Origin of the sequence: Salegentibacter maritimus (assembly GCF_016236975.1) — a bacterium.
Lineage (GTDB): Bacteria > Bacteroidota > Bacteroidia > Flavobacteriales > Flavobacteriaceae > Salegentibacter > Salegentibacter maritimus.
Window position 1 is genome coordinate 1 of sequence record NZ_JAEHNY010000011.1, and the last position, 57,671, is coordinate 57,671.

The 57,671-nt window shown below is 37.1% G+C and carries 35 protein-coding genes (1 of these 35 running past the window's edge); 7 read left to right on the forward strand and 28 right to left on the reverse strand.

Annotated features, from left to right (window positions below):
• The 13 genes from I6U50_RS12220 to I6U50_RS12280 all read right to left on the reverse strand — a co-directional run.
• Positions 1-1,028, reverse strand: a 1,028-nt coding sequence (locus tag I6U50_RS12220) for a GMC family oxidoreductase N-terminal domain-containing protein (RefSeq protein ID WP_198639030.1), incomplete at its 3' end; no start/stop codon positions are given.
• 448 nt (positions 1,029-1,476) lie between these two features.
• The gene (locus I6U50_RS12225; RefSeq protein ID WP_198639031.1) at positions 1,477-3,381 is read right to left on the reverse strand and encodes a SusD/RagB family nutrient-binding outer membrane lipoprotein; all 1,905 of its coding nucleotides are present in this window, start codon (positions 3,379-3,381) and stop codon (positions 1,477-1,479) included.
• A 10-nt stretch (positions 3,382-3,391) separates the two neighbouring features.
• Positions 3,392-6,517, reverse strand: coding sequence for a SusC/RagA family TonB-linked outer membrane protein (locus I6U50_RS12230; RefSeq protein ID WP_198639032.1), 3,126 nt, complete (start codon positions 6,515-6,517; stop codon positions 3,392-3,394).
• A gap of 539 nt (positions 6,518-7,056) precedes the next feature.
• Positions 7,057-8,223, reverse strand: a complete 1,167-nt coding sequence (locus tag I6U50_RS12235) for a PNGase F N-terminal domain-containing protein (protein WP_232805931.1) — start codon at positions 8,221-8,223, stop codon at positions 7,057-7,059.
• A gap of 122 nt (positions 8,224-8,345) precedes the next feature.
• The gene (locus I6U50_RS12240) at positions 8,346-11,495 is read right to left on the reverse strand and encodes a glycoside hydrolase family 2 TIM barrel-domain containing protein (RefSeq protein WP_198639034.1); all 3,150 of its coding nucleotides are present in this window, start codon (positions 11,493-11,495) and stop codon (positions 8,346-8,348) included.
• A 210-nt stretch (positions 11,496-11,705) separates the two neighbouring features.
• Positions 11,706-12,794, reverse strand: a complete 1,089-nt coding sequence (locus I6U50_RS12245) for an SGNH/GDSL hydrolase family protein (RefSeq protein WP_198639035.1) — start codon at positions 12,792-12,794, stop codon at positions 11,706-11,708.
• 2 nt (positions 12,795-12,796) lie between these two features.
• On the reverse strand, positions 12,797-15,493 hold the full coding sequence (locus I6U50_RS12250) for a sodium:solute symporter family transporter (RefSeq protein WP_198639036.1): 2,697 nt from the start codon (positions 15,491-15,493) through the stop codon (positions 12,797-12,799).
• Between the two features lie 410 nt (positions 15,494-15,903).
• Positions 15,904-17,397 carry a sialate O-acetylesterase gene (locus I6U50_RS12255; protein WP_317192031.1) on the reverse strand — a complete coding sequence of 498 codons (1,494 nt, stop codon included), beginning with the start codon at positions 17,395-17,397 and terminating at the stop codon, positions 15,904-15,906.
• A 200-nt stretch (positions 17,398-17,597) separates the two neighbouring features.
• Positions 17,598-18,941 (reverse strand): Gfo/Idh/MocA family protein, encoded by a 1,344-nt coding sequence (locus I6U50_RS12260; RefSeq protein WP_198639037.1) that lies wholly within the window; start codon positions 18,939-18,941, stop codon positions 17,598-17,600.
• Positions 18,942-18,983: 42 nt separating this feature from the next.
• Positions 18,984-19,988, reverse strand: a complete 1,005-nt coding sequence (locus I6U50_RS12265; protein WP_198639038.1) for a formylglycine-generating enzyme family protein — start codon at positions 19,986-19,988, stop codon at positions 18,984-18,986.
• Positions 19,989-20,023: 35 nt separating this feature from the next.
• Positions 20,024-20,950 carry a hydroxypyruvate isomerase family protein gene (locus tag I6U50_RS12270; RefSeq protein WP_198639039.1) on the reverse strand — a complete coding sequence of 309 codons (927 nt, stop codon included), beginning with the start codon at positions 20,948-20,950 and terminating at the stop codon, positions 20,024-20,026.
• Entirely contained in the window at positions 20,943-22,616 is a 1,674-nt protein-coding gene (locus I6U50_RS12275; protein WP_198639040.1) for a beta-N-acetylhexosaminidase, read from the reverse strand. Before I6U50_RS12275 ends, I6U50_RS12270 begins: the two co-directional genes overlap by 8 nt.
• 124 nt (positions 22,617-22,740) lie before the next feature.
• A complete protein-coding gene (locus tag I6U50_RS12280; RefSeq protein ID WP_198639041.1) occupies positions 22,741-23,907 on the reverse strand; it encodes an AGE family epimerase/isomerase in 1,167 nt (388 codons plus the stop codon).
• A gap of 114 nt (positions 23,908-24,021) precedes the next feature.
• Between I6U50_RS12280 and I6U50_RS12285 the strand changes: the two genes are divergently transcribed.
• Positions 24,022-24,762, forward strand: a complete 741-nt coding sequence (locus I6U50_RS12285; protein WP_193710686.1) for a FadR/GntR family transcriptional regulator — start codon at positions 24,022-24,024, stop codon at positions 24,760-24,762.
• Here the strand turns inward: I6U50_RS12285 and I6U50_RS12290 are convergent.
• The 15 genes from I6U50_RS12290 to I6U50_RS12360 form a co-directional block, all read right to left on the reverse strand.
• Positions 24,746-25,543 (reverse strand): 3-keto-disaccharide hydrolase, encoded by a 798-nt coding sequence (locus I6U50_RS12290; RefSeq protein ID WP_198639042.1) that lies wholly within the window; start codon positions 25,541-25,543, stop codon positions 24,746-24,748. The genes I6U50_RS12285 and I6U50_RS12290 overlap by 17 nt on opposite strands.
• A gap of 275 nt (positions 25,544-25,818) precedes the next feature.
• Positions 25,819-26,943 (reverse strand): sialidase family protein, encoded by a 1,125-nt coding sequence (locus tag I6U50_RS12295; protein ID WP_198639043.1) that lies wholly within the window; start codon positions 26,941-26,943, stop codon positions 25,819-25,821.
• A gap of 189 nt (positions 26,944-27,132) precedes the next feature.
• The gene (locus I6U50_RS12300) at positions 27,133-28,638 is read right to left on the reverse strand and encodes a RagB/SusD family nutrient uptake outer membrane protein (protein ID WP_198639044.1); all 1,506 of its coding nucleotides are present in this window, start codon (positions 28,636-28,638) and stop codon (positions 27,133-27,135) included.
• Positions 28,639-28,650: 12 nt separating this feature from the next.
• Positions 28,651-31,923, reverse strand: coding sequence for a SusC/RagA family TonB-linked outer membrane protein (locus tag I6U50_RS12305; protein WP_232805932.1), 3,273 nt, complete (start codon positions 31,921-31,923; stop codon positions 28,651-28,653).
• A 90-nt stretch (positions 31,924-32,013) separates the two neighbouring features.
• On the reverse strand, positions 32,014-32,910 hold the full coding sequence (locus I6U50_RS12310; RefSeq protein WP_198628380.1) for a dihydrodipicolinate synthase family protein: 897 nt from the start codon (positions 32,908-32,910) through the stop codon (positions 32,014-32,016).
• A 47-nt stretch (positions 32,911-32,957) separates the two neighbouring features.
• Positions 32,958-33,728 (reverse strand): transcriptional repressor AgaR, encoded by a 771-nt coding sequence (gene agaR, locus I6U50_RS12315; RefSeq protein ID WP_193710681.1) that lies wholly within the window; start codon positions 33,726-33,728, stop codon positions 32,958-32,960.
• 334 nt (positions 33,729-34,062) lie between these two features.
• The gene (locus I6U50_RS12320; protein WP_198639045.1) at positions 34,063-35,472 is read right to left on the reverse strand and encodes a Gfo/Idh/MocA family protein; all 1,410 of its coding nucleotides are present in this window, start codon (positions 35,470-35,472) and stop codon (positions 34,063-34,065) included.
• Between the two features lie 78 nt (positions 35,473-35,550).
• Positions 35,551-36,540: an amidohydrolase family protein gene (locus I6U50_RS12325; RefSeq protein WP_198639046.1), complete on the reverse strand. Its 990-nt coding sequence runs from the start codon at positions 36,538-36,540 to the stop codon at positions 35,551-35,553.
• A 107-nt stretch (positions 36,541-36,647) separates the two neighbouring features.
• Positions 36,648-37,472: a class II fructose-bisphosphate aldolase gene (locus I6U50_RS12330; RefSeq protein ID WP_193710678.1), complete on the reverse strand. Its 825-nt coding sequence runs from the start codon at positions 37,470-37,472 to the stop codon at positions 36,648-36,650.
• Positions 37,472-38,416, reverse strand: a complete 945-nt coding sequence (locus I6U50_RS12335) for a carbohydrate kinase family protein (RefSeq protein WP_198639047.1) — start codon at positions 38,414-38,416, stop codon at positions 37,472-37,474. Before I6U50_RS12335 ends, I6U50_RS12330 begins: the two co-directional genes overlap by 1 nt.
• Positions 38,409-39,332 (reverse strand): 1-phosphofructokinase family hexose kinase, encoded by a 924-nt coding sequence (locus tag I6U50_RS12340; RefSeq protein WP_198639048.1) that lies wholly within the window; start codon positions 39,330-39,332, stop codon positions 38,409-38,411. The genes I6U50_RS12335 and I6U50_RS12340 overlap by 8 nt, the downstream gene beginning before the upstream one ends.
• Positions 39,329-40,474 carry an SIS domain-containing protein gene (locus tag I6U50_RS12345; protein WP_198639049.1) on the reverse strand — a complete coding sequence of 382 codons (1,146 nt, stop codon included), beginning with the start codon at positions 40,472-40,474 and terminating at the stop codon, positions 39,329-39,331. The genes I6U50_RS12340 and I6U50_RS12345 overlap by 4 nt, the downstream gene beginning before the upstream one ends.
• Positions 40,475-40,615: 141 nt before the next feature.
• Complete coding sequence (locus I6U50_RS12350; protein WP_198639050.1) at positions 40,616-42,163, reverse strand: sulfatase-like hydrolase/transferase; 1,548 nt, start codon at positions 42,161-42,163, stop codon at positions 40,616-40,618.
• A gap of 12 nt (positions 42,164-42,175) precedes the next feature.
• Positions 42,176-43,579 (reverse strand): arylsulfatase, encoded by a 1,404-nt coding sequence (locus I6U50_RS12355; RefSeq protein WP_232805933.1) that lies wholly within the window; start codon positions 43,577-43,579, stop codon positions 42,176-42,178.
• A gap of 21 nt (positions 43,580-43,600) precedes the next feature.
• Positions 43,601-46,717: a glycoside hydrolase family 2 TIM barrel-domain containing protein gene (locus I6U50_RS12360; RefSeq protein ID WP_198639051.1), complete on the reverse strand. Its 3,117-nt coding sequence runs from the start codon at positions 46,715-46,717 to the stop codon at positions 43,601-43,603.
• A gap of 268 nt (positions 46,718-46,985) precedes the next feature.
• Here I6U50_RS12360 and I6U50_RS12365 point away from each other — a divergent pair, with 268 nt between their 5' ends.
• The 6 genes from I6U50_RS12365 to I6U50_RS12390 form a co-directional block, all read left to right on the forward strand.
• Positions 46,986-50,129, forward strand: coding sequence for a SusC/RagA family TonB-linked outer membrane protein (locus I6U50_RS12365; protein ID WP_198639052.1), 3,144 nt, complete (start codon positions 46,986-46,988; stop codon positions 50,127-50,129).
• 12 nt (positions 50,130-50,141) lie between these two features.
• Positions 50,142-51,914, forward strand: coding sequence for a RagB/SusD family nutrient uptake outer membrane protein (locus tag I6U50_RS12370; protein WP_198639053.1), 1,773 nt, complete (start codon positions 50,142-50,144; stop codon positions 51,912-51,914).
• Positions 51,915-51,932: 18 nt separating this feature from the next.
• A complete protein-coding gene (locus I6U50_RS12375; RefSeq protein ID WP_198639054.1) occupies positions 51,933-53,336 on the forward strand; it encodes a sulfatase-like hydrolase/transferase in 1,404 nt (467 codons plus the stop codon).
• 14 nt (positions 53,337-53,350) lie between these two features.
• Positions 53,351-54,808, forward strand: coding sequence for a sulfatase (locus tag I6U50_RS12380; protein WP_198639055.1), 1,458 nt, complete (start codon positions 53,351-53,353; stop codon positions 54,806-54,808).
• Positions 54,809-55,188: 380 nt separating this feature from the next.
• A complete protein-coding gene (locus I6U50_RS12385) occupies positions 55,189-56,787 on the forward strand; it encodes an arylsulfatase (protein ID WP_198639056.1) in 1,599 nt (532 codons plus the stop codon).
• 105 nt (positions 56,788-56,892) lie between these two features.
• On the forward strand, positions 56,893-57,671 hold the start of the coding sequence (locus tag I6U50_RS12390; RefSeq protein WP_198639057.1) for an alkaline phosphatase D family protein. It continues 1,852 nt past the right edge of the window; the window shows 779 of its 2,631 coding nt (coding positions 1-779); the start codon lies at positions 56,893-56,895; the stop codon falls past the right edge of the window.

The following is a 57,671-nucleotide window of genomic DNA, read 5'->3' on the forward strand; positions in this document are numbered from 1 at the left end:
TCCCGGTCCATTAATTTAGGAATAAAACCTCCTCGTGAAGAACCTGTAGAATCATGCAAATATTTCCCTACTACTTCACTGGAGTTAGCAAGACCATTAGGATGTTGAGAAGATTTGGAATTAAGTAGAATTCGGGCAGAGCTACAAGCACTGGCAGCTAATATTACCACTTTAGCTTTAATTTCGTAATCTTTTAAATTTTCTTTATTTATATAAGAAACCCCGGTAGCTTCCCCCTCACCGTTGGTCAATACTTCTCGAACCATAGCATTAACATACAAATCTACATTTCCTGTCTCTGTAGCCGGTTTTACAAGCACTGATGATGATGAAAAATCGGCGTATGCCATACAGGATCTTGAGCATTGGTTACAAAAAAAACAGGCTCCTCTTTCCTTATTAACAGGCTTGGTAAGTATAGACAAACGTGAGGGAATCATAGGGATACCGGCTTTTGTAGCACCTTTTTTAATATACAACTCGTGAAGTCTTGGTTTTGGAGGAGGTAAAAAGAACCCGTCTGGTTCGTTTGGAAGGTTTTCTTTAGTACCAAATACTCCTATTAACTTATCAACTTTATCATAATAAGGTTTCACATCTTCATAACCTATGGGCCAATTATCGCCTTTGCCATCAAAATCCTTTCTTTTAAAGTCTAAAGGACCAAAACGCAAGGAAATACGTCCCCAATGGTTGGTTCTTCCCCCTAGCATCCTGGAGCGAAACCATGAAAATTCGGTGTTATTATTTTGGGTATAGGGTTCACCTTCTAATTCCCAACCACCATAAGCCATATCAAAATCACCAAAAGGCCTGGTACTACCAGCTCCTCTTCGGGGCGACTCCCAGGGCCATCTAAGTTGGGTACGTTGCTCATTATTGGCAGGGTCAAAATCTGGACCGGCTTCCAGCAATGCTATTTTAAAACCTGCATCTGCCAGTAATTTTGCAGCCATACCACCACCTGCTCCAGATCCTACTATGCAAACATCATATTGTTTTGGTTGCTTTTTTATTTGAAACGACATTTTATTCAAATTAAGATTTGTTATTTACTAGATAATCGAATTTACATACTTCGAGTTGGTTAGCCCCTTCGTGAGTTCCCCTGAGGTAATTTACCCGACATCCCCCTTCATATCCCAAATTATTAGAGTTGAATTTTAGAAATATACTTGTAATTACCAACTAATCCTATTGAAGTATTGCGAGTTGAAGCAAAACTTTCAACTTTCCACGCTGAAAATATTAATTTTTTATTGTATTCATTTAGGTTTTCGTAATATTTTTTATTTATAACCTAAAAAAATCACTCAAACTAGACATTCCAGTACTATACACATGCATTGGCCAAAGAATAAAGGCACAACAAAAACTATGTAAAACAAGAAGGGGTGTCGATTAAAATCGACACCCCTTCTACACTTTACTTATTTCTAGAATTTAGAAAAGTAAGAATTAATTAAAGCATTTTAATTATTCTGATTGTGCCCACCATAGCGGTGTAAACACATCATCACCTCCATTTAAGAAATTCACTGCCTGCTGATAACCTTCACTATCGCTATTACGCAATCCAGAAGGGTACTTTAAACGTTGTGGGAAGAAATCCTGATGAACTTCCATATAATTACTCTGATTTAAATTTGGATGATCTGGAAGTGGGTTTTCTACTGCGGGATTCGGAAAGAATGGTAATCCCAACCTTCTGTGATCGCTCCATGCCTCTAATGGTAAATATGGAAAGTGAGCAATATATTTTTGTGTTATAATCTTAGTTAGATGATCGTTTTTAACCTGACCGTCTTTATATAGATGATTATTAGGATACTTAATATCAACAGTAGATTCTGCTCCGGTATAACCATTTTTATATCGCATTTTATGAGTTTGTGGCGGTTCTGAAGTATGATCCCAACTTACAGAAGTACCGGCGTTATTATACTCCTCGGATGAAAGATACTCATTAACCATACTAGAGAGCCCCCAATATGCAAAATTAGCTTTTATTCCTTCTTCATAGGCTGTTTTACCGTCCATTGGAGTATTCCAACCTTTTTCAGCAGCTTCAGCTACCAGAAAATAAGATTCCCAGGGAGCAAAGAAAATTCTTTTCTTACTTCCATCTCTAAAAGGCAATTTCATTCTTGGAATAGTGCCTATATAAGAGTACAAAAAGTTTTTGGCTCCTTTTTTACCCCAACTTCCCGGAACCGATGCATTCCAGGTAAAAGAAGCATCTATTGAGTCTAATACTTCTCCAGCATCATCTACTAAAGGTCTTTTAGTATTTCTGGCATCACTTGTCCAGGTTGGATAAAATGTAAATTCTGAATCATCAAAATCACCTGGAATCCCGAAGGCTTTATAAGCTCTCGGATCTATCTCTTTATACAATCCGTCAAACCAAAAGCCAGCCTTTGGGGCATTGGTTTTTGTTGCAAAATGTTCATCATAAAGCAAACCTGCATAGTCTTTATCCTTTACATAAGGAGCAAAAGACTCTCCCAAAACCGAGGTACTTTCTATTCCACCAAGCCCAATAAATAAATCATTTAAAGTTGCTGAAAGATATTGTGCGTTCCACTGTCTGGACATCGGTGCGGTAAAGTCGTCCCATCCACCTTTTTCCTGAACAGCAAATGCTTCATCCATATTTAGAATAAACTCATTTGAAGCAGCTTCTTCAAATTCCTTTTGAGCCATGCTAGGGTCTACTTCAGATAAACGCATAGCTAAACGCATACGCATGGAATTCGCATATTTATTCCACTTATCATAATCGAATCCAAAAGCAGGATCCAAGCCATCATCTGGTTTTTCAGACAACTCTGTATCTAATTTTGCCGTTGCATCCTTCAATTCTGCAAGCATATAATAATATACATCTTTAGTACTTGCAAATTCTGGATTTACCTCTTGAAAAGCTTCAATTGGAATAGGCCCAAAATTATCGCTCATCTCACTCATAAGATATACTCGCCAAATTCTGGAAATTTGCAAAACATTCTCGCTATATTCCTTAATATTTCCTTCCTCAATTTGCTTATGAGCAATATCAATACCAGTATTCACATGGTTTAACCAACCAGATACCGCATTAAAATAATCGTTAGACCACCCATCACTAGCACTACCTACCGGCAAAGTGTTAGTTCTATCCTGTCTTGAAGCAGCTTTCCAATACAAAACAAATGCGCGTTCTGCCACGTGAGGATTTTGCTGAGCTCCAGTTATAGCATTATTCAAAAAATACGCTACCTGCACCTGCTCTTCATTGGCTGCAAAAGGATCTTCATTAATCTCTTCAAAATCTGAACAAGAACTTAGTCCTGCTGCTAATCCGATTGCTAGTAATGTCTTATTTATATAATTTTTCATATCTATTTTTTTAGAAACTTAATGATACATTAAAGAAATAGCTTCTTGATGTTGGTGAAGAACCATTTTCAAAACCTGTTGCATTTGTACCTGTTGCAAAAACAGATTCTGGATCAATTCCATTCATATTACTATCTATCATCCAAACATTGTTAGCACTTAAACCAACTTTAGCTTTTGTAAGGGCCAGAACATCAACCCATTTTTCCGGTAAATCATAGCTTAAGTTAATATTTCGTAACCTAATATTAGTAGCATCATAAATATTAGCTTCGGTTATCCCAAGGTTTCCAACTCCAGCTACCGCCTCCCAGTAATTTTGGTGACTTACAACTGCCTGGTTTTCCTGATATACATTTTCACTTGCTCCCTCTGGAGTAACATCTATAACCCCATCTACCACAAAATCTTCTCTTTGTCCGTTCACTACCGTTTTTGCTGCAGTTCCCTGCAATTGCATTGCAGCATTTGTACCAGAGAAAATCTCTCCACCAAACCTACCATCAATTAGGAAGCTAAAATTAAAACGCTTCCATTTAAAAGAGTTATTCCATCCCACTAAAGCATCGGGCTGCTGGTTTCCTAAGTAAACCAGGTCTCCGTCAGACTCCAATGGCAAACCGCTCTCATTTAAAATAAGCTTACCAAAGTAAGGACTATTTTGGTCTTCCACCCTTCTAAATTTAGTACCATAAATATTACCATAGCCAGAACCAGCTTCTGCAATAATCTCTACATTGTCATATCCGCCCAAACTATAACGATCTAAATCTGGTGTCAGCTCATTAAGTGTATTTTCATTCTTAGAGAAGTTTACATTTGTACTCCAAGATAAACCTTCAGGGTTATCTAAAATAGTTGCATTAAGCATTACTTCTATACCCTGATTCTGAATATCCCCTGCGTTAACTTTCTTCTTAGAATAACCACTTAGAGGGTTTAGGTCTATTTCAATTAATTGTCTGGTAGCATTTGTTTTATACCAGGAGAAATCTAAACCTATTCTGTTATCTAAAAATCTAAGGTCAAAACCTGCTTCCCATGATTTAATCAACTCACTTTGCAAATCTGGGTTATACAAAACATTATTTCTTCCCGCCAGGGTTTTGTCATTAGAGTTTTTACCTAAATAATAAGAGTTATACAATTGGTAAGGGTCCAAATCGTTACCTACCTCTGCATAAGATGCACGAAGTTTACTAAATGTTATCCAGCCAGGCATTTCACCACCAGTATCTTTTATAAGATCGTTTAGCACTACCGAAGTGCTTACAGAAGGGTAAAAGAAAGAACGATTTTCTTTACTTAAGGAAGAAGACCAATCGTTTCTACCGGTAAGATCTAGAAATAAATATCCGTCATAATTAAGCTGGAAAGTACCGTAAATAGAGTTTATTTTATATTCGGTAGAACCTTCTTCAACTGTAGCTCTTTCTACCCCATTATTAATAGAAAAGAAATCCGGTACTTCTAACTCCCCAACATAAGCTTCTAATCTACTGGATTTTCGATGCATTAGGTTCCCCCCTAAAGAACCACTTACCCCAAAGTTACCTAGAATATCATCCTTTCTGGCAGTAAAAAGAGCACTGAAGTTATTCTCCATAAAAGTCCTTTTACCCAGACTATATATTCCATTATCTACAATAGGGCTACCATCGTAAACCTTCTTCTCGGTGCTGGTAGTATACATATCACTACCTCCTTTAATTTCACCGGTCAACCAGTCTGCAAACTCATATTTTAAAGATCCATTTAATAGAAAACGATCTCTAGAGTCTGTATTGGTATTATATTTTGCATTCCAATAAGGATTTACCTGATCTGCATTAAACCAGGTCATTTTCCCAAATTCATCCTTAGGGTTCTTAAAATCTCTAATATCTACTGAACTTGGTAATTTATACATGGTGAAAAAAGCATTCGATCTATTATCTCCACCTAAAGGACGGTTTGTAGCTTTGTTATTCATATACTGTACCTTAACATCGGTAGTCCATCTTTCATTGGGACCAAAAGTTGTTGTTGCCCTTGTTAAAAGATTGGTTCGGTTCAATTCTGCACCTGGAATCATACTTTCATTATCGAGATAACTAACCGAAGAGTAAACCGAAGTATTGTTTACCTTTTGTGAAAAAGAGAGACTTTGATTTAAGCTCACTCCAGTGTTAAAGAAATTTCCAACATTATCATAAGCCCTTAATGGCACTTCCTGTCCGTTATAATCTGTAACTAATTGTCCTTCAATTTTTGGCCCCCAACTTAAAGTTGATTCTTCACCATATATATTGTTGGTTCCCTGTGCAAATGAACTCTGCATATCAGGAGTTAAAAATAATTCCTCAAAACCCAAGTTTACATTATAGGTAATACCCAATCCTTCTTGCGCTTTACCTGATTTTGTTGTGATCAAAATCACCCCATTACCAGCTCTAGATCCATACAGAGCTGCTGCAGAAGCACCTTTAAGAACCGACATACTTTCAATATTCTCAGGATCAATGTCACCCAAGCCATTTCCTGTATCCCGACTGGGATTAAAATAATCATTATTTTCAGCTCCCGTGAAGTTATCCATAGGCACCCCATCTACCACTATAAGTGGCTGGTTATCTCCTGTCAAGGAGTTATTACCCCTTAAAACAATTTTAGAAGAACTAGCAGGTCCACCGCTACCACGTACAACGTTTAATCCTGCAACCTTACCAGTGAAGGCATTAGCAAGATTACTTTCACGACTTTCCACCAATTCCTCTCCACCTACTTCCTGTAATGCATAGCCAAGGGATTTCTGCTCTCTCTTAATTCCAAGAGCCGTTACCACAACTTCATCAAGCGCCTGGGTATCGGGGGCTAATTTAATTTGAATTTCCGAACCATCGGGCTTAACTTCCTGGGCTATATACCCCAGCATAGAAAACTGTAGAGTACTTCCCTCATTAATTTCAATACTAAACATTCCATCGAAATCGGAAGAGACCCCATTGCTAGTTCCCTTTTCAATTACGTTGACTCCCGGAAGCGGCATGCCGTTTTCGGCATCTACAATACTACCGCTCACCGTTTGAGTTTGTGCCAGCATCAAATTAATGCTGCACAAGAATAAACAAGCAAACAAGAATAATTTTCTGTTCATTACACTATAAGTTTTAGTTAAATTTAATCACAAGGCAAAAACCTTGTTTTCTTAATTTTAACCAAAAATTGATATTAATTTTAAATATCAATAATAATTTCGACTGACAACACATTTCAATCGCTGGACAAACGAAAACGTTATCGTTTAACCTACTTAAAGCTTCATTTATAGCTAAAATGCACGAAGACCGTAAAGTTTTATATTCCTTTTATTGGAAATCGAAGGTTAAAACAAAAGTTTAATATCCAATAAATCAATATAATCTAGACTACTAAATCCAATTTCTAACTTGCTAGCGGTGCATTACCTGAATACTAAAAAAATCTTAAAAAACGAACAAAACTAAAAGCCTTAGATTAACTCTATTACCCCAATAACAGCAATTAAAAACATTTAAAATTTAATTTTATTAAAGCTGAAGTAGGATTCCCCCTTAAACAAAAAATCAAAATCACATAAGAAAGCGGGACAAATATAGGTTAGCACCTGTTTTGTCCCGCCTTAATTTTTAGAATTGATATAAATCTACCTATAGCTTATTCTTCATAAACAAGATACGCAGTAACCAACCAGTGATTCAGTTTATCTCCGTCTACTGGGGTGGCATCAATATCAATTAACAACTCATGTTTTCCCGCTTTCAAATCTCCAAGATCTAACTCATAAGGTGTCACTTTTGAACCCGGACACCAATTAGACCTCGATAAATCTGAAGAAGCCAAACGCTCCTGAACCTCACTAAAAACTTTCTCTCCCTGTCTATTATAAGCTCGGGCTGAATCTTTACGAATCCAAACGCCAGAAGATGGATTAAACCTTCTAAAGCTTGCGCAGTCGTCTCTCCATGGAATGGTATCTAAAACGGTATCAGAATTGAATTTCACCGTATTTCTCAACTGTATAAATTCATCACCACCACTATGTCCACCATGACCGGTTGTAATGTAATAAAGCTTAGCGTTTTTAGCTTTCTCCGGTAATTCAAACTCTGCTTTTAGCGGACTAAAAGCAAAAAGGTCGGGATGTTTTTGTCCTGCATAATAAACAGTATTTACCAATGGCTTTACAATCTTCTTACTTAACTCACGCCCAGAATACTCAAAATCGACACTAATCGTATAACCCTCAGGCGTCCAGGTATCTATCCAGGCCCCTATAAGTATTTCACCGGTAAGCTCGCTTTCTAACTGAGAAACATCCATCTCCCAGGACACTTCATCTTCCCACCTTGGAACATAAACAGGCCTATTATACTTTATGTTTGGATTCTTTTCTTCATCACTGTAGTATCCCACTCCAAAAGGAGTCATAAACCTTAAAACCTCCAATGCAGGCTCATAATCTCCTCCCAATTTAATTCCCGGGTATTCACCACGTCCTGCCTCTTTCGGGTAAGAAGCATTTCCTTTCGCTACATCAATAAAGTCTAGCTTATCTGGATTTGGAATTACAAATAGAGATCCAGATTTATCCCAACGATCGCCGGCAGATTTCACTGTTACTTTAACCTTTACATCAGTACCCCTGGGATATTTGGGAACATTGATTTTCTTTAAAATAATACGCCCGGACTGTAGATACTCCACATTGGCAATATTTTTCTTTTCCCCATTAAAATTTACAGGCACTTCATCAAACACACTAATTGTTTTTACCTCCTGCGCCAAAACAGGAGTAATTATAAGTGCAAAAGCTAGGCTCAAACAATTTTTAACTATAGATTTAAGCATTATTGTATACTTTATTTAATATTTATTTTGATTTAAATTTATTCACAAAATGAAAACTCACAATTATAAAAGTTGGTAAGGTCTTCAATAGTACTTTACTCTGGACTTATCTTAAAGCTGTAGTTATATTCCTTATTTGTTAACCAGTACTTTTTTAAAGGCAACCTACCCCAACTGTTAATACTTCCAAGCCCCATTTGTGCAGCATCTATAAAAAGATTTGTTAGCTCTCTTTTATTAATCTCGCCAGCGTGTCTTTGTTCACGTTTTTCTCCATCGTCAAGATCTTCCATAAGATAATTTAGGGCTGTAAAATTAAAAGGCTTGTTAGCGGTTATATTCAAATTAATACCACTTCCTTCTAAAATTAACCAACGTACATCGCTTTTATTACCGGTTTCCTGCGGACGAATGTATGGATAATATTGCTCATCTACGCTTTGGTCATAAACTTTAATGAGCGCACTTTCCTTTCTATCAGCATAGCTTTCGTAAGGTCCGCGACCATAATACTTCAAATTATCAAAGCCTGAAGGCATAGCCACCTTCATTCCTACCCTAAAAATCATAGGAACCTCCTGATCTTCATCAATATTCAATTTAAAATCTACCAGAATTTCTCCCGCTGCATTTAGTTTATAGTGAAGTTTTAGATCGGCATGTACTTCTTCTAACCTATAGCTGGCCATTACGTTAAGAATGCCGTTTTCATGATTTTGCTTCAAACTTTTAAGTTCCAAATTTTCGGCAGCTTCTTTCCAGGGCCTTAGTTTTGCTTGCAATCCTGCCCCGTAATCGTTATCTACAGGAGCTCTCCAAAAGTTAGGTCGAAGCGCAAAACCTTCTTTGATTATATTTTTCCCATTAACTTTATATTCTTTTAAAAAGCCTGTTTCTTTATCAAAAACAAAACTTGCTTCTTCTGAAGTAAAGCTTAATTCTGTATTGCTATTTTCAGCCTTTAAACCTTCAACGGGAACTATATCCAACACTGAAGTTTTCCTTTCCTCCAATGTTAATTGTTCCTCTGCAATTATATGACCTCTCTTTAAAAGTTCAGTTTTTTCTTTAAGGGTATAAGAAATGTTTAAAAGAGCTTCTTTAAACTCTTTCCCTTCTATATTTACCGGTATTTCAAATTCTTTAGTTTCCTGTGGAGCAACATTAAACTCCACTATTTCGCCAGATGCTACTATTTTTCCGTCTAAGGCAACTTCCCAATTAAGCTTCACATTTGAAAGATCGCGGAAGAACTGCTCGTTATAAACGCTAATTTTCCCAGATTTATCTTTCAATTTTGTGTGAATTTCCTGCTGCACCTTTTTAACCTGCCAGGCATGTGGATTTGGATCCCTTTCCGGACTAAATACCCCATTATTCAAAAAGTTATTGGCACTTGGGGTTCCTTTCGGACCAAAATCTCCACCATACGCCAGGATTTTGGTACCATCATCTAATGTTTTATAAATAGACTGATCTACCATATCCCAAATAAACCCTCCCTGAAAGTTCTTATGGTTTCTAATAAAATCCCAATACTCTACAAAGTTCCCAATACTATTCCCCATAGCATGTGCGTATTCACACATAATATACGGCCTATCCATATTGGGGTTACTTTCGGCATATTGCTTCATATCGTCTATAGAAGGATACATAGGCGGAATAATATCGGTGTTCCATTCTACATTCATTTGCCCTTTTGGCTGCCCGGGAACAATAGCACGCTCATGTTGTACCGGCCTGCTTGAATCTAATTTTTTAATCAGGTCGTAACCCGCATAAAAGTTATATCCATTTCCAGCTTCATTTCCCATACTCCAAATTATGATTGAGGGATGGTTTTTATCTCTTTCTACCATTCGCTCCAATCGTTCTAGATGTGCCTCTTTCCAATCGGGATTATTTGCAAGTGTCCTGGTAAGCGCATATCCCATTCCGTGAGATTCTATGTTCGCTTCATCTACTACATAAAGTCCGTACTTATCACAAAGCTCATAAAAATAGGGGTCGTTAGGATAATGCGAAGTTCTAACTGCATTAAAATTAAATTCCTTAAGAACCTTAACATCCTGAAGCATACGTTCACGAGAAACCACCTGCCCCGTGGTAGGGTCTGTATCGTGCCTGTTAACCCCTTTTAAAAGAACAGGTTTCCCATTCACCAATAACTGTCCGTTTATGATTTCAACTTCCCTAAAACCTACTTGTTGTTCAATCACCTCCTGTAGTTTTCCTTTTTTATCTTTTAGTTTAAAGCTTAGTTTATAAAGATTAGGGGTTTCGGCGGTCCATTTATCGGGATTTTGAACATCTATTTCAATTTTTCCCAATTCCTGCCACTCGCTTATACTTTTTTCTGAGCTGTAGATTTTCTCGTTTTCACCTTCAAGGACAATTTCCAATTTATGCTTATCGCGCTTAGGGATTTCGGTGAATTCAGGGATAATACTTAAGCTTGCATCTTTATAATTTGCATCCAGGTTAGTGTTGATGGTGAAATCCTGCAACCTTACTTTTTTTCTTGCAAAAAGGTAAGTATCACGGGTAATACCGCTCATTCTCCAGTAATCCTGTCCTTCCAAGTAAGAGCCGTCACTCCAGCGCATAACCTTCATAACAACTACATTTTCGCCGGTTTTAACATAGGGGGTGATATCAAACTCCTGAGATAATTTAGAGTCTTCTCCATAACCAACATACTCTCCATTTACCCATACCTGAAGATTTGATTTTGCCGCGCCTACGTGCAAAAACACATCTTTACCTTCCCAATTTTCACCAATTTCAATGCTGCGACGATAAATTCCGGTTGGATTATGATCTAAAGGAATTTTCGGAGGATCAACCTCTATAAGATTATCAAATTCGTAGGTGGCGTTTACATAAATAGGAATACCATAACCATGTACTTCCCAATTTGCCGGTATTTGAAACTTTTCCCAGGATATCTCGTTAATCCCGGAAGCATAAAAATTATCTGGTACTTGTTTAGGGCTTTTATACCATTTAAAATCCCAGGCTCCATTAAGATTTATGTAATTTTCTGAGGCCTTCCAGTTTTTTGTTTCTGCTAAAGCTTCATTTTCAAAAACCATATAATAAGCCCGCATAGGCTCCCTATTTTCCTGATTTTTTTCAGGATTAAGGTAATATGCATCCTGACTGTGCGTATTTTGGTTTATCATTAGCACTACCAGAAGACTTAAATAAGCTAAAATCCGGTTTCTTTTTAATTTAAACATTCTTATTTATTTCGATTAATTCTTTTATTTCAAGTAAGGTGTTTTAAAAAAGATATTTACTCATACTAAATCAGCAGCTTTGGACAAGCTTAAAATTTTATCAACCTGAGTCTAAATATTGCTAAATTCAGTATCACAAAAAAGAAATTTAGACCAATAACCTGCCATTAGGGCTGAATCGATTAACAAGTGTTAATGCTAAGTATTTTTTCAATTAACTATTTTCAATAATAATCGACCATAAGCCTCGGCATACTTTTTCATTCCGGCGTCATTGGGATGCACCCCATCTATAAAATCATCCTGATCTAAACCAAGATCTTCATTTTCCAAAAGGTAAATATCCCTATAGCCTTTTCTTTCCAGGAATTCAAAAGCTTCCCTATTTGCCTTGTTTAGCAATTGATATTTCTTTTTTTCGGGATTATATACTTCACCATAGGGGTAGCCTGCATGATCTGTAAGCACTATTGGTGTTTCAGGGTTTAATTTCCGAAGGGCCTCCACACTTTTTATAAGTCGCTTTTTAGCTTCTTCGGCATCCAAACTCTGGCCGGGATTAAAGTTTGCGAGACAATCTAAAACAAAAACTTCTGCCTCTAGTTGTGAAAGGTAATTAATAACCTCTTTCTCCAGTTTCCCATTCCCAGAAAAACCATAATTAAAAACCGGAATATCAATTTTTTGTGATAAAAAAGTAGTCCAGGTAGTACCAGGTCTTCCCGAGCACGCCCCCTGGGTAATGGACGTTCCGTATATCACAATGGGTGCCTGATTATTAACCGGCACATTTCTAAAAAATGAATCTTTATCCACACCAATCTCCATATAGGAAACAGTATTATAAAGCGGCAGATATAAACGTAGATTATGCTTTATGCCATTTACAGTATCTTTTAACCGATAATGATATGAAATGGTATCCTGAAATTGGTAACGGCCCTTAAGCCATTTCCAGGTATTATCTTGAGAGAGATACAAATCTACCCCACTAACGCCGGTAGCAGGCATATGCGGAAATTGTAATGGCCCATTCACCACATATTTAACAATAACCCGAGAAGCATCGGTCTCAAAATCAACATAAACACCGGAAGGGTTCTTAGATAACTCCCAAACTCTTTTTCTTACCAGGTTTTGCATAGAATCGGGAAAGCGCTGATAAGGATTAGATGTAGAAGCCTTCACTTTTCCACCAAGCTCCATTTCTGCTGTATTATACCAATCTAATTCTACCTCATTCTGCCCTATTGAAATGCCAAAGCATAACAATAAAACCAAGCTTAGAAAACTTTTCATTTCTATAATTGATTTTGTTTTAAGTTTTTATGATAAACCAGGTCTTTAGAATTATTATTGTCTTCAACCTTAAATATCAAACTAGCCAAATAGCCCCCTATTACACAAACCGGAATGGCGATAAGCGGATAAATATAAAAATTAATAGGCGTATAATATTTAACGAGCACTAAAGAAGCCACACTAAGTACTGCCCCAATCAAGGTACCCACCCAATTGGCTTTTTTAAAGAAAATCCCCAGCATAAACACTCCCGCCAGAGCACTTCCAAAAAGACCTACTATTTCCTGAAAAAAGAAAAATAGCGAAGCAATTGGATAAGCTGCCATAAACGCAGCAACCGAAGTTCCCAGTACACCAACCGTAATGGTTACCCACCTGGCAACTTTCATAGTGGTAACTTCTGTATGATTCTTATTAAATCGTTTATAAAAGTCTACTGTAATTACGGTAGAAACACTATGCATACTACTGTCAAGGCTAGACATAGCTGCAGAGTAAATTCCGGCAATCACCAAACCGGCTACTCCCGGAGGAAGATGGTCTGCAATAAATAAAGGGAATATTCCGTCGTTTTGCATTCCTACCTGTAAAAATTCGGGATTATCCCTAAAATAAACATACAGGAAAGTTCCCATTAGGAAAATTAGCAATCCTGCCGGAATAGAAACAATCCCGTTCATCCATATACTTTTTCTGGCTTCTTTTTCATTTGAAGTCGTTAAATAACGCTGTACTACCGCCTGATCTGTGGTGTACGGAGCAAAATTAAGGGCAAAAGTTCCTAAAAATAAAGACCAGGTTACCACTTCGGTATAGCTCCATCTAAAGTCGAAAAGTTGAAATTTACTATCTTCATATGCCGTAGAAAAAATATAGCTTACATCACCAATATCTACCGCTATATAAATAAGGCCAAGAATAAGACCACCAATAAGTACAATTACCTGAATAACATCGGTCCAAATAACCGCCTCTATACCTCCCATTACAGTATAAACAATAGCTAATATCCCCATAATAATAATGGCCGAATAAATATCTATGCCAACTACAGTAGATAGAGCAAGTGCAGGTAAGTAAACAACAATTCCCATTCTAGCCAATTGAAACAGCACAAAAGAACCACTTCCAAACATCCTAATTACAATATTAAAGCGTTTTTCAAGATATTCGTAGGCAGTTGTAATATTCAACTTTCTAAAAAATGGCAGATAAAAGGTTATAATAAGGGGCACGATAAGTAAAATGGTAAAGTAACCGAGATAAGCTTGCCAATCGTAACTAAATGCCAGTGCCGGTTGGGAAAGATAGGTAATAGCACTTAGCATAGTAGCATAAATACTCAAACCGGCCGCCCACCATGGTATTCTACCTCCTGCTAAAAAATAATCGGAAGTACTTTTATTTCTTCTTGAAAAATACCACCCAATTCCAATCATTAAAGCCAAATATGCAATTAAGGTTGTATAATTAATCCATCCAAAATCTGTTTCACGAGGAGTCACATTAATTTTATGGATAGCTGATGTACGTACTCCGGGGCTAAGCTCCCCTAACGGAATAATAATATCGTCTTCCCACTGTAGGGCTTTTGCCACTACTTGAGTTTTACCCGGAATTTCACCTCTTTTGGTCCAGGTATCGGTAATCGTGTGATAGGCCCAAATAGTTTTTGAAAAAGAAGTGTTTTGAAAGTTCTCTGAAATTGCCTGGGATAGCGAATCGATTTTAGTGGCCACAATAGAAGAATCAAGGTTTTGTTGTTGAAGCGCTTTTAGTTGATTTTGTAGCTGAAGTCTCTCTTTGTATAGTTGATTTTCACCTCCTGCCCCTCCAAAGATCAAAATATGCGCATCTCCTAGCTTGGTTGCCGGAGCAGCCCCGATATAACCGCCGTCTAACCCGGGGGTTTCATTTGAAGGGACATCGCCCTTGGCTATCCATTTTTTTGACAAGGGATTGTATTGCCATACATCTGACAAAAACTCGTTGGGATCTTCGGCACCGGGGTCGTAATGAGTACCACTAAAAACATAAACCACATTGGTCTTTCCATTGTTTTGAGCAATTACCACCGGTTGAATACGACCTTTGCCGGGAATATCTTCCAGTTGTTTCCAACCCTGGAGATCTGAATACGAGTAAAAAGCTTTTGTAGCCTTACCCCCCGGCTCCTTTTGTCCCCCTGCAACATAAATTTTGTCGCCAATTAGGCTTGCTTCCATATTTGCCAATGGAACCGGTAAAGATGGTTTTTCTTCAACCAAAAGCTGTTTAGCTTTCGCATCCCATTTTAAAAGAAAAACATCTTTGTAAACCCCCTCTTTGTTCATCCCCCCAATACACCATAAACCTTCACTGGTTGTTACTGAAGCGCCGTAAGCCATTGGCTTAGAAAGGCTTTTACCTACATTTATCCAGTTAAATTCACTTTTATCCTTTTCAAGTACATAAATACTATTGTAATAAACCTTATCACCTCCATCCCAAACAGAACGATCCGGAAAATTAGCTCCGCCCGCAATTATCAATGCATCATTATGAATCCCGGTAAAGCTTCCGTTCAATCCTTTTTCTAAAGGTAAGTCGGGTAACGAATTCCAACTAAATTCTATTTTATCATTAGTTTGACCCGTTAACGAAGGAGCCGTAAGAACAAAAAATAGACTAAAAACCAAAAAAAGACGAATATGCATATACTATATTTTTTGGCCTAAGATACTAATTTTGTATTATGTTATACATATAAACCAGCTTATTCTTTAAAAAATCTTAAAATACATTTACAATATAAGATTTTCAGTCTCATAGATTAATTAATAATGACTTCAAAAAGACTTTTTACAATGTATAAACTAACAAAAAACAGGGAGAATTGTACTAAACTTGAGAAACACAAATAATTTAAGTTAGCATACCAATTAAGACTAGATAGGAATATTTAAAAACTTACAGAAAGGCGTAATACTTAAGCAAAGTAACTCACTGCAAATAAACAAAGCTTAAAAAAAATTATTTTTCGAGGCTACTTCGGGAGTACTATACCCTTTGGTGGTATCAATAAATCAAAAATTTAGAGGGTATACTTTTACCTAAATTCAATTAATCATTTTTCTATAACCTCTATTTTAAATGTAGATACCGGTAATTCTTCAGAGTTTTCCAGGTTGCCAATTGTATAGGCCTGCCAATTGTAGTAAATATACTCAGGTTTTTCGGCACTGGGAACTATTATTTTTTTGTCTTTAATTTCTCCCGTTAGTTCCGTTTTGCCATCAATAGAGAACCCACGAACAGCTTTCTCATCTAAAGTTTGTAAACCTTTCGCGGTATATTTAAATTCAACAATAATGTTTCCATTTTTATATTCCGCTTTTTGAGGAAGCGGGCCAGAAACTATAATATCTTCTCCATATTCATTTTTTAAGGCCCATCGAGCAAGCCTTTTTCCAACGGCTTTTTTATTACGGGGGTGGATATCATTCCTATTTCCAACATCGCTGCTCACCGCCATTCCAACATGTTCCAGCTCGTTTAGAAGTTTTCTTTGTCCATCCCTAAATTCAGGCCAATAATGGGAATCATAATTAGTAGTATCTATAGAAGACAATTGTACCCAGTAAAAGGGTAAATTCTTATCTCTCCATTGCTTTCTATAATCCTTAATCAATAGTTTTTGAAGTTCGGGATATTCATTTACTCTTGCCATTTCCTGGGCATTGCTTTCACCCTGATACCACAAAATACCCTTTATTGGCATTTTTAAAATAGGTTTCACCCCCGTTTTAAATGCGAAACCGGGCTTGTAAGCATGGTTATTTACAGCCTGGCTATGTCCAACATTTTGCATTCCGCGTTCTCGTATCCAAACCGGGAGCGCATCATTTTTCAACCAGTTTCCCTTTGTTTTAGCAGCAAATTGTTTATTCTTTTTTAGCGCCTGTATATCAATAAAAGCTTCAATGGGTGCACCACCAATAGCTAAATTCATCAATCCTATAGTGGTATTTTCGGCCTTTACTATTTCCCGACCAAAATAATAACCTACCGCACTCATATCCTTAAAAGAAGAACTATCGCTTTCCTCCCATTTTGATTCCTGAAAAAGAATGTTATTGTTCAGGCTATTTAATTGGTCTTTATCATAGGGAGTTCCGTAAATATTTTTGCCAATAAAAGTTGGATTAAAAAAGCGTAGATTAGGATTTTTAGCTTCCCTTTTAGCTTCCTCATAATGCATTTCGACCCCCATAGGCCACTCCATATTAGACTGACCTATAAGTAGCCATACATCGCCTACAAGAATATTAGTAAGGATTATCTTTTCTTCTGAAGACTTAACCACAAGAGTTTGGGGTTTTGTGGTGGCTTGCTGTTTTTTAAAGACGATTTGCCAGGTAGAATCGGCTCTTACCGAAGCTTTTGCGGTTTCATTTAAAAAATTGACCTGCAATTTATCACCGGGCACGCCCTTTCCCCATATTTTTATTGGTTTATCCCGCTGAAGCACCATATTACTTGTAAAAATTTCGGATATTTCTATTTGTGCCAAGGCCGGAAAAACCGATAACATACAAAGTACCGAAAAGATTTTTTTCACTTTTTAAAAGTTTAAATATGATGTTTACTGTATTTAAAAACCTGACTATAGTAGCTGCAATGAGTAAACTACCTCGGGGCAAGCCTCGGGGTATTACACCCTTTGGCGGTGCCAATAAAATTATAAAACCAGGTCTTTACAATTAAAAAAAAACCGGTTACTGAAATAATCCAATAACCGGTAGCATCAACTGAAAAAAACTAAATTACTCTTGTTTTCCCGGGTGTAGGGATTGTATAATGCCCATCGGAATTTGGTGTTACGGGTGGCGTTGAATTCCAGGATAAATCTTCAGGCACCAGTTGCAAATTAGATTTTATCGCTTCCTCATATTTAATAAACTGCCCAGAGTAGGTTGCCATACGTCCCATAATTGCAGCCATAGTACTTTTAGCCCCGTTTTCGGCATCACTTATTACTTCGCCATTTCTAATTGACTCAAATAATTTATTATGTTCTTCCTGATAAGGATTTGGATCGTTTCTACTTCTATATCTAAAAATATCATTTCCTTGAAAATCAACTAACTTCGCCACACCAGCATCATTGGTTTCAACAATACCTTTAGTACCCTGGAAGCCTTCTCCTACTTTAGACATGGTACCGGGTTGGTGCCTACATTGACTGGAGATTACGGCTCCACCGGGATATTTAAATTCCACAAAATGATGGTCAAAAATCTCTCCATGATCGGGTCCTGTTCTTACCTGTCTTCCTCCCATTCCCTGGGCCGATATAGGGTACTCACCAATAAACCAGTTTGCCACATCAATATTATGAATATGTTGTTCTAAAATATGATCTCCACAAAGCCAATTAAAGTAATACCAATTGCGCATTTGGTACTCCATTTCAGATTGATTTGCCTGTCTTGGTTTTACCCACACCCCACTACTGTTCCAATAAACCTGCCCAGATAAGATTTTACCAATTTCACCCTGTTTAATTTGTTCTGCTGTCTTTATATAGTTTCTCTGATATCTTCTCTGTAGGCCAACTACAACATTTAGTTTATTTTCTTTAGCTATTTTAGCTGCGTCCAGCACCTTTCTTATCCCCGGTACATCTGTAGCTACCGGTTTTTCCATAAACACATGTTTTCCTGCATTTATAGCGTATTCAAAATGATAAGGTCTAAAGCCGGGAGGAGTGGTTAAAATTACAACATCAGCAAGGTCTATGGCCTTTTTATAAGCATCAAAACCGGTAAAACAGTTTTGTTTTTTAACCTTAACTTTATCTGAACCAGAAAATTCTTTTTCCAACTGAGCCAGGCTTCCTGTTAATCTGTCTTCAAAAGCATCTGCCATAGCAACCAATTCAACATTGTCATCTGCTTTTAAAGCCTGGTTTGCAGCTCCGGTGCCGCGCCCGCCACAACCCACCAGGGCCAATTTTAATTTTTTATCGTTAAACACGTTATACATGGCGTTCATTTCCATAGCGGGCATCATCATTCCTGCAGTGAATAAAGCGGTGTTTTTACAAAACGTTCTGCGGGAATTCTTATATAATTGAGAAGTATTTGGTTTATTCTTTTTCATAATTTAATTCTAAAGTGGTGCATTTAATATTCTTTTAAAACTTTAGGGATTTTCATTGCCCCAATATTTAGCTTTATCTTCTTCAGATGGTGGGTTGGGATCGCGAACAATCCTAAAACCTACAAAAGCAGCATCTGTATTCCACCACTTACTTTTTGGAAATTGTGGGTCGCGCATTTTCCAATTTTCAGAAGAAGCTAATCTTGCTGCACTCCTTAAATATTCGGCATCGTCATAATATGAACCACCACGAACGCTGTGCGGATATTCTTCATTCGGAATTTCAAAGGGGTTTTTAGTTAGTCCAGAGCGATTTTTATAAGTTTCGGAATCGTAAGCATCTAATGTCCATTCGGCTACATTCCCATGCATGTCATAAAGCCCCCACGAGTTAGGTTTTTTAGTTCCTACAGCGTGATAATGCCCATCGCTATTTTCATAGAACCAGGCATAATCTCCCAAATTTTCGGGAGAATCCCCAAAGTGATAGGCCGTTTGGCTCCCTGCCCTTGCGGCATATTCCCATTCGGCTTCGGTGGGAAGCCTGTAAAAGTAACCGGTTTTAGCTGAAAGCCACTTGCAAAATTTTTGCGCAGCCAAATAGGTGATATTCACCACCGGCATCCCATCTCCTGTGCCCATTCCCAAACTCATATCTACATAAGGTATGGTAGCACCCGAAACGGCATCAACTTTTATATTTACATCGCTAGCCTTCTTTGAAAGCATAGTGGCTCCAGATTCAGCATCAATTTTTATGGTTGGCTTATTCGCCTTATCTTCTGAAGGTAGATCACCTAAGGGGCGCTCCAGATAGAGCTTATAGAGCTTCCAGGTAATTTCTTTTGATGACATCCAAAATGGATCTATTTTAACTTTATGTAAAGGGGCCTCATCTTTATAATGCCCAAATTCTTCAGGATCGCTCCCCATTAAAAATATTCCTTCAGGAATGGCAACCATATCAATACTAAGATCGGTTCCGGAAATTCCCTGAACATAAGCTTTTAAATTTTCCTGGCTGTAAAACTTTAATGAAACTAGCATTAAACAGCATATTAACAGATATCTATAATTCATTATTAAAAATTATCACTGTGTTTGTAAGCTTCAATTACTGCTTTTTCCCCTTCCTTTCCCTTCTTGGAATTCCCATGCTCCATACCTACAATCCCTTCAAAGCCTTTAGAATGGATAAACTTAAAAACATTTTTATAATTAATCTCACCGGTTGTAGGCTCTTTCCTTCCAGGATTATCACCTACCTGAAAGTAGGCTATCTCATCCCAGGTAGCTTCAATATTTGGAATTAAATTCCCCTCCTGGATTTGTTGATGGTAAACATCAAAAAGGATCTTACAGCTTGGGCTATCAACAGCTTTACAAATTTGGTACGCCTGAGGTGATTCGCTTAAAAATAAACCGGGATGATCCCTGAAATTGAGAGGCTCTAAAACCATTGTTAAGTTATGAGGCTCTAGAATATCGGTAGCCCTTTTAAGTGACTCGATCACATGGGCCGTTTGATATTGCATATTTTGCCGTTGGTCTATATACCCGGGCACTACCGTCATCCATTTTGCATTTACACGTTTAGCCACCTCTACAGATTCCCTAACCTCTTTTAAGAATTCTTCTCTCAAATTCTTATCGCCACTAGCGAGATTTGGCTTTGTCCAGTAAATAGTATGCGCTACAAATACGCCCATTTGAATATTTCTCTTAGCCATGGTAGCTGCCATTTCTTTCTGAAGTGCTTTATCCCTTCCTTTCATACCATTATCTTCAAAGGCTGTAAAGCCCTCATCGGCCATAAAGTTTAACTGGTCTATAGGATTATCACCGGCATGTTCCCTAAACATACCCAGGTGTGGCGCATAGTTAAGATTAAATTTCTTTTGGTTCGAAAAGTTATTTTCAGAAATATTGGCGGCATAAGCACCAACCGATCCAAGGCCTGCAAGAGCTGATGCTGCTATGTTTTGCTTCACAAAAGTTCTTCTATTCATCTGCCAGTGTATTTTCTTCATTATTCACCTCATCAAAAACGTGTGTGGCATAATTTAAATCCATTTGGTCATAAAGCTTTTTAAACTCGACTAAGCGTGCTTTAAACTCATCCCAGTTTCGCTCTTCAGGATAGGTCCATACTACTTCAGACAAAGCAGTCATCCTGGGCAAAACCATATATTCTACGTAATCTGAATCTTTCATATACTCGGTCCAAACATTGGCCTGAGCTCCTAAAATATACTTTTCTTCCCCCGCTGATAATTCTTCGGGAACAGGATCAAAAGAATAAACATGAGACACTGTAGAATTACCTCCAATAGCCAAAGGTTCAGTTTCGGGGTCGGATTGATAGTGGTCAAAATACAAATGGGTATTTGGAGTCATTACCACATTATGCTTTTGTTTGGCTGCTTCAATACCCCCCTGGTTGCCTCTCCAGGACATTACAGTGGCATTAGGTGCCAGGCCACCTTCAAGAATTTCATCCCAGCCAATTATTTGACGACCATTTTCATTTAAGAATTTTTCAATTCTTCTAATAAAATAACTTTGCAGTTCATGTTCATCTTTAAGACCTTCTCGCTTTATCACTTCCTGTGCCTGGGCACTTTGTTCCCATTCTGTTTTTGGCGCTTCATCTCCACCAATATGAATATATTCGCTTGGAAACAATTCCATAACTTCGGTTAAAACATTTTCAAGGAATTCAAAAGTTTCTTCTTTTGGAGCTAAAATCTCTTTAAAAACACCCCATTTTGTCGCCACTTCATAAGGCCCGGTACCATTCCCTAATTCTGGATAAGCGGCCAAGACTGCACGAGAATGCCCAGGTAATTCTATTTCAGGAATCACAGTCACGTGTCTTTTGGCTGCATAGGCCACAATATCTTTAACCTCCTCTTGCGTGTAATACCCGCCATATTCTTCACCATCACCTTTATAAGGATCAAAGTTCTTCTCGATCATCGTTTCTTTTCGAATAGAGCCTATTTCGGTAAGTTTTGGATATTGTTTTATTTCAATTCTCCACCCCTGATCTTCGGTTAAATGCCAATGAAAAGTATTCATTTTATGCATCGCTATAAGATCTATATACTTTTTAATAAATTCTACGGGAAACATATGTCGAGCTACATCCAGATGCATACCCCTATAGTCAAATGCCGGTGCATCTGAAATAGTTACGGCAGGAATAGCTATTTCTGCAGATTCAGCATCAATTTCAGATTGTAATGGTAATAGTTGCTTAAGTGTTTGTACTCCATAAAAAACGCCTTTAGCAGAAGCACCTTCAACTACAACCTTTTCGTGTGTAACTATTAAATTATATGCCTCATCCCTATCAAAATCAGTTGAAATTTTAAGACTGATGCTTCGTTCTACCTCCTTTTCATTCAATTTTATTTCAGGAGCAATACCGGTCACTTCTTCAATATAGTCTGAAAGAAATTGACCTTCCTGACTTAAATCCTGGCTTACCTGAATTTTAGTATGTTCATCAACAATAAAAACCCCTTTTGAAGTTTCCATTTTTTGCGGAAGCGGAATTATAGCATAATCCTGCTTTTTATTTTCAACTTTAGCAAATTCCTCGTAAGATTTCGATGTATCGCAGGATATAATGCTCATGGTTAAAAATAAGGAGGTAATAATTTTTCTCATAATTAACTTTCTAAATAAAAATTTCGCATAAATATAATTATCAAAAAGAAAACTAAAAATTTATACTTCATAATTTTTTAAGTTTTCTTTTTGATTCAGGAATGAAGTTTTGTGATTACCTAAATTATTTTGAAGTTGGAGCGTTACTTTCAATTTGTTGGAAGGCTTTCCAGCATTGATACATAGCCCTGGGTACATGGAAGCAACCTTTCCATTTTCCACCTTTTAAAGTAAGGTGTGGTTCCCCCTGCCGATTTAAATAACCAAACCATTCACCATTTTCCTTATCCGAAAATCTAGTCCAGGCGTAGTCATGAACCTTTTTATACCAATCCCAATTTTTTTGGTCACCGGTTAAACTGTAAGCCTTTGCAAGTGCCACCAGTGCTTCCAGGTGCACCCACCATAGTTTTTGATCCCATTCCAGCTGTTGAGGAGGATATCCTTTCACATCAAGAAAATAGAAGATTCCGCCATATTCTTTGTCCCAACCAAACTCCAGGGTATTTAAAACTACCTGTATGGCTTTGTCCAATAATTTCCTATCATTTTTTCTTTCCGCAATATCCATCATAAACCACATAGCCTCAATACCGTGCCCCGGATTTATAAGGCGACCTTCAAAACTATCTGAAAATGAACCATTAGGATTTAAGTTTTCGTAGATAAGTCCGTCTTCCTGAAGAAAAATATCCATCACTTCCGTAACGCTATCATCAATTCGCCTGTTCACCTCTTCTTCAGGCAAAACAGATTCCAGTTCTAAAACAAGGTTCGATAAAATCATAGGCAGGGAAAAATTTCGCAAGGCTCTGTTTCCGGTAGATTTTTCGTATTTACCCTTTGGATTGTTACGGCGTTCCAGAATATTATAGTACGTTTTTCTTGCCAATTCTTCAATTTGCTTATCCCCGGTGGCTTTTGCATATTGCCCAAATGCCATGGTGGCAAAGCAGTCAGAAAAGATGTTGTAGGGCGAAATAAGCGGCTCACCTTCACGGGTTAAGGAAAAATAGAAATTTCCATTTTCATCCATTCCGTGTTTACATAAAAAATCGATACCATTTTTGGCAATTTCGAGCCATTGCTCATTTTGAGCAAGATTGTTGTACAAATAAGAATACATCCAGGCTTGTCTTCCCTGAAGCCAAACAAACTTATCTGTATCATAAACTTTACCTTCCCTGGTTAGACAGGAAAAATAACCTCCAAAATCTTTATCAATTGAATTTTTACTCCAAAAAGGAATAACATTTTCTAAAAGTGCAGTCTTATATAAATTTGATCTCATAACATATGTATAACATAATACGAATATAAAAATTAGTTATATCTTTATTATTTTATTATCTTATTTTTTATAAAATATTTTTATTTCTTAGTCTTTTCGGGATATTTGCAAACTATGAAGAATTTAAAACCAATTGATACGCTTTCCCTTGTTGATAAAGTGGAAATACGGCTATTAGAATTTTTTAAAAATAATAACTTAAAACCTGGAGACCCTATCCCGAAAGAGCTGGAATTTTCGGAATCTCTGGGTGTTAGTCGAACGGTGATAAGAGAAGCCCTATTAAGGTTAAGAACTCTGGGACTGGTAGAATCTAAAAAACACCGGGGTATGGTACTTACAGAGCCCGATATTATAAATAATTTTTCCCGTGTCTTGGACCCCAGCCTTCTTGGCACAGGTATTTTAAAAAACCTTTTTGAGCTACGACTGATTTTGGAGATGGGAATGGCAGATTTTCTATTTGAAAGAAAAACCCAAAAAGACCTGGATGAACTGGAAGAGATTGTTGTAAGAGAAGAGGAAGAAGAACAAGAATTGGACAAAAGTTATTTTAGCCTGGATAAAGAAATAGCCTTCCACGGAAAACTTTACCAAATTTCTGATAATAAAACCTTACAAGGTTTTCAGCAATTGTTATTGCCGGTTTTTGAATATGTTCACCTTAAAAACACACCCCAGGATTTTAAACATAGATATTCATCGGGACGTTTTGTAACCCATAGAATGTTAATGGACAATATAAAGATTGGAACCCCCGAAACCTTTAGAAATGCCATGCGCCACCATTTAGAGCCTCACTTTGATTCAATTTTTAAGGGAGAAAGTGATAAAAACACTATTTCAGACGTTTAATTTTAATTTCCCGGAACAATACGCCCTGGCCTTCAGCCTGCAAACCAATATAGCCTTCGGTTAACATTTTACCGTCTTGTTTTATTTCAGGATTATAACCATTAGTAGTACCACCTCCTATTTGTGTTTTTGTGTAGGTTAAGACTATTTCGCCATTCACTTTATGGGTAACCAGGCTATCTTGCACAATCAATTCGGCCTGCACCCATTCGTTCCAGGGATACGTATTTGAAGAAGAATTTATACAATGGCGGGGATCCATTTTGCCTTTATAGAAAACTTCTGTTCCGGGAGAACACATATTTCCGGTTGGCCGCGGATTGCCGTCTTCGGCATCGGCAAGCATTTGGTATTCCACCGATATAGGCCAATCCTGATCTTTTAAAATTGTTTTGGGATTCTGGGAATGAAACATTACCCCACTATTTCTATACGTATAACCGGGAGCATCTTCCAGCCATTCTTCGGTAAAGCGATATTCAAATTTTAAATGATAATTAGAGAAGGGTTCTTTATAAAAAAGATGACCATAGCGCTCATCAAATTTTTCGTAATCTTTATAACTAACCTGAATAGCACCATCTTTTACCTGAAAAGTATTGGCATAATTGTCTCCCAACTCATGTTTATGAATTTTAACGATCCAATTATCTAGGTTTTTACCATTAAATAAATATTCCCAGGAATCATTTTTTACGGCTTTCGTGTTGTTTAATTTACACCCAACTAAAGCGAAAACGCCTATTAAATAACAAAAAGTCTTTATTTTATTCAATTTCATCTAATTTTAAAAATGGGAAATTTAAGTATTAAAATGGTTTTTAGAACAATAGAATTGACAAAAAGTTCAGCCCTCCATATATTTAATATTGATAGTTAATTAAACATAAAATTTAACTGAGTATTCGCAAACAATATTATTACTAAAAAAACTATTCTATCGCTAATACATTCTAATGGGCCCTAATATAAGAGACCTCACAGATTTCAGTATCTGTGAGGTCTAACTTATAGCGGTTTCATTCATCGAATGGGTAAAACCGATATATAAAGTTCTTATTTATCGGTTAACCAATCTAAAGAAAAGCTTGTAAAGAGATTTCTTGTATAATTATCGGCTTCAAAAAACACACCAATTTCCCCGTTTTCCAGCACGGTTAAATCTGAGTAAGCTGCAGCCCCCTCATAGATAGTTTTTGCTTCGCTCCAGGTTTCCCCTTCATCATAACTAATGCGAACACTTAAGTTCTCCCTGGAATCGGCACTATTAGAGTTTGAAAAAAGCAGTCTGTTTTTTTCATCAGCCCCTTCATGACTGTACCTAATAATACTGGCATTATTTCCCGGATCGGTTAATTTAGTTTCGGCGCGGGTTTCCCAGGTTTCACCTTTATCTTCAGAGATATGCACATAACGGTGACCTTCTCCGGTATTAACCCGGGCATTAATCATATACCTACCGTCTGCGAGTTCTATTACTTTAGATTCATCGGCAGGCTTTATAGGTGTATCTATTAAAAACCAGGTTTTACCATGGTCATCACTCCCAAATAAATGCAAGCCGTTATCAAGGTTTACCAGGGTATGCAACAACCTTCCAGAACTGGTTTGTGTTCCCCTACCCGATGTAATAAACTTAAAATCTTTATGCCATTCTTCTTTGGCAATCTGGTTGGTAATATCTCTGGGTTCACTCCAGGTTTCACCGTTGTCTTTACTGCTAACTACGTGTAAATAATAAACATTATGCTCATTTTCCAAATCCATAAAATTATAGAACATGAACATTTCGCCAGTTTCTTCATCTACAATCATAGAAGGGTCTGATGCCGATTCTCCTTCGGGGAAATTCACAACGGTTTCAATATCACTCCATGTTTTACCATTATCGGTACTTCTGCGCTGAACAATATTTATGTTTTTACTACCTCTTAAATCGGCACAGGAAGGCACGCGTTCGTCTATGGCAGCTATAAGGTCTCCATTAGGCGCGGTTATTAAAGATGGAATACGGTAACAAGCAATATCTTCTTTATTTGTGGCATTAAATAAGTCTGTAAAGACCAATTCCTTTTCTTTAGCCTCTTTTACTTCCTCTACTTCTTTTTCTTTTTCATTATTATTACTCTTGCAACTCTGTAAAAAGCCACTTAATACTAATAGTACTACTAATTTTTTCATTTTTAATCAATTTAATTTAATCTATACTAGCGGTTTAATGCTCAGAAGCCCGCCTCTGGTTATTAATTTAAAATATATAATAAAACACTTATAGGCACGGCTACGAGATAATTTACTAATTTAATTATAAAAGGCCGCCAAAGCGGCCTTTTACTGCTAACAAACAAATAATAAACATGGGGTTAATTATTATTCATAGCCTTCAGTCTGTTCCAGTAGTGGATTTCTACCTATCATATCTAAGGTAATTGGCAATTTCAACTTATATTCGTCGCCCTCGTCCAGAAACTCAACATTATCTATCACGTATTGATCACCGGCTCTTCTCAAATCCCACCATCTTTTTCCTTCAGCTATAAATTCAACATAACGTTCATTCAGAATAGCTTCGGTATTCTCTGCTTTAGATCCATTTGAATAAGCGTGAATTGCTGGATCGTAATCATCTCCATAGGCTCTTTCCCTAATTAGATTTATTTCTGAAGATGGATCCTCACCTAAATAATTTTTAGCTTCTGCCATTAGTAAAACCACATCGGCATACCTATACACAGGGATATCGCTATCAAAAATTCTAACACTTCCATCTACACGTCCTAAAAACTTATTTAAGACTGAACCAAAATATTTATTGGCATTATAGTCAGGATAACCTGCCCCGTTATTAGAATCGCTGTACAGTCTTATAAAAGTTTGATCTTTTCTGGCATCCAGATTGTCATCAGACAATAAAAGTGTTTTTTCACTGGGGCCATAACGGTTAGAACCGGCTATAATAAAGCCTTCCATAGAATTTCCATCTTCATCAAACTGTGGCCAAATTTCGGTACTTCTTCCGGTAAAGGCGTTATAGAAATTCCCGGCCTCATCTTCGGCGTATTGAATAGCAAAAATAAACTCACTATTGTTTTCGTTATCTGCTCCCCATAGGTCGGTATAACTTTCAACCAAACCAACATTAGCTATTTGCCCCACCTGTTCCAGGGCATTTTTAGCTTCGGTAAAATCAGTGTTACCACCACCAAGCAAATTACCAGACCAGATATATGCATCTCCTTTTAAAGTTAAGGTAGCAGCTTTAGACCAATAATTTTTGTTGCCATTCCAGAAGGATGCATCTTCGCCAAAAGCATCTAAAGATCGTTGTATATCGGCTTTTATAAACTGCATCACTTCTTCTTCTGAAGATCGTCCTTTACTCAATCCATCGGGCGATGTTGTACTCAATATTTCCTCACTAATTGGTACAGCCCCCCAGGTTTTTAATAAGGTATAATAGTAATATGCCCTTAAGCCATAAGCCTGGCCCAACATATGTTCTTTATCTTCTGGATTATTAAATTCTATATTAGGAACATTTTGAATAAAGTCATTCAACTTATGAATTCTAGAATAAAAACCACCCCAACCTCCAAAGGGAGCTGTAGAAACGGTAATATTAGACTCTATAAGGTCCTGATAAAAGGGAGATTCAAAGGTTTGACCTCCCCAAACATCACTCCTAATGGCTCCCAATACCCAAAAGGTATTTGCAGCACCTCTAAAAGTACCGTAGAGTCCTGAATGTGCTGCTCGAGCTCCATTTTCACTTTCCCAAAAGCCATTATAGGTAAGTTCACTTGGCGCATCAATCTCTAATTGACTATCACAAGAACTTAGCACAAATAAGGCTAAAACTATATATATAAATTTCATCTTGATATCTTTTTAAAGGGTTAAATTAAGTCCTAAAGTAAATGTTCTCGGTAGAGGGAATTCTCCCGCCTGATATCCACCTAATTCGGGGGTGTCTCCACTGTAACTTTTAAAATAATGAAGGTTGGTACCGGTTAGATATAAACTCAACTTTGTTATTTTATCGGTAAACTTCTCTGTAGGAAGATCGTAGCTAAGGGTTAACTCCCTTATTGCCAAATAATCTCCTTTTTCCCAAAACCGGCTATTTACCGTACCTTCATTTCCTCTAAAAATGTTATCCTGGGCATCAACAAAAACAAATCTTGGTACATCGGTATCGGTATTTTCAGGAGTCCAGGAATCAAGTACTAAAGCATCCTGATTTAAGTTACCCTGGGTTTGCGCCAAACCTTTTCCGCGAATATGATTATAAATTACATGGCCCGCAGCAAAATCTGTTTTCAGATACAAGCTAAAGTTCTTATAACTCATATTTGTTGAAAGTCCGCCGTAAAAATCAGGAGTAGTTCGTCCAATCACCTTTCTATCGTAACTGTTAATTACATCGTCACCGTTAACATCTACCCAAGCCACATCCCCGGGATACCGCTTAAAAGGATCTGGTAGAAAATCATCCTGAACATTGGCATCGGCATCTACTTCTGCCTGGTTGGCATAAATATAATCCTGTACGTAAGTTACCACCAAATCGTTACCAACACGTTGGCCTTCCTGTAAACCTCCAACCCATTCTAATTCTCCGGTATTAGGGTTGTAAATTTGAGTTCCGCCCTGGCGATTTAATTCGTTATCATTTTCAGGTAATTCTACTACAAAGTTTTTGATTTTAGATAAGGTACCATTTAAAGACCATTGAAAATCTTCTCCACGAACTAAATCTGCTCCTAATTGCAATTCAAAACCTTTATTTCTTAAGATACCATTATTGGTAGTTATTCCACTGAATCCTGTCCAATAAGGAAGTGTTAAGTTAGAAAGCTTATCCTCTACATCACGAATAAAATAATCGGCAATTAAGTTTATTCTATTATCAAATAACGAAACATCCAGACCAAAGTTTGTGGTAGTAGACCTCTCCCATCTCAAATCTAATGTTGGCAAAGAAGTATTGGCATAACCGGTTTGCCCATCGTAAACTCCCTGCGATCCATAAGAACCAAAAGAACTAAAATTACCTAAAACCTCAAGATTACCATTTACCCCATAACTAAGTCTGGGTTTAATTTTAGTAAAAACATTTTTAATATCAGAATCTTTAAAGAAATTTTCGTTATGTGCATTCCATCCTAAAGATACACCCGGGAAAAAACCGTATTTGTTATTTCCTAACCTGGAAGAACCATCATATCTAAAAGTTAGTCCCACTAAATATCTATCGTCGTAATCATAATTAAAACGTCCAAAACCTGACGCAATTACCTGAAGGGTTCTAAAACTTGAAGGAACTCCATTGGATTCAGCACCGGCATTAAGCGTAGGAATTAAATCTGTTGGGGAGTTTTTAGTACCTGCGCTAAATGTAAAATATTCATCGCGGTAATATTCAGCTCCCAAAAGCAAGTCGAAATAATGCTTATCAACAGATTTCGTATAATTTAAAGTACCGGTAAGTTGATTTCTAAGTGTTTTCTGCGCTCTGGCTGAAGCATTTCTTGTTTCAATCAAAGAACTTCCACTTAAATAAGCTTTATTAAATGATTCATCCAAATTATTTACTGTAAAATGGCTTCCTGTAAGAGAAAATGTAAGATTAGACATTAAATCCCAGTCTATCCCAACCGATGCCGTTAGTCTTTGTTCCACATTATCTCTGATAAATTTATCCTGATAATACAACGGGTTACCAAAGCCTGGATTCGTTCCTGGGTTTAAATCGTCAGAAAGACTTCCATCAGGATTATTATTATAAGTTCTGGATGTTGGTGCCTGGCCCGCAAATCTTCTAAAAACCGTGTTATTGCTTCCCAGCGGACTTAAATTCAGATTAGAGTGTGCATATAGAATATTTGAGTTCACTCTAAAACTATCTGAAATATTATACGAACCGGTAAATTTCCCGGAATATCTTTTAAACCCTGAACCTAATATTAACCCATCGTTATCTAAATACCCTAAACTGGCAAAATAAGATCCTTTTTCATTTCCGCCCTGAAAACCAATATAATGGTCGGTAGAGGTGCTGGGCTGATAAATTAAATCCCCAACATCATTTTGGCGAAACAAAATTTCTTTACTTGGATCTACCGGGTCTGTAACTGTACCCCAACCTGGATAATCCAATAAATACCTATTTTCGTTGGTTAAATATTGGGTGGTAAATGGCGAGTTGGTTGTATTACCGCCTGTTCCAAAAGCTAAAGCTCCATTTAAGAATCCGGCGTCAAAATTATTTCTTCCGGTAGCTTCATTATAATATAAAATAGCCTGTCGGTTATATTTTATAAAGTTGGCAGCATCTAGGTAATCTGGTGTTTCCCTTTTATAGTTAATACTATACTTTTGTTTATAAGTTATGGTAGACTTACCACCTTCACCAGTTTTGGTAGTCACCAACACCACTCCATTTGCAGCTCTTGCCCCATAAATAGCGGTTGCAGCTGCATCCTTTAACACCTCTATAGATTCGATATCATCGGAGTTTAAAGCATAAAAACTACCGGGAACACCATCAATTAATATCAAAGGAGAACCCGAACCGTCAAAGCTTGTCCCTCCTCTTAATACAATATTTGGAGTAGCACCGGGCTGTCCGGTATTATTGGTAACTCGTAGGCCGGGAATCGTACCTTGCAAAGCAGTTGCCGCATTAGAGCGAGTGGAAGTTTCAAGAATACGGGTATCCATTTTGGCGATAGAAGTGGTTAACTTCGCCCTGGATTGTTTCCCGTATCCTGTAACCACTACCTCATCTAAACCAGACAAATCTTCCTGCAAGACTACATCTAGATTTGAAGTATTTGCCGCTACATCGATTTCGGAAGTTTTAAAGCCAAGGTAGCTAAAAACCAAAGTTTCCCCGGCGCTGGCAGAAATGGTATACTTCCCGTCAAAATCTGTTTGTACTCCCCTGCTGGTATTCTTTACAATTACGTTAACACCAGGCAAGGGCATACCGGTTTCATCAGAAACAACCCCTGAAATTTCAATATCCTGGGCATTTAAGGCAAACCCAAAACAAACTAGCATAAGTGCAGCAAGAAGCCCCCTATTCGGAGCCTTTCCATGTTTCACTAAGAATATGCTTTGGAGCGCATATTCAAGAAAGTTTAATCTTTTTCTCATAAAATTAAGATTTAATTTGTTGTTTTTTAACATTGCTAATGTAAACAAATGCATTATGTTATACATAATAATTTTATAAAAAAATTTTGCCTATGACGAAAAATAAGCGGATACCCCTATGGTATCGAAGGTTTTAGAGACATTTTCCAATTCTTCTGTCGATAAAGTTGGGTGAGGGAAACGGGATGGTCCACAATTTACCCCTAATGCCGACATAAAACTTTTTCCACTTCCATTAAAACTACCATAGCTACTAAGGGTTTCTACAAACGTAACTACCAAATTTTGTAATTTTAATACCTTTTGGAAGTTGCCTTTGTCAGATTCAGCTTTAATTTCATGAAAAAGCGGGCTTAAATGATTGTAAGTGCTTCCAACCCAACCTTTTGACAATGAACTCAAGGAAGAGCAAAAAGCCTCATCTACACCAAAGAATATATCCAGGTCGGGATGATTTAGATTTGTTTTTTGGAATTCTACCAGGTTATTTTCTGTGAATTTTATCCCGGCAAAGTTTGGGATTTGCTTTTTAGCCATTTCTGCGAAAGCAGTCATAGAAAAGTTCACACCGGTTAAAACTGGTAAATGATAATAGTAAAAAGGTAGGTCGTTAGCTTTAACAGCAATTGCCTTACAATAATCCAGTAATTGCTGTAAACTGGCAGGCTTAAAATAAAAAGGAGCTATAGCTGCAATCGCATCAGCTTTACCTACTGAAGCTTTCGCCAAATCTTCTGCCTCTTTTAAACTATTGCTACCTACGTGATTAATTAAGTAAAGTCCGTTGTCTCGTTGCTCAGACCAGGCTTCAAGAAGTTCAATACGCTCATTTCCGGTAAGTGAAACAAAATCTCCAGTAGAACCATTTATAAAAACCCCAAATACTTTATTTCGTAACAAAAATTTGGAATAGTTGGCAACTACTTCCGGATTAAGACTAAAATCTTCTTTCATTGGCGCATAAGTCGCCGCAAACATGTTCTTCATTTGATATGTATTATGTATTACATATCAAATATATAAATTTTTAGTTTCTATTCACTCGTTCTGGCAATTAAAACTTCCACGTTATTCTTTTTAAGCATTAAAAGATCTGCTTCATCAATACCATCGTCTGTAATAAGTTTATCTACCTTTTCAAAATTCTGAATAAAAGCAAGTCCGGTTTTTTTAAATTTAGTAGAATCTGCCACCACAATTACTTCTTCGGCAATATCTATCATAATCTGGTTTAAGTAGGCCTCCTCCATATGGTGTGTAAAGAAACCAACATTACTTCTAATGCTATCAACTCCAAGAAATAATTTATTGCAAAAGAGCTGTTTTAAATTGCGTTCGGCCATAGGACCTACCAGCGACATAGAAAATTCTTTTAAATAGCCTCCTGGCATATAAACTTTAAGATTATCAAACTGTGCAAGGTTATTTACAATATCCAGCGCATTGGAAATGACAGTTATTTCATTGAATTTACCCAAATTACTTGCAATCTCAAAAGTAGTAGTACCCGAGTCCAGGATAATAGAGTCGTTCTCTTGTATAAGATCTACCGCCATTTTTCCAATTAAACGTTTTAGATCGCGGTTAATGCTTTTTTTCTCCGATACAGCCAGTGCTAGATTATTGGTCTTAAAAGCACCACCGTGAGCCCTCACCAACAGCTTATTTTTTTCGAGTTTATCTAAGTCATTTCGAATTGTAACCTCACTAACCTGAAACTTTTCACTTAAATCAGTAACGTTAACTTTATTAAATTCATCGAGGATTTCCAATATTTTTGATCGGCGGGCTGCGGCTTTTCTCATAAATTATTTTTAATATATTATTACTTTTAGCAAAAGAGTATAAACATTCAAAACTACTATTAGAAATAAAAAACAAGATAATTTTCCAATACAATTATTTTTCACTGAGAATGAAAATGCTCTATTGCCATAACATTTTTTAAGCTTCCAAAAAAGATCATTTACTTTTTTACAAGTCTAATTATGAATTTTAATAAATTTAATTCAAAATTAGATAAAAAATAAAAAATTCCTGTTAATGATTACAACAAAAACAGGAATTTATTAAAAAAAATATTTCGTTTGAAAATTTACTACAAAAAATTATAAAATTATTTTTTGTAGTAAAGGATTTCTAACTTCTTAAAATAACATTAGTGGTTCCTCCACCGTCTAATGTAATATCTACCGGAGCGTTATTCTTCCAGGCTCCCCTTGTAAAGTCAGGTATATCCATAGATTGCGCTCTATTATTCACAGAGTCTACCGAGAGTGGCGTAATTGCACTCCATAAAGCTGCATCATATACATCCTGATCTAGTGGTAAACCGTTTCTAAGGCTATCTATCAACCTCCAATCCATAATAAAATCCATACCTCCATGGCCACCTACTTTTTTAGCCATATCTCCAACTTTCTTAACAATTTCGGGAGTATATTTCTTTTCCAACTCTGTCATTTCTTTTTCATTCAACCAGGAATGTCCTTTAGCTACTCTCCCCGGGGTAGGCCATTTTCTTGCAAAGGCTTCGGTACCACTCACCAGGTGAATACGTGAATATGGACGTGGTGAAGTAACATCGTGCTGAACCATGATACTTTTACCGTTTTTGGTTTTAATCATGGTAGTATTCATATTACCCGCGTATTGTTTACCAACAAACTGGTTATAGAAAGGATCGTCCTGAGCCAATTCTTTGGCTTTTGCCGCCATATGGTAATCGTTGCTTGAAAGTGAAGTCAAATAATCCATTTGATCTCCTCTATTCACATTCATTATTTGGCAAATAGGCCCAAGCCCGTGTGTTGGGTACAAGTTTCCATCTCTTTCGTAGTTTTCTCTTAAACGCCACATATCTTCATAAGCATCCTTACGGAAATTAAGGTCTAACAAATCGTGAATATACGCTCCTTCTCCATGAATAATTTCACCGAAATATCCCTGACGTGCCATATTTAAAGTAAGTAACTCGAAGAAATCGTAGCAGCAATTTTCCAGCATCATACAATGCTTTTTTGTTCGCTCTGAAGTTTCTACAAGCTCCCAACATTCATCAATGGTTTTTGCAGCAGGTACTTCAACTGCAGCGTGCTTACCGGCTTCCATAGCATAAACAGCCATAGGTGTATGCCAATCCCAGGGAGTAGCGATATAGATTAAATCTAAATCGTCCCGGTCTACCATCTCCTTCCACGCGTTATCACTACCCGAATACAAATCTGGATCGTGTGCAGTATCTGCCAATTCAGCCTTTACTTTTTCAGTCTGTTCCGGGCGCAAATCACATAAAGCTTTAATCTCAACCCCTTCAATCTGACTCATTCTATACACTGCACCGGGTCCTCTCATCCCCAACCCAATAAAACCTATTCGTACAGTTTCTAATTTTGGAGCAGCATAACCACTCATATTAAACTGTTGCGGCCCCGTAGGCGTATTTGCCAATAAAGTTTCTGGCCCTTTACAACTTAGCGCACTTCCGGTAACTAAACCAAGTCCACCAAGACCGGTAATTCTTAAAAAATCTCTTCGGTTATTTTTCATAATAAAAGTATTAATTCTAATGAGCAGTCATTCCTAACAACAGTTTATATCCTGTAGAAATGATTTTTTTATTCTTAATTAAAAATCTGTAAATCCGTAAATTCTTTTGGCGTTAGAATAGAATATTTTTTCTACCACATCTTCAGGTAGATTTAAACCCTTAAATTCTCCTTTAAATTCAGGCGCTTCCAACACCTTATCGGTTGCAAAGAAATCATAATGAAAATTCCATAGCCATTCAAAACGTTCAGCAATTTCGGTCGCAGGTGTATTTCCATCGTCTATAACATCGGTACCGTAAATAATCCTGTCCTGATATTTCAATATAAAGTCACGAACTCCCTGCCAGTTGTCTTTTGCCTGGAGTTGTAAATGACAAACCCTTTCGGCAACATCGGTAAAAGTTTTAGGGTATTTCTCCAGGCGTTTAGACACTTCGTCTATACTCCACTCCATACTAAAAAGGTGAAGCCCCACATAGGTGATTCCCGGGAATTTTTCCAGCATATTATCCCTAGCCTGCATTTGCTCTTCGTAAGAAGGATATTCTTTTTGAAGGAACATATGATATTCGGGATGTTCTTTAAAATAATTTCTATCTGAATCTACGGTCATTTCATCCAGTGGCAACCAACAATTTCTTGGTTCTCCCTGGTGCCCTATAAGCATAATATTATTCTCCTGGATATATTCAAAAATAGGGTCGAATATTGGGTCGTCTATCATTACAAAACTACCATCTGGTTTGTGATAATCAAAGCCCAGGTCTTTCCATATCTTCACCCCTACCGCACCATTGTTTAAACCACGTTTTATTTGTGCAATAGCATCTTCAACAAAATCGGGCTGTCCCCATTTTTTAAAGTTGAAAGTCGTAAAATATTTTATTCTGCCCGGATATTTCTTTTGAAATTCTAAGATTATCTTTTCCTGCTCCTCAATTCCCTCAAAAAATGGAATATTGGTATTTATAGAGAGAAAGCCGGCGTTATACTCCATCATTTTCTCCATTTTCTCTGAAGAAAGCGTGTTTAAATGAACGTGAGCGTCTATAAATTTTGATATCATAAGATTTAATTTTTCTATTTAAGCAACGCTAGATAATAAAGAATATTCCCAAAACTTAACCCCTGGCATATATTTTAAAGGCTTATTATTCTTTATACCTGCTAATTCTAAACATTGTTTTTTACTATTTCCAATCTTCCCTTAACCAGTTTGGTTATTTCTGCAGTAGCTACAGGAAACACCTTTCTTAAATCTATTTCCTCATTATTTCTCAATTCGCTTTGCAGGGTTTTCATAAAAATATTCTTGATTTCTGTAGCCAGGTTTACTTTGCAAATACCGCGGGTAATAGCGGCTTGCATTTGTGAACCGGGAACCCCAGAACCTCCGTGCAACACCAATCCTACCGGAGTAGCTTCAGCAATTCTCTCCAGCAAGTCTAATTGTAATTCAGGTTCTTGCTTATAGAATCCGTGTGCAGTACCTATAGCAATGGCAAGTGCATCAATACCGGTTTCTTCTACAAATTGCTTAGCCTCTTCGGGTTGAGTAAAAACCTTATCGTCGTGAGATTGCCCTAGCTTAGCCACATAGCCTAATTCGGCTTCTACATGTGCCCCATACTTTTTAGCTCTTTCAACAACTTCTTTGGTTATTTTTATATTTTCCTCAAAAGGCAGTTCACTACCATCTATCATTACCGAATCAAAACCGGCGTCTAAACAACGCTGCGCCAATTCTACCGAACCGCCATGATCTAGATGTATCCAACCTTCCACACCAAATTGTTTCAACCCAGTACGGCCTAAATTTACCGCAGTTTCCAGCCCCATATAGTCTATAGAGCTCTGTGTAAGTTGCAGGATTAATGGTTCGTTCATTTCTGCCGCAGCAGCTAAGACTCCGTGCAGGGTTTCTACGTTATAAAAATTAGTGGCTAAAATTCCACGGCCTTCACTTCGTAATTGCTGTAATTTATCTTTTAATTTCATTATAATTCCTTATTCCTAATTTGTTCAATTTTTATATCAATTTCATCTTTTTGGCCGAATGCACCGGTTCCTCCCGCAGCAGTAGTACTCAAAGAACCCGTAAGATTTGCATATTCTAAACAGTCTTTTAAGCTAGCACCTTCCAGGTACTTTTTAAGGAAACCTGCATTAAAAGAATCGCCTGCGCCAATAGCATCTTTATAGGCATTATTCAGGTAAGGTGCTATACTGATATCTTCTGCTTCCGTAAGCACACGCCCGCCTTTATCCCCTAGTTTAAGAGCAAGAATATTACTATACTTTCTTATTTCTTCAACCGCATCTTCAAGTGTATCCTTTCCGCTTAGCTTTATAATTTCATTTTCATTGGGAAGAAAAACATCTACATAAGGCAAACAATCTTTATAGTTAAAGTCCCATGCATCGTTAGGGTCTACCTGTAAATCTAAAGAAGTGCTAAGACCGGCTTCTTTGGCCTTTTTAAACAATTCAACAATAGATGGCCGCATAGCAGCTTGTAGAAAATAATTTGAAAAATGAAGATGGTCAAATTCCTGAATATGCTCCCATGGCAACTGGTTGATATTAAAAACATCCATAGCCCCACAGTAGGTAACATTTGCACGGTCCTGATCATAATTCATCACTACGGTAATCCCGGTTTTATACTGATCACTAAATTGAACAAAACGGGTATCTACATTTTTAGACTGTAGTTGGTTAAGAATAAATTCCCCAAAATTATCTTTACCCAACAATCCGCTAAAGGAAGTTGAAATACCAAGAGAGGCTATATTAGAAGCCAAAATAGCCGAAGAACTACCCAGGGTAAAATCCATATTTTCAGCAACCTTTTCTGCACCTACTTCGGGAAAACCCTGAATATTATTTAAAATGAGATCTATATTAAGTTCTCCAACTACCAATATTTTTTTGTTACTCATACGTCTTAATTTGCACCTTTTTCAACATTCTTTCTACATCCTCTTTTTTCAACATTCCCAGGTCTTCATTAAGGCAGTTTGCAGTACCACAGGCGGCACCCCAGGCAGCTATTTCTGAATGCTTTAGTTGTTTATGCAAGGCAAAAGCAATTCCTGCGGTTAAACAGTCACCACTCCCTACCGTACTTATTATCTCTTCCCGCGGAAGTTTAATTTGGGATTTTATAATTTTATTTTCGTAGGCTAATTCCAGACCTTCACTTCCACGGGTTAGAGCTATTAATTGAACCTTATCACCAAAGAATTCCTGTAAGTCTTCAATTTTGGAACTTCCACAAAGGGATTTTGCTTCAATATGGTTTAGATGAATTCCAAAAAAACCTTCTTCAAGCGCCTTTTCCAATTGAATACCTGTACAATCCAGAATAACTTTTTTTTGCTGTTGTTTGGCTATTCTAATAAGTTGCGCATAAGCATCTTCCGGGGTGTTTTTAGGGCAGGATCCCGAGATACAGATAAAATCACTCTTAGCCGATTCATTCTGAAAAACTTCTAAAAAATTTTCAAAATCATTAACACTAAGTGTCGGACCGGGCTCTAACAATTCTGTATGGTGTAAAGCTGAATTTTCTGAAATAAAAGTATAACATTTGCGGTTATTCCCGGAAACGGAAACTCCGTTTGAAGCTACTTTAAGTGCTTCACATTGTTTTTTTATCCATTCACCGGCTGCGCCACCCCAAAAACCTAAAAGCCGGGAATTGGTTCCCAGCTCGGCCAGCGCCATAGCCACGTGAACCCCCTTTCCACCGGGGTATTCTTTAAGGCTCTCTATGCGGTTTACCGAACCCGGTTCAAAATCCTTGATATGCGCATAAGAATCGATGGATGGGTTTAAGCACAGACTAAGAATCATATATTTACATTTTCGGGGTAATCATAAATTGTAACACCCTGCACTACTCTACTTATCGTGCCGGAAACCGAAGGATTATCCGGATCAAGGCCTAGCTGCAAAGATTTGTAATATCCCAGCACCTGCCCTATTATAGTAGCAGGAACAACATTAAATTGCTGATCTTGTTCAAACTGCAAATCCAGGTTAAGGTTTGCATTGATTTCCTGATCTTCTTTCCTTCCTACACTTAAAGACCAGATGCCCCTTGGATCTGCACCAATTGAAACGGCAAGATCACGTTCATATCGATAAACATGTTCCGATCCTGAAAAAAGATATACTACCAGAGTCTTTTCGTTGGTAACGGCCCTGGGCCCATGTCTAAAACCTAAAAAGGAATCGTGTTTACAAACCACCTTACCATCGGTTAATTCCTGTAATTTCAAATGACATTCACGAGCAATACCTAGCATAGGACCTGAACCAAGGAACACCACTCTATCAAAATCTAAGTGTGTAAGCTCCTTAAGAGACTCATAACTATTTAGAATTAGATCTCCCTGCTCAATTATTTTACCTACTTCATGCTCAAAGTTTACTACACTACCCCTACTACACACCAATAAAACACTTAACAACATTGAAGTAAAACTTCCTGTCATCGCCAAACTCTTATCGTTGGCCTCTTCAGGAAGCAAAACAGCTAAAGCATTTTTAGTATTGGCTTCACTATACTTATAAAGTTCACCTTCTTTATTACAGGTAATTACCAAATGATGGATATTAGAACAGAACTTATTGGCAAGGTTTACAGCTTCTACACTTTCAGGACTGTTCCCTGAACGGGCAAAAGAAACCAAAAGAACAGGTTTATTATTATTCGGAAAAAAGTTCTCGGGATGCGTCACCAAATCGGTTGTTGCTATCGCCCTGGTTAGGCAGCCCGTATTTATTTGCACCAAACCTTGCGCTGCTTCCCCAACAAACGCCGATGAACCGGCTCCTGTTAGTATAATTTCCAAATCTTTTTGTTCAAACAGAGGCCCCAGAAAATCTTTAATCCCTTGTTCCTCTGCCAAAATTAAATTATAAACCAACTGCCACAATTTAGGCTGGCCTTCGATTTCTTTTTTTGTATATGCTGATTTTTTTGTTTTCAAAATACTCTTCTTATAATATTACACCAATCCATTATGTTTCATTCTTCAAATAAAAATAATTTATTTATTAAATAAAAATTTTTAACTCTCTAATTATATAAAAAACAAATATTTTCTATCCAAACGAAAATTTTATGTTTATTAATTATTTAAATAGCTTGAACCACTATCCCGGATGCGCTTATATTCTTTCTTTAAAGAGTCTAAAATATCAGGTTTCTGTTTGGCTATATTATTACTCTCAGTTGGATCTATTTTAAGATTAAACAACTGATCTTCCTGAGAAAAACCTGTTTTTACATCAGGTCCCCAGGTTATTTCTGGACTAGCATTATTTGGCACTATATATTTATAGTTATTTTTAATAAAGCTAAAACCATTAGATGTTCCCATTTGAACCAGACTTTCCCTTCCTCTCAAATGTTCACCGAGAAGCGCTTTATGAAGATCGAAACTATCCGGTGCATTCTTTATGGCTACCTCAATTCCAGTCAAACTAGCAAAAGAGCGTAAAAAATCAACCTGACTAATCAAAGCCTCAGAAACAGTATTAGGTCTTACAACTCCAGGCCAGTTTACAATTAATGGTATTTTTGTTCCGGCTTCTAAAACACTGTATTTACCACCACTTAAATTTCCAGCGGGTTTATGATTACCTAAAAATTCATCAGACATATCTTTATACCCATCATCCGTAACAGGGCCATTGTCGCTAGAAACAATTATTAGTGTGTTCTCTCTAACACCTAAATCCTCAAGTTTTTTAACAATTGCACCTACAGTCCAATCCAATTGCAAGATTGCATCACCGCGAAGACCTTTACCACTTTTCCCTACAAACCTCTGGTGTGGTGCACGAGGCACGTGAATGTCATGAGCCGAAAAAAACAAAAAGAAAGGTGAACTGCTATTATCCTCCATAAATTCCGCCGATTTCTCAACAAAAATATCCGCAAAATCTTCGTCCTTCCATAGAGCGGATTCCCCTCCGGTTTGATAGCCTATACGACTTATCCCATTCACAATAGATTGATTGTGACCATGTGAATAATCCATTTTCAAGAGTTCCGGATTTTCTTTTCCAGTTGGATTATCACCCAATTTTTCTTTATAACTTACCTTTATAGGATCTTCAGGATCAAGATTAACTATTTGATGGTTTTCAACAAAAACAGTAGGAACCCTATCTCCAGTAGCAGGAATCATAAAAGCATAATCAAAGCCTACCTCTAAAGGGCCAGGGGTGATTTTCCCGTTCCAGTCAGGTCCATTTTCATTTCCCAATCCAAGATGCCATTTTCCTACTATAGCTGTACTATATCCGGCATTTTGCAACACCCCCTGTAAAGTTGTAGTACCTGGTTTAATTAAAGCACCATCATTTCCCGCTGCAACACCGCTTCCAATTTGTCTCCACGAATATTCACCTGTTAACATCGAAAAACGAGATGGTGTACAAATAGAAGAAGTAGCATAGGCATTGGTATGCTTTAATCCATTTTCCGCCAACTTATCGATATTAGGGGTAGAAATTTCTCCTCCATATGCACTCAAATCGCCATAACCTAAATCATCAGCATAAATTAATACTATATTTGGGTGTACCTGATTAGGTTCTTGGTTTTCAGCTTTATCTTTACAAGCAGAAAATAAGATTAAAATAAAAAAGAGGTTTTTGAATTTTATCATAGGAGTATAATATTAAAAGTTAAAAGTTTCTATCTCACTTACGGCCCTCACTGAATCCATTAACATTTGCAACTCTTTTGCTTTTTCCGGATTAGTTTCTGCAAGGTTTTTCTTTTCGCCGGGGTCACTAGAAATATTGTATAGCTCTACCGGAGCATCGGGGTTTTTATTCACACCAAGGCGTACAACCTTCCAATCACCTTTTAACAAAGCCTGTTTTCCTCCAAATTCATGAAACTCCCAATATAGGTAATCGTGTTGTTTTTGGTCTCCTTCATTCCTCAAAGTAGGAAGAAATGATATTCCATCTACTGCCTCGTTTTCTATAGGCAAACCTACAATCTCAGAAAAAGTAGGATAAACATCCCAAAAAGCTCCTTTAAAATCGCTAGTAGTTCCCGCCTCAACAACGGCCGGCCACCTTACTATAAAAGGTTCCTTTATTCCACCTTCATAAAGATCACGTTTTACACCTCTATGCACCCCGCTACTCTCAAAGAAATCTACATCGGCCTGGGTTCTCCCTCCTTCAAGGTGAGTGCCATTATCACTTGTAAACACTATTAAGGTATTCTCATCATACCCCTTTTGTTTAAGCGCGTCCATTACCCGACCAACATAAGCATCTATACTCTCAACCAATGCTGCATAGGCGGCTTTTGGATATTTTTGCCCTCCATAATGACGTCCTTCCGGCCAGGCTTTTTCGGGTTTATATTTACTTTCTCCATCTTCGGTAAGGTGGTTTTCCATAAATTCATTAGGAACAAGGAGTTCAGCGTGCGGAATTGTAAAAGACAAGTAAAGAAAAAAGGGATTGCCGGCTTCCTGGTTTTCAATAAAATTAACTGCAGCATCTGTAAACAATTCGTTTGCGTAGCTATTTTCAGGCGTTTTTTCCTTTTCCAGCTTACCCTCCTTAATCACATCAAGAGAATCAGGCATTTGAAAATGAGCATCTACATGATGCAAATGACCTTTAAATTCGTCCCAACCTCTCTTTTCAGGTGAACCTGAAGAACCTTTTAAACCCAAGCCCCACTTACCATACATTCCGGTAGTATAACCTTGTTCTTTTAAGATCTCGGGAATAATCTTTTTATCTGGATCCAGAGGAAATTCCCCATTCCCCCTAACATGAGTACTCCCGGTATGCTGCCCGGTCAACAAAGCCGCACGTGAAGGAGCACAAACAGTACTACCGGCATAAAAATTTTCAAACTTCATGCCTTCAGCAGCCAACTTATCGATATTAGGAGTCTCAAAAACATCCTGACCGTACACCCCCAAATCACCAATCCCCAAATCATCAGCCATAATAAAAACAATATTTGGCTTCTTCTCTTCTTTTGAAGCATTACTACCACAAGCACTTAAAATAAGGCTCATGACAGCTATGCTAATATATTTTTTCATCTATTTTTTACTTTTAAATACTTACTCTATAGGAGAAATAATATACGAATACTCATAATCCTGAAAAGGAACACGGTATTGTTCTAAGGCTAAACTTCCCCAGCTATTAATTCCTGCTACCCCCATTTGCATAAGATCTATATCCAGGTGTACCACATCATCTTTTTCTAACAAAGCAGAGTGTTCCTGATCTTTTTCAGAAGAAGGGTAAAGTTGTTCCAAAGAATATGGAAGTGCAGAAACGTTTAAAAGTTTATCTACAAAATCTATTCTAACGCCGATGCTTCTTCCATTTGAAACTTTAGCCCACCTAACATCTGTTTTATTTCCCGACTCCTGAGGTCTTACATATGGGTGATATTGATCTTCTACCAAACCTTCATAAACTCCAACCATAGCACTATACTTTCTATCTGCATAACTTTCCCATGGCCCTCTACCATACCAACTAAAGTTCTCCAGATTTTTAGGCAATTCTAAAGAGTTTCCAACTTTCATTAAAAGTTTATGATCTCCTTTTAAAGCTTTAAAATTATTGGAAACCTTAATTTTTGCATCATCATATATTTCATAGGTTTGAGTAAACCCGGCATCGCCATCCAGCAAGTTAAAATGCACCTTTACCTCATAACCTCCTTCAGAATTTGCTTTATGGGTTATTTTTTTAACTTCTACCCCCGGTTCTTTAAGATAATCTAAATTTTGGTTTAACCTACCACCAAAATCATTATCAACTAAAGGACGAAAAAGAGAAAGCTCAGGTCCTTTTTCGATCAAAATGTTTCTTTTGAACTTATAATCAAAGAACCTACCTGTATTTTTATTGAATTTAATAGAAAAACCACGTTTAGAAAGTCTCAATTCATCATCAGTTTCTTCTACCTTAAATTCAGTTGTGCTTAAAGCAGGGGCCATAGAAACCGCATTGGTAATCTGAAATTCATCCTCGGCCAAAAGCGTACCGGCGCTCATTAAACTTTCTTTAGTTGCTAGTTTAGCCTGCACGTGCAGCCTGTATTCGGCAGCAGTATCAGTAGGCACATTAAACCCAAGTGCCACCTGGGTTTTATTACGTGGTGCCAGACTTATAGGATCAACTTTAGTAGTTTCTACAATCTCCCCATTTTTAAGTAAGTTAATTTCGTATTTAAAATTAGCTAAATCACGAAAGAAATATTTATTAAAAATCTCTATAACATTTTCTTCTTTTTTAAATTGAAAACCTATCTCCTGGTGTACTTTTCTAACTTCGTAGGCATGTGGATTCCAGGTACGATCGGGCATAATAACCCCGTTAATTAAAAAGTTGTTATCACTCGGCACATCTTCCGGCCCCCAATCGCCACCGTAGCTAAAAATTTTCTTGCCATCTACTTCTTTATAAATCCCCTGGTCTACCCAGTCCCAAATATAACCGCCCTGCAAGCCGTCATATTCTTCAATTACTTCCCAATATTCTTTAAAATTCCCCATACTATTACCCATAGCATGTGCATATTCGCTCATAATATAAGGGCGATCCAATCCATTTTCAGCATAACGTTTCATGCTCATTGGGTGCGGGTATTGCGGAACAATAATATCGGTATTCCACTCGGTCGTAGAACGCTCGTATTGTACCGGCCTGGTGGGATCAAAAGCTTTTAGCCAATTATAGGCTTTATAAAAATTATAACCATTTCCTGCTTCGTTCCCCATACTCCATGCCACAACAGAAGGAAAGTTCTTATCCCGTTCTACCATTCGTTTAATCCTTAGCATATGGGCGTGCTCCCATTCAGGATCATTTCCAAGTGTACGCTCAGGGTTGTAGTACATCCCGTGAGATTCAATATTTGCTTCGTCAATAACATAAAAGCCGTACTCATCGCACAACTCATACCATCTGGGATCGTTTGGATAGTGAGATAACCTTACCGCATTCATGTTAAGCTCCTTCATTATTTTAATGTCGGTTAACATTTGCTCTTCAGTGACCACGTGATGTGTTTCGGGATGCGACTCATGACGATTCACTCCTTTAAACAAAACCGGCTTACCGTTTACCAAAAATTCATTTCCTACAACCTCATAAGTCTTAAAACCAACTTTTTGATTAATACTTTCAATAACATCTCCATTAGGAGCTTTTAGGCTTATATTTAAATCGTATAAATAAGGGGTTTCCGCAGACCAGGAATTAACATTTTTAAATTCTTGTTCAAAGCGTAAAATTGTTTTCCCTAGTTTTCTTTTTAAGCCAATAGCTTGTTGTGTCTCTTTATAAAGGCTTAAACCATTTGCATCTTTTAACTCAACCTCAACCTTATGTTCACCTTGCTCCAGGTCTGTTCTATTCCAGAGTTCAATATCAAAGCTTAAATTTCCATCTCTATAATTGTTAACCAATCCACTTTTCACAAACAGATCATAGAAATGAACATTAGGTCGTGAATACAAGTAAACATTTCGCTGTATTCCGCTAATACGCCAAAAATCCTGCGCCTCCAGGTAACTCCCATCATGCCATCTTCTCACCTCAACCGTAATAAGGTTATCCCCGGGCTTTAGGTATTGGGTAAGTTCGAATTCTGATTCTAGCTTACTATCCTCTCCCATCCCTACATAATCACCATTAACATAAAGTTTAAATGCAGATTTCACCGCACCTAAATGAAGAAAAACCTGCTGATCTTCCCATTCTTCCGGTAATGAAAAGTTACGACGGTAAACTCCGGCCGGTTGTTTTTCATTTTCTATAAATGGAGGGTTTGGATCGTCTACCGCAAATTCAAAAGGATGGTTTACATAAATAGGGGTTCCATATCCGTTGAATTCCCAATTGGCCGGCACCTGAAAATCGTCCCAACCGGAATCATCAAAATCTTCGTTTTGAAAATTTTCCGGAATATTATCATAATGCGCTGTCCAAAAAAACTTCCAGGTCCCATTAAGATCTAAGAAGCGATTGGAAGCCGACTTACTTCCAGATTGTGCCAGCTCCTTATTTTCAAATGGGAAATAAGAAGATCGCATAGGAAGTCTATTCTCTTCCTGATAATTTGGATTTTGAAACACATCTATCTCTTCCTTTTGTGCGGAAGCATTAGCCCCACAAAACACAGCAAGGACAATTGCAAAAAACTTTCTTTTTAACATACTTTTTAAATTTAAAAAGCAATGTTACGAAAATATTTTTATGTTTTAAGAAGATTATATTCCTAAAAAAACCTTCCTAGTCTTATAAAACCGAAGATACATTTCATTAAACGATAACACATCACCCCAACTACTACCTAAAACTAAATTTTTTTAATAATTTTTTGTTAATTAATTAATTTCAATATATTAGCACAACGTTAACGAAACATTTTATTTTCGTTATAAAAATTTATTAAACCAATAACTAACAAAATCCAAAGTAATTATGAAGAACAGCTACGTATTTGTACTTTTCTTTTGCTTAATGTTTTCAGGGGTCTATGCCCAGGAGAACATTATTGTAACGGGAACGGTACTAGATGCAAAAACGGGTATCCCCGTACCTAGTGCCAATATTATTGAGAAAGGTACTTCTAACGGAACGATGACCGATTTTGATGGAAATTATTCTATTGAAGTACCTAAGAATGCAACTTTAGAGATTAGTTTTTTAGGCTATGCCACTAAAGAAGTTAAAGTAGATGGCAGAAACGAAATCGATATCGATTTAGAAGAAGACGCCTCTGCCTTAGAAGAAGTTGTAGTAGTTGGTTTTGGAAGTCAAAAACGTGAAAATGTCACTGGAGCTGTGTCTACAATAAATATGGATGAGATGATAGAAGGCCGACCGCTTTCGAATGCAACAAGCGCAATAGAAGGAACTATTCCTGGCTTGCAAATTACTTCGGGTACAGGTAGACCAGGAACAAATCCGGATCTACAAATTCGTGGTTTTGAATCTATAAATGGTGGTGAACCTCTCGTACTAGTTAATAATGTTCCAATGTCCATTAATAATATTAATCCACGAGATATTGAAAGTATTACTGTTTTAAAAGATGCCGCAGCCTCCTCTATTTACGGGGCTAGAGCAGCATTTGGAGTGGTATTGATCACCACTAAATCCGGAAATAAAAATCAAGATCCAAAAATAAGTTACTCTTCTGTCACAAGTTTTGATCAACCAACAGAGCTTCCCAAAAAAGCTTCTACTTTTGACTTTATAAATGCATTGAACGATTGGGGCACCGTAGGTTTTTGGACTGGACAAGATATTCCAACCTGGGTAAATCTTCTAGAGCAGTATCGTCAGAATCCAGAAAATTTCCCTGATGGACAAACTGAAACGGGAGGTGTCACCTACCCCCTCACGGAAACTGATGTAATTGGAGACTTTTATGGTGATACCGGAATATCTCAAATTCACAACGCAAGTATCACAGGAGGCGGTGAAAATTCTAAATATAGAATAGGTGCGGGTTTTAGTGATGAAGATGGCATTATTGTTACCGACAACGACAGCTTTAAAAAGTATACTTTTAACACCGATTATAGTCTGGATGTTACATCTAATTTGCTATTAAATTTAAATGTCAATTATCTAAATTCTCTTACCAAAGATCCGTTTGGAAATTACTATAATGCAATTACTTTCCCTCCGTACGTACCTTTAGGCAATTTTGAAACAGAAGATGGAACTTTAGTTCCATTTGAAACTCCCGGTAATTTAGAAAGAATAAATCCTCCGCGAGAAACAACCAGAGATAATCTGCGAGTTTTCACTAAATTGCAATATTCTCCATTTAAAAACCTTAGTCTAACCGGAGAATATAGTTATGGTTACAACTCCCATAAAAGAATAAATGTAGATAAACAGGTTCTTACTGCGAATCCAGAGCGATACAGTCTTAATAGTGTAAGTCCAGAAAATACCTTTTTTAGGAAAGAAACTGGAGAAGGCAGGTATCATGCTATCAATATTTATGGAAATTACGAGAAAAATATCGATAGACATAACCTCAATCTATTAGTAGGTTACAATCAAGAGGAGCAAAGAAACGAAAGCTACTGGGCTAGAAGAACCAATTTGATTGATCCTAACTTACCTTCATTATCACAAGCAACAGGAGTATTAACTTCAGATGACTCATATGGAGAATGGTCTATTCGTGGTGTTTTTGGTCGAATCAATTACAATTTTGCTGAAAAATACTTCCTAGAATTGAATGGACGCTATGATGGATCTTCTCGATTTCCGGAAAACAATCGCTGGGGGTTTTTCCCATCTGCATCTATAGGTTGGAATATAGCGAAGGAAAAATTCTTTGAAAACCTAAATAGTAAAGTTTCAATGTTAAAGTTCAGAGCTTCCTATGGTGAAATAGGAAATCAGGATATAAGATTTAATAATGGCGCACTCAATTTATATCCGTCAATTCCAGGACTAGCTGCAATAAATTCTTCTTGGATAGACCCTGCAACTGGGCTGAGGCTTGTAACTCTTTCCAGTCCCCAACTTGTTAGTTCAAGTTTCACCTGGGAAACAGCAAGAACTAGTAATTTAGGTGTGGATATAAGTGTTTTTAACAACAGACTTTCAGGATCATTCGATACCTTTAAAAGGGAGACAGTAGATATGATTGCCCCAGGAGCTGAATTATCCGCAGTACTTGGAGCAGCTGCCCCAGTTCAAAATGTAGCTAATCTGAAATCTATCGGATGGGAAGCTGAAATGAAATGGCGCGATAAGCTCGGAGATTTTTCATACTACATTGCATTTAATGTAAGTGATAGCCAATCAGAAATTACAAAATTTGATAACGAAGAAGGGCTACTTGGGCAATACTATGAAGGACAAAAAATTGGAGAAATTTGGGGCTACGAAAGCAATGGTAAGTATACAGTTGATGATTTTATTGAAGGAAGCCTTAATGAAAACCTTCAAAATGGAGTTTTAAAAGACGGTGTTGTAAAACCGGAGGGAATAGCCCCCAATCCTGGAGATGTAATGTATAAAGATTTAAATGGTGATGGGATAATTAACAATGGTAATAACACGTTAAACAATCCTGGCGATCGTAAAATCATTGGGAATAACACTAGGCGCTATCGTTATGGAATAAGAACTGGAGCTTCTTACAAGAACTTTGATATTTCTTTTTTCCTTCAAGGTGTGGGAAAAAGAGATGTTTGGATGAACAATGATTTAGTATTTCCTTATAGAGGAGAGTTCTCAGTTGTTTATGACCACCAACTTGACTATTGGACACCCAATAACCAAGATGCATATTACCCTAGAGTTTATCCATTGGGAGGCGGTAATTATCCATATAGCAGAAGAACGCAAACAAAATATTTAGGTGACGGTTCGTATATTCGATTAAATAATGTCACCGTAGGCTACAATCTTTCAGAAAATTTGCTTAAAAATATATTCATCGAAAGTGTTAGGGTCTTCACCTCAGGTGAAAATTTATTCTATAAAGATAAACTTCCTGATGGGCTAAATGCCGAATTCAATAATATCTCAAATGGAGGTAATTATCCACTATTGAAAAAATATGCACTGGGAATTAATGTTACTTTTTAAAAATTAAAAATTATGAAAAAAATTTTATTAATACTTTCAGCACTATTCTTTTTTTACGGATGTGACGATGATTTTTTAAATAAACTTCCTAAAGATGAATTGGTTGTAAAGAATACCTTTACTACTTATTCAAATTTTAAAACCTATGCCTGGGATTTTTATAACAGTCTACCCGGATATGATTTAAGCGTGGTTAACTCCGAATGGAATGGAGACTTGTTTCTGAGAAGCAACGACAACGGAATGTCTGATTGGATCTGGCAAAGAATAATAGTTCCTACAAAAAGCGAGAATTACGCAGGCCCATACAATCGCATCAGAAGGGTAAACTTAATGCTGGAGAATTTGGAGTCTTCTTCCCTTACAGAGAGTGAAGTTAGACACTGGAGAAGTGTAGGTTATTTTTTTCGATCCTATGAGTATTTCAATCTACTCCAAAAATATGGTGCGATCCCATGGATTGAAGAAACTCTTTCAGAAAACTCTGAGGAATTGAATGCTCCTAGAACTCCTAGAAATGAAATTGCTCAAAATATTTTAGAGAACCTTCTATATGCTGAAGAAAATATCAAGCCTGAAGGAGATGGGCCTAATACAATTGGAATACACGCAGTACGATTTCTATTATCAAGGTTTGGTTTATTTGAAGGAACCTGGAGAAAATACCATAACTTAGGTAATTCTCAAAACTACTTACAAGAAAGTGCTATAGCTTCGCAAAAATTAATTCAAGCTTTTCCTAATTTATACCCTGATTACGATAAGCTTTTTAACAGTAACTCTCTAGCCGGGGTTCCGGGCATTATACTTTATCATGAATACAACACTGGTGTTAAGACTCATTTCTTAACCTCTAGAATGCGTAATTCTGCCGGAAACTGGGACTTAACAAAAAAAGCAGCAGATAAATATTTAATGACAGATGGTGAAACTAGATGGACTAGTCCTCTTTTTTCGGGAGATCAAGATCCTTATAGTGAGTTTAGAAATCGTGATCACAGGATGTATTATACCATAACCCCACCTTTTAAGGTAAATAGCATCCCCGATGGTCAAAATACTTCAAAGTGGGAATTCACCGGTGATCCCAAAGATAGAGAGTATATAGATATTATGGCTCAGCTTTCTGATGACGAGCATAAAACATTGCCTTCGGTAAATTGGCGAGGACTAGTTGTAAGAGAAAGTCCGCATTTCAGGGATTTTAATAATGGGCAAGGCTATAACGCAGGTTTTACTGGATATAAGTTGTTTAAGTATTACAATGAACTTCTGTATATCCAAAACCAAGATATAAATGACAAACCTGTTTTTAGAATGGGGGAAGTTCTTCTGAATTATGCGGAAGCAAAATACGAGTTAGGAGAATTTGACCAAGCTATTGCCGATCAAACAATTAACAGATTAAGAGAAAGAGGCGCAGTAGCTCCTTTAACAGTGGGGTCTGAGCCTTCTGATCCTACTCGTGATCCTGAGGTTAATCCTACTCTATGGGAAATACGCCGGGAAAGAGCCGTCGAGCTGATGGGTGAAGGTTTTCGTTTTGATGACTTGAGAAGATGGAAAAAAATGAAATATACACAAGAAGAAAAACTGGGAAGATGGGTGGATAATTCAAAGTATGGAGATCGTTTGGACATTCAAAATGGTACACAAAAAGGATATGTTACTATTTTTGGCAAACCAACAGGAGAGTTTCCGAACTACTATTATCTATATCCCATCCCTTCCAACGAATTGGTACTTAATCCTGCTCTAGAGCAAAATCCTGGTTGGGGCGAATAAATAACTTATTCAAATCTAATGAGATATAAACTAAAAAAAACACTGTTCATCTGCTTACTATCATTAGCAATATATACTCAAGCTCAGGAGACGACAGGTAAAAAAAAGCCAAATTTAATACTAATAGTTGCTGACGACCTGGGATATGGAGATTTAGGTATTACAGGAAGCAAGCAAATTAAAACACCGAATATAGATCAGCTTGCAAAAACTGGTGTGTTTTTTTCTCAAGGTTATGTAACCTCACCTGTATGTGCACCTTCTCGTGCTGGTTTCTTAACAGGGGTCAACCAAGTAAAATTTGGATTTGATAACAATTTAGGTAAAAATCAACCTGGTTTTAATCCTGATTTTTTAGGGTTACCTTTAGACCAAAGAACAATTGCTGACTATCTTAAAGATTTAGGATACATAAATGGCATAATTGGAAAATGGCATTTGGGATATGAAGATCATTTCCATCCATTAAATCGAGGCTTCGATGAATTTTGGGGTTATCGCGGTGGTGGGCATGATTATTTTGTAGCTGATCCTCATGGAGAAGGTTATTTAGCTCCCATAGAATCAAATTATAAAACCACTCAAAAAATCACTTACATTACGGATGATAAGGGGGATGAATGCGTTTCTTTTATTAAAAGACATAAAGAGGAACCTTTTTTCCTTTATGCTTCCTTTAATGCTCCTCATGCTCCTATGCAAGCTACTCCAGAGGACTTAAAAAGATATAAAAACATAAAAGATCAGAAACGGAGAACTTACGCTGCGATGATTCATCGGTTGGATGTTAATATTGGTAGAATCATTAATGAACTTGCAAACCAGGATATTCGTGAAAATACATTAATAATTTTAATAAGTGATAATGGTGGGCCAGTAGGCGTTAACGCTTCTCTAAATGCTCCATATCGAGGCGCCAAAGGCACTTTGCTAGAAGGTGGGATTCGTATTCCTTTTTTAATAAATTGGCCTGGAGCAATTTCTGGAGGTAAAATTTTTAAAGAGCCAATTACATCACTAGATATTGCGCCTACTTTTATAGCCTTAGCTGGGGGCAACATAGATCATTTTGAAGGTAAAAATCTTATCCCTTATTTAAATGAAGACAAAAGAATTTTAGAAAATAGGCAATTAAAATGGCGCTTTACTGTTAATGCAGCCATTAGAGAAGGTGCCTGGAAATTAATACGCTTACCAGATAGATTGCCACAGCTCTATAACCTAGAGAAGGATATCTCTGAAAAAAATAATGTTGTCTTAGAGCATCTGGATAAAACTCAGGAATTGCTAAAAAAACTTGGAAACTGGGATCTAAACTTACCACATCCGGTTTTTTTAGAAGGTCCCAAGTGGAGAAAAAGACAAGTAGACAAATACGATTGGAATTACCAACTAACTCAACCAGAAGTTAACAAACCCTAATCCACTAATAATTAATGAGAAAAAAAAAATTGTTTTACTTTCTATCTTTTATTGTTTTTTTACAAGCTTGTAAAAATTCTATTGATAAGCAATCAAAATTCGAAACTAAACCCAACATCATCTTAATAAATGTAGATGATCTGGGCTGGAAAGATTTGGGGTATATGGGCAGCAATTACTATGAAACGCCCAACATAGATGCATTGGCTAAGGAAGGAATGATATTTAAAAATGCCTATGCCGGTGCTTCAAACTGTGCCCCGAGTAGAGCAAGTATGCTCTCTGGCTTAAACACTCCTCGTCACGGAGTGTACACGGTAAGCCCCTCCGCTCGCGGAAATGTGAAATTAAGAAAGCTTATACCTACTGAAAATACAGATTATCTTCACGACAGTATTTATACCCTACCAGAAATGCTTAAATCTGCAGGTTATATCACTGGTAGTTTTGGAAAATGGCACGTGGGAGAGGATCCAGCAAGTCAGGGAATAGATATAAACATAGCTGGGGATGGACGAGGAAACCCCGGAAGGGACGGATATTTTTCTCCTTACAACCTTAAAAATATTAAGGATGGTCCAAAAGGAGAGTATTTAACAGATAGACTTACTGAGGAAGCTATTTCCTTTATTGAAAAATATCAAGATACTTCATTTTTTTTATATCTACCTTATTACACAGTCCACACGCCACTGCAGGGAAAAGAAAATCTTATTAAAAAATTTAAGGACAAAACAGGAGCGGAAAGACAAAGTAATCCCGAGTACGCTGCCATGATATTTTCTATGGATGAAAATATAGGAAAATTACTTTCGAAAATTAAAGAATCTAATTTGAATGATAACACAATAATCATCTTTACATCTGATAATGGCGGAGTAAGAGCTATCTCCGAACAATTTCCCTTAAGAGCCGGTAAAGGTTCGTATTATGAAGGTGGAATTAAAATCCCGTTGATTATAAAATGGCCGGGGAAAATTAAACCCGGCACAAAAAATGAAAGCCGGGTTTCGCAGTTAGATTTTTATCCTACCCTACAACAAATCGCAGAACCAAAAAAAAAGAAAATGATCTTAGATGGTTATGATTTGAATGAGATGTTAAGGGATAACCAAGTAATGAAAAAAGATTTATTTTTCCATTTCCCAATTTATTTAGAAGCTTATAATCCCAAAAGAGATGATGGTAGGGATCCTATATTCAGGACTCGACCAGGTTCGGTGGTTATTTCTGAAGACTGGAAATTACACCATTATTATGAAGATGACAAATGGGAATTATATAACCTTAAAAAAGACCCTGGAGAAAGAAATAATCTTTTTTACGATAATCCACAAAAAGCAAATCTTCTTCAAAAAAAATTAGCTAATTGGCTTGAAATTACTGCAGCACCGATTCCCAACAAAAATAACCCGGAATATAATCCGGAGGTCGAAAAGCAACAATTTGAAAACATTGTAAAAAAGCATTAAATCAATTACCATGGATCGCAGAAAATATAAAAAGACCATTTCTTAAGGAGCTATAGCGCCCGCTTTTATCCCTGGCTCCCTAGATTTAGAATAGTTTTGGGGTAAGCCACAAGAGGTTATATTTAGGAGTAATTAGGAGAATTGGCCAGACATGAAATGGGTTGGTCCTGAATACTGGGGAAATAGACTACAGGATTGGCAATTAAAAGATGCTACAAAAAATCAGAGAAAAATGACGCCCTTTTAGAACATGAAATAGAAAACAGTACAACAACTTCCCCGAAAGACTGCTACATCGCTAGTATTACATTATATCTATTAAGCCCTCAGTTAACCCATTTGTATTAAAAATATTGGAATAAAAATCATTTAATAATTCTATGAAAACTAAAATTTTAAGATTAATCATCAGTAGTACCTGGGCACTGATCTTTTTTAATGCCCCCATTATTCAAGCTCAAAAAAATAAATCACAGAATGTTAATAAACCCAATGTAATTTATATCATGGCCGATGATTTAGGGGAGGGACTCCTCTCTTATTATGGTCAAAAATATTTTACCACCCCCAATATAGATAAGCTGGCAGAGCAAGGAGTTGTATTTAACAATTCCTATTCCAGTACTTTTTGCGCCCCTTCAAGGGCCACTTTTCTTACCGGATATAATGACTGCCGGGAAGATAAATATGTGCTCACTTCCGGGAAAGGGTATAAAGAATCTGCAACCGATGCAACCAAGGACGAAGCAATTCAAGAGGCAATCAATTCCGCTATTGGTAAAGAGCCAGATGTTGTGTATCTACCTCAAATTTTTAAAGAAGCAGATTATGTTACAGGGCAAATAGGCAAATTAGACTATGGTTTTCTAACCACTGCCAAACAAATGGATAATCATGGATGGGATTACCATTATGGCTACTACGATCATACCCAGGCGCACGGATTTTATCCCATGTTTTTACATGAAAATGGTAAACGAGTGGCTATTCCGGGTAACACCCACCCGGATGCCGCCAAAACCGGAGAATCTGGATCTAATGAATCTCAGGAAAGAGACCGTTGGAACTTAAATGGTAAAACGGTCTATTCACAAGACCTCTTCTTAAATAAAATGTTGAAGTTTATTAGAGATAATAAAGAGAAACCTTTCTTTTTATATCATTCAACACAACTCCCTCACGGCCCTGTAGCCATACCCGCTATTCATCCCGAGGTAGCCTTTAATGATTCACTTACCCAAATAGAAAAAGCCTACGCATCTATGGTAAAAAGATTAGACGATGACTTAGGGGTTATTTTAAATGAGCTGGAAGCCCTGGGAATCGCAAATAATACAATGATCGTATTTTCATCAGATAATGGCCATGAACTTTATTATAATTACGAAGGAAGAACAGCAAAGCCATATAAAAATATAGAAACAGGTGAACCTTTTAACAATATCAAAGATAAATTCTATAGTGAAATTGGAGGCGATATTTTTAATGGGAATAAAGGCCAGGCCGGTCTTAAACGTAGTAATTGGAATGGTGGTGTTAAAGTACCACTATTTTTTTATTGGCCTGAAAAACTAAAATCGGGTACAGAATCTCAAAAGCTTGTTGCAAACTACGATTTTATGACAACAATGGCAGATATGCTTGATGTTAAACTTAAAGAAAACAAAGATGGCGTTTCTTATCTTAATGAGTTAATGCCTGGCAATCCAGAAAAAGCTGAAGAACATAATTCTATAGCCTTTGCTTCTTTTATGGGACCCGCTTTAATTACAAAGGACGGATGGAAGCTTAGATACTTTGCTCCCAAAAAAATATTCCAATTATATTATCTCCCTGATGACTTTAAGGAAACTAAAGACCTTGCAAAACAGTATCCTGAAAAAGTAGAAGCTTTAAAAGCAGAGTTGATTCAAAAATGTGATGGAGACTTAATAAATGGTTCTATAAGCTATGGTAGGAACTTCAACTTTGTAAGATAATGCATCTACAATTCATCTTAGCCTACAAATAACTTAAAAATCAAACAATCTCACACAACCTTTAGGTTCTACAAAACATTATAAAAAAAGCATTAATCAATTACCATGGATCGCAGAAAATATATAAAGACCATTTCTTTAGGAGCTATAGCGCCCGCTTTTATCCCAGGTGCCCTAAATTTAGAAAAATTTTGGGGTAAGCCACAAGAGGTTATATTCAGAAGTAACTGGGAGAATTGGCCAGACATGAAATGGATTGGTCCTGAATACTGGGGAAATAGACTACAGGATTGGCAATTAAAAGATGCTAAAGCAATCTGTAAGGTAAAAGCAAAAAACCGTAGTCTACACCTATTAACTTTACAAAAACCTGATACCCCGGAAACATTTCAAACCCAGGTTAACATTCATTTACCTGAAGCCGGATTTCAAATGGGGAAAGGCTCTTGTATAGGAATGCGATTGGGCGCTAAAGGTCGTTTTGAAGATTACCGCTCTTCAGCAGTTTTTGGGCAGGGTGTTGATATTGGTCTTTCCGCCGCTGGTGATATTAAAGTGGGAGATACTTTAATCCCCACCTCATTAGAATCCTGGCCTAAAGAACTAAACCTGAAAATAAAAGCCTTAGCTCAAAATAATAAGTACCTTTTAGAAATTACACTTAAAGATTTAGCCACCGGCAATAAACTTTTTTCTGATAAAAGTATAAACCTGCCTTCACAATCGCTGGCAGGTAATTTTGCTCTTCTGTCCCATATTGAAAGTACAGAAAGCACTTCTGAAGACTTTGTGGCTTTTGCAGATTGGGAGATTTCTTCTGAAAAACTTCAATCAAAAAAAACTCAGTTATTTGGCCCTATTTGTTTTGCACAATATACACTTCA

Bases quoted from the DNA above. Each gene is read 5' to 3' on its own strand.
- I6U50_RS12270 (WP_198639039.1), bottom strand. From the start codon at position 20,950: ATGAATAGAAGAACTTTTGTGAAGCAAAACATAGCAGCATCAGCTCTT.
- I6U50_RS12260 (WP_198639037.1), bottom strand. From the start codon at position 18,941: ATGAAAAAGAATAAACCAAATACTTCTCAATTATATAAGAATTCCCGC.
- I6U50_RS12275 (WP_198639040.1), bottom strand. From the start codon at position 22,616: ATGAGAAAAATTATTACCTCCTTATTTTTAACCATGAGCATTATATCC.
- agaR (WP_193710681.1), bottom strand. From the start codon at position 33,728: ATGAGAAAAGCCGCAGCCCGCCGATCAAAAATATTGGAAATCCTCGAT.
- I6U50_RS12240 (WP_198639034.1), bottom strand. From the start codon at position 11,495: ATGTTTAAATTAAAAAGAAACCGGATTTTAGCTTATTTAAGTCTTCTG.
- I6U50_RS12300 (WP_198639044.1), bottom strand. From the start codon at position 28,638: ATGAAATTTATATATATAGTTTTAGCCTTATTTGTGCTAAGTTCTTGT.
- I6U50_RS12380 (WP_198639055.1), top strand. From the start codon at position 53,351: ATGAGAAAAAAAAAATTGTTTTACTTTCTATCTTTTATTGTTTTTTTA.
- I6U50_RS12225 (WP_198639031.1), bottom strand. From the start codon at position 3,381: ATGAAAAATTATATAAATAAGACATTACTAGCAATCGGATTAGCAGCA.
- I6U50_RS12370 (WP_198639053.1), top strand. From the start codon at position 50,142: ATGAAAAAAATTTTATTAATACTTTCAGCACTATTCTTTTTTTACGGA.
- I6U50_RS12245 (WP_198639035.1), bottom strand. From the start codon at position 12,794: ATGAAAAGTTTTCTAAGCTTGGTTTTATTGTTATGCTTTGGCATTTCA.
- I6U50_RS12360 (WP_198639051.1), bottom strand. From the start codon at position 46,717: ATGTTAAAAAGAAAGTTTTTTGCAATTGTCCTTGCTGTGTTTTGTGGG.
- I6U50_RS12285 (WP_193710686.1), top strand. From the start codon at position 24,022: ATGAAGAATTTAAAACCAATTGATACGCTTTCCCTTGTTGATAAAGTG.
- I6U50_RS12385 (WP_198639056.1), top strand. From the start codon at position 55,189: ATGAAAACTAAAATTTTAAGATTAATCATCAGTAGTACCTGGGCACTG.
- I6U50_RS12320 (WP_198639045.1), bottom strand. From the start codon at position 35,472: ATGAAAAATAACCGAAGAGATTTTTTAAGAATTACCGGTCTTGGTGGA.
- I6U50_RS12305 (WP_232805932.1), bottom strand. From the start codon at position 31,923: ATGAGAAAAAGATTAAACTTTCTTGAATATGCGCTCCAAAGCATATTC.
- I6U50_RS12280 (WP_198639041.1), bottom strand. From the start codon at position 23,907: ATGAGATCAAATTTATATAAGACTGCACTTTTAGAAAATGTTATTCCT.
- I6U50_RS12325 (WP_198639046.1), bottom strand. From the start codon at position 36,540: ATGATATCAAAATTTATAGACGCTCACGTTCATTTAAACACGCTTTCT.
- I6U50_RS12295 (WP_198639043.1), bottom strand. From the start codon at position 26,943: ATGAAAAAATTAGTAGTACTATTAGTATTAAGTGGCTTTTTACAGAGT.
- I6U50_RS12365 (WP_198639052.1), top strand. From the start codon at position 46,986: ATGAAGAACAGCTACGTATTTGTACTTTTCTTTTGCTTAATGTTTTCA.
- I6U50_RS12310 (WP_198628380.1), bottom strand. From the start codon at position 32,910: ATGAAGAACATGTTTGCGGCGACTTATGCGCCAATGAAAGAAGATTTT.
- I6U50_RS12375 (WP_198639054.1), top strand. From the start codon at position 51,933: ATGAGATATAAACTAAAAAAAACACTGTTCATCTGCTTACTATCATTA.
- I6U50_RS12265 (WP_198639038.1), bottom strand. From the start codon at position 19,988: ATGCTAGTTTCATTAAAGTTTTACAGCCAGGAAAATTTAAAAGCTTAT.
- I6U50_RS12350 (WP_198639050.1), bottom strand. From the start codon at position 42,163: ATGATAAAATTCAAAAACCTCTTTTTTATTTTAATCTTATTTTCTGCT.
- I6U50_RS12250 (WP_198639036.1), bottom strand. From the start codon at position 15,493: ATGCATATTCGTCTTTTTTTGGTTTTTAGTCTATTTTTTGTTCTTACG.
- I6U50_RS12330 (WP_193710678.1), bottom strand. From the start codon at position 37,472: ATGAAATTAAAAGATAAATTACAGCAATTACGAAGTGAAGGCCGTGGA.
- I6U50_RS12355 (WP_232805933.1), bottom strand. From the start codon at position 43,579: ATGAAAAAATATATTAGCATAGCTGTCATGAGCCTTATTTTAAGTGCT.
- I6U50_RS12335 (WP_198639047.1), bottom strand. From the start codon at position 38,416: ATGAGTAACAAAAAAATATTGGTAGTTGGAGAACTTAATATAGATCTC.
- I6U50_RS12340 (WP_198639048.1), bottom strand. From the start codon at position 39,332: ATGATTCTTAGTCTGTGCTTAAACCCATCCATCGATTCTTATGCGCAT.
- I6U50_RS12230 (WP_198639032.1), bottom strand. From the start codon at position 6,517: ATGAACAGAAAATTATTCTTGTTTGCTTGTTTATTCTTGTGCAGCATT.
- I6U50_RS12290 (WP_198639042.1), bottom strand. From the start codon at position 25,543: ATGAAATTGAATAAAATAAAGACTTTTTGTTATTTAATAGGCGTTTTC.